This window comes from Nocardioides sp. Root1257, assembly GCF_001425175.1.
GTDB lineage: Bacteria > Actinomycetota > Actinomycetes > Propionibacteriales > Nocardioidaceae > Nocardioides.
Map to the genome: position 1 here is coordinate 1 of NZ_LMDV01000005.1, position 46,499 is coordinate 46,499.

A 46,499-nucleotide genomic window follows, 5' to 3' on the forward strand; every position below is an offset into this window, starting at 1 on the left:
ATCGAGGGCGGCCACGTCCCGTACGCCACCATATCGAGGGCGGCCACGTCCCGTACGCCACCATCGACCAACTGGTCGAGTGGTGCACCCAAGCCGGCACCCGGGTCAGCATCCGGCCCGTCCTCGACCTCTCCGAAGAGATCACCACCGACGCCTACGCGCCCACGCAGCGGCAGCGGGAGCAGGCGATCCTGCTGACCCCGAGGTGCGTGTTCCCGCACTGCAGCAAGGACGCCCGGGSCTGCGACCTCGACCACATCACCCCGTATGCCCAGGGCGGGAAGACAACGTCGTGGAACCTCGCGCCGCTGTGCCGGTTCCACCACCGCGTGAAGACCTTCAGCACCTGGACCTACCACCGCACCAGCCGCACCGCCTTCATCTGGACCAGCCCCAAGGGCCGGGTCCACCCCGTCGACCTCACCGACGTCACCGACGAACACCGACGACGAACCCGCTGACCCCCACCCCGCCGTTGGACCAGCCCCAAGGGCCGGGTCCACCCCGTCGACCTCACCGACGTCACCGACGAACACCGACGACGAACCCGCTGACCCCCACCCCGCCGGCACCGCCGGCGGGGCCAATCCCATGTCCGGACCGTGTTCCTTCCCGAACCCGGGCCCCAACGGTCGACCCGAGCGAACCCGCAGCCCGACCAGCTACTGGAAATCGCCCCCGCAACCACCGACCACGGTGACCACGTATCCCGGTAGTCGCGTCACCAGCAGCAACCACCACTGACCGCGGCGCTGAGCTCATCGCGGCGCGCGACCTTCCCGCTGACGTGCCTGGTGTCNACGGTCGACCCGAGCGAACCCGCAGCCCGACCACGGTCGACCCGAGCGAACCCGCAGCCCGACCAGCTACTGGAAATCGCCCCCGCAACCACCGACCACGGTGACCACGTATCCCGGTAGTCGCGTCACCAGCAGCAACCCCGACGAACCGCGCCGCTCCGTTCACCGTCCGGCCCGACAACCGTGACCGGGTCGTGACCTGAGGCGGGCAACGCCGCGCCGACCCGATGCGTCCCAGAGGTAGAGGCCACTCGGGAGGAGACGTCCATGTCCGTCGTCGCGGAGCAATCGAAGCGGCTCGCCGTGCTGCGAGCATTCCTGACCATCGTGATTGTCACCGCGTTGGTGGCCGGAGCACTCGGTGGGGCGACGTACGTCGCATCGCGGGCGTTCATCAGCGTGCTCAGCTGAACGCACCTAGCCTGGCGCGCGTGAAGATGCGGTCGCCGGACGGTCAGGCGTGGCGGGTGCGCCGACGCTGGCTGCCGTGGCGACCACGGCTGCGCGACCCCGGGACCTACCCGGATCCGATCGGCATGGACCTCGGCAGCGACCTCGTCGTCGCGATCGTGCTCTTCGTGGTGCTGCTGGTGGTGCTGCCGCTCGTGTTCGTGGCGCTCATCTCGGGCGTGGAGCTCCTGCTGCTCCTGCTCCTGCTGCCGATCGCCCTCCTCGGACGAATCGCGTTCGGTCGCCAGTGGACCGTCGAGGTACGCCGCGGCCGGCGGCTGCACCACGAGGAGCTCGCGGGCGACTGGCGGCACAGCGGCCTGCGCATCCGCACGATCGCCGGGGAGATCGTGCGCGGCGAGCTGCCGCCGACCACCTAGACCTCGGTACGGCCGTCGTTGTCCTTGTTGCGGATGCCGATCTTGTTGCCGAGCCACACGAGCGGGTCGTACTTGCGGTCAACCACGCGCTCCTTCATCGGGATGATCGCGTTGTCGGTGATCTTGATGCCCTCGGGACACACCTCGGTGCAGCACTTGGTGATGTTGCACATCCCGAGCCCGGCGGCGCCCTGGGCGAGCGCCCGGCGGTCGTGGGTGTCGAGGGGGTGCATGTCGAGCTCGGCGTACCGCAGGAAGAAGCGCGGGCCGGCGAAGGCCGGCTTGTTCTCCTCGTGGTCACGCACGACGTGGCAGGTGTCCTGGCACAGGAAGCACTCGATGCACTTGCGGAACTCCTGGCCGCGCTCGACGTCGATCTGCGCCATCCGGCGCTTGCCGTCGGGGTCGCGTGGCGGGAGCTCGGCGTACGGCAGCTCCTTGGCCTTCTCGTAGTTGAACGAGACGTCGGTGACGAGGTCGCGGATCACCGGGAAGGTCCGCATCGGCGTGACCGTGATCGTCTCGGTCTCGTCGAAGTCCGAGAGCCGGGTCATGCACAGGAGCCGGGGGCGGCCGTTGATCTCGGCGGAGCACGAGCCGCACTTGCCGGCCTTGCAGTTCCACCGGATCGCGAGGTCGCCGGCCTGGGTGGCCTGCACCCGGTGGAGGGCGTCGAGGACGACCTCGCCCTCGGACACCTCGACCGTGTAGTCGCCGAGGTCGCCGCCGCTCTGGTCACCGCGCCAGATCCGCATCTTCAGGTCGTAGCCCATGTCTGTGCCTCTCCCCTACTCGAAGTACTTCTTGAGCTCGTCCGGCATGACCGGGAGCGGCTTCTCGGCGAGGTCCACCCCGTCGCCGGCGGCGTTGAGCGTGACCACGAGGTTCTTCTTGCCCCAGACCTCGGTGTCGGTCTTCGGGAAGTCGTCACGGGTGTGACCACCCCGCGACTCCTTGCGGGCGAGCGCCGCCTTCGCGATGCACTCGCTCACGATCAGCATGTTGCGCAGGTCGAGCGCGAGGTGCCAGCCGGGGTTGTACTGCCGGTGCCCCTCCACGACCATCGACTTCGCCCGGTCCTTGAAGACCTCGATCTCGCGCAGCGACTCCTCGAGCTCGGACGCCGTGCGGATGATGCCGACCAGGTCGTTCATGGACTGCTGCAGGTCGTGCTGGATCGTGTACGGGTTCTCGCCGCCCTCGACCTCGAACGGCGCCAGCGCACTCGCCTGCGCGGTCTTCACGTCGTCCTCCGAGACAGCAGGCCTCGCGTCGCCGAGCGAGGCGGTGTACGCCGAGGCTGCCTCGCCGGCCCGCTTGCCGAAGACCAGCAGGTCGCCGAGCGAGTTGCCGCCGAGCCGGTTCGAGCCGTGCATGCCGCCCGAGCACTCCCCCACGGCGTACAGCCCGGTCACCGCGCTCTCCTGGGTGTCGGCGTCCACCTCGACGCCACCCATCACGTAGTGGCAGGTCGGCCCGATCTCCATCGGCTCGGCCGTGATGTCGACGTCCGCGAGCTCCTTGAACTGGTGGTACATCGAGGGCAGCCGCTTGCGGATGAACTCCGGCGTACGACGGGAGGCGATGTCGAGGTAGATGCCGCCGTGCGGTGACCCGCGACCGGCCTTGATCTCAGAGTTGATGGCGCGGGCGACCTCGTCACGGGGCAGCAGCTCGGGAGGACGACGGTTGTTCTTCTTGTCGTCGTACCACCGGTCGGCCTCCTCGATCGTGTCGGCCGTCTCTGCTTTGAAGAACTCCGGGATGTAGTCGAACATGAAGCGCTTGCCCTCGGAGTTCTTGAGGATGCCGCCGTCGCCGCGCACCGACTCCGTGACCAGCAGCCCCTTCACCGACGGCGGCCACACCATGCCGGTCGGGTGGAACTGGACGAACTCCATGTTGATCAGCGCCGCCCCAGCCCGCATCGCGAGAGCGTGGCCGTCGCCGGTGTACTCCCACGAGTTCGACGTGACCTTGAAGGACTTGCCGATGCCGCCGGTCGCGAGGATCACGCTGGGTGCGTCGAAGGTGATGAAGCGCCCGCTCTCGCGCCAGTAGCCGATGGCGCCCGCGATCCTGTCGCCTTCCTTCAGGAGGTCGGTGACCGTGCACTCCATGAAGACGTCGATCCCGAGCTGCACCGTGCGCTGCTGAAGGGTGCGGATCATCTCCAGGCCGGTGCGGTCGCCGACGTGGGCGAGCCGGGCGTACTTGTGGCCGCCGAAGTCGCGCTGCGAGATCAGCCCGTCGTCGGTGCGGTCGAAGAGCGCGCCCCAGTCCTCGAGCTCCTGCACCCGCTCGGGCGCCTCCTGGGCGTGCAGCTGGGCCATCCGCCAGTTGTTGAGCATCTTCCCGCCACGCATGGTGTCGCGGAAGTGCACCTCCCAGTTGTCCTCGGGCCAGCGGTTGCCCATGGCTGCGGCGATGCCGCCCTCCGCCATGACCGTGTGCGCCTTGCCGAGCAGCGACTTGCACACGACCGCCGTACGGGCGCCCGCCTCGTGCGCGGCGATCGCGGCCCGGAGGCCGGCACCGCCGGCGCCGACCACGACGACGTCGTAGGTGTGGCGCTCCATGCCGCCCTCGCTGGAGCCGGACATCTCGTTGCCGGTCATCGGGTGCCGGGTCGAGTCAGCCATTTAGAAGAACCTCGGGTCGTCGAAGGCGCCGGTGGCGAGCAGGTAGATGTAGAAGTCCGTCACGGCGACGGAGATCAGGGAGAGCCACGCCCACCTGGCGTGCTGGCCGTTGAGCTTCGAGACCCAGCCCCACAGCTTGTAGCGGACCGGGTGCTTGGAGAAGTGCCGCAGCCGGCCGCCCATGATGTGCCGGCAGGAGTGGCATCCCAACGTGTAGAGCCAGATGAACGCGACGTTGACCAGCATGATCAGCGTGCCGAGGCCCATGTGGATGCCGTCGGACTCGCCCTCCGCGGGGCCGAAGGCGAGCAGCACGTCGTACGTCAGGACCAGCGCGACCACGACCGCGGCGTACCAGAACCAGCGGTGGACGTTCTGCGCGAGCAGCGGGAAGCGGGTCTCGCCGGTGTACTTCGTGTGCGGCTCGGCGACCGCGCAGGCCGGGGGCGAGAGCCAGAACGCCCGGTAGTAGGCCTTGCGGTAGTAGTAGCAGGTCAGCCGGAAGCCGAGCGGGAAGATCAGGATCAACAGCGCCGGCGACAGCGGCCAGCCACCGAACGGCTGGCCGAAGTCCGACGCCCCGTCCACGCACTCGTTGCTCAGGCACGGCGAGTAGAACGGCGAGAGATAGGGCTCGGAGAAGTAGTTCGCACCGGAGAAGGCGCGCCACGTCGAGTAGACGATGAACGCCGCGAACACCACGAACGTCACCGCCGGGGCGAGCCACCATCTGTCGGAGCGAAGGGTCTTCGCGTTGATCCGGGCCCTTGTCGGCCCGTCCACACCCGTCAGATCTGTCGCCATCCGCGCCTCCGATCGAGTTGGGCCGGTCGTGGTCGTGCTAGGTGAGTCTGCACATTGGGCGGCCGATGTGAAAGGGCCCACACCGAGATAGTGAGAACGTGTTCTCGTCAAGGGGTGGGCGGCGGGTTCATCCGACATCAACCTGGAAGCCCCGATCCGGCCACCTGGCCCGGTCACCGTGGCGCCATGCGGATCACCCTCGTGACCGAGACGTTCTTCCCGGCGGTCGACGGCACGACCACCACCGTGAAGGCGGTCGTGGACCGGCTCGTCGACACCGGGCATGACGTCCAGCTGATCGCTCCAGGACCCGGGTTGACGACGTACCGCGGGTGCCCGATCGCCCGGATCCGGCCCCTCGACCGGCCCGGCGCCCAGGTCAGGGACGCCCTCACCGCCTTCCGCCCCGACGTCGTGCACGTGACCTCGCCGCGCGCTGTCGGACGCAAGGCGCTCAAGCACGCCGACCGGTTGGGGATCCCTGCCGTCGTCGTCGAGCAGTCGCCCCTGCTCGACGTGGCCGCGGACTACTGGCGCACCCGGGTCGCCGAGCGCGCCGCATCCGTCCTGGTCACCTCCCGGTGGATGGTCGACCGGGTGGCCGAGCTCGGCGGAGAGCCCACCCTCTGGGCCCCCGGCGTCGACACCGCCGCGTTCACGCCCGCCCTGCGTGACACCTGGCTGCACGACCGCTGGTCGCGCGCCCGCTCACTCCCGCAGCCCCTGGTCGTCGTCGGGTACGTCGGCAGCCTGCGCAACCGGCACGAGGTACGGCGCCTCGCCGAGCTCGCCCAGGTGCCCGGCATCCGCCCGGTGGTGGTCGGCGACGGCCCCCAGCGCGGCTGGCTCGAGGCGCGCCTGCCCGGCGCGAAGTTCACGGGCGAGCTGAGCACCGGCGACCTCGCAGCCGTGCTGCCCACCTTCGACGTGCTCCTGCACCCCGGCACCCGCGAGACCTGCTGCCACGCGCTGCGCGAGGCAGGCGCCGCCGGGGTCCCGGTCGTCGCACCGCGCTCCGGCGGCGCCACCGACGTCGTACGACACCTCGAGAGCGGCCTGCTGTACGACGACGCGCACCGCCACGGACTGCGCGACGCCGTACAGGCCCTGGCCGCCGACCGCAGCCGGCACCTGCTCGGCGCGCGCGGCCGTGAGCTGGCCACCCGGTCGTGGACGGAGGCGGTCGACGAGCTGGTCGCCTACCACTACCGACCCCTCGCCACGCAGGTTGCGACCGCCGGGTAACCAGATGTAAGTCACATCCCCTGCGGTCCCCAGCACGGAACGCGGAAGGTAGCGTGGTCGTTCGTGGCAACGACGACCCTGGTCAGGGGAGCGCGTGCATCGCGCTCGACCATCACCCTCAAGCTCCTGATGGCCGCCAGCGGCATCATCTTCATCGGGTTCGTGCTCCTGCACATGTACGGCAACCTCAAGGCCTTCTCCGGCCACGACGCCTACAACGAGTACGCCGAGCACCTCCGCACCATCGGTGAGCCGATGCTCCCGCGGGAGGGACTGCTCTGGATCATCCGCTCGGTGCTGATCGTGTCGCTCGTGGTGCACGTGTACTGCGCGGCCGCGCTGTGGAAGCGCGCCAACAAGGCCCGGACGACGAAGTACGTGATGAAGAAGAACATCGCGTCCAGCTTCTCGTCGCGCCTGATGCGCTGGGGCGGCCTGACGCTGCTCCTCTTCATCATCTGGCACCTGGTCAACTTCACTATCGGCAAGGTCAACGTGCAGGGCGGGTCGACGAACGACCCGTACAACCTGCTCGTCGACACGTTCGACACCTGGTGGATGACGCTGATCTACCTGGCCGCGATGTTCGCCCTGGCGATGCACCTGCACCACGGGGTGTGGAGCTCCGCGCAGACGCTCGGCCTCACCAACAACGCCCGCGCCCGCCGCAATGCGAAGAGCCTCGGGTGGATCGTCGCGATCGTCATCGCCGGCGGTTTCTCCCTCGTCCCGATCTTCGTCCTCGCCGGCGTCATCACCAAGTAAGGGGTCAGCAGCCATGACCGACATGCCGGACACCACTCTCACGTCCGACCCGTCCCACGACGAGCCCGGCGACCACGGCGACGACGCCGCCGGCTACTACACGCCGGGCGAGCCGATCAAGGACACCAAGGCGCCCACCGGCCCGATCGACGAGCGCTGGCAGACCCGCAAGTTCGAGGCCCGCCTGGTCAACCCGTCGAACCGCCGCAAGCTCGACGTGATCATCGTCGGCACCGGCCTGGCCGGCGGCGCGGCCGCTGCCACGCTCGGCGAGGCCGGCTACAACGTGAAGTCCTTCTGCTACCAGGACTCCCCGCGCCGCGCGCACTCGATCGCTGCCCAGGGCGGCATCAACGCGGCGAAGAACTACAAGGAGGACGGCGACTCCGTCCACCGTCTCTTCTACGACACGGTCAAGGGCGGCGACTACCGCTCGCGCGAGTCGAACGTCTACCGCCTGGCCGAGGTCAGCACCAACATCATCGACCAGTGCGTCGCGCAGGGCGTCCCGTTCGCGCGCGAGTACGGCGGCCTGCTCGACAACCGCTCGTTCGGTGGCGTCCAGGTGTCCCGCACGTTCTACGCCCGCGGCCAGACGGGTCAGCAGCTGCTCATCGGCGCCTACCAGGCCATGGAGCGCCAGGTCGCGGCCGGCACCGTCGAGCAGTTCACCCGCCACGAGATGCTCGAGGTGATCGTCGTCGACGGCAAGGCGCGCGGCATCATCGCCCGCGACCTCGTTACCGGCGAGATCGAGACCCACCTCGCCGACGTCGTCGTGCTCGCCAGCGGCGGCTACGGCAACGTCTTCTTCCTCTCGACCAACGCGATGGGCTCCAACGTCACGGCCGCGTGGCGTGCGCACCGCAAGGGCGCCTACATGGCCAACCCCTGCTACACGCAGATCCACCCGACCTGCATCCCGGTCACCGGCACGCACCAGTCGAAGCTGACCCTGATGTCGGAGTCGCTGCGCAACGACGGCCGGATCTGGGTGCCGAAGAGCAAGGCCGACTGCGACAAGGACCCGCGCGACATCCCGGAGGAGGCCCGCGACTACTACCTGGAGCGGATCTACCCGTCCTTCGGCAACCTGGTCCCCCGCGACATCGCCTCCCGCGCCGCCAAGAACGTCTGCGACGAGGGCCGCGGCGTCGGCCCGGAGGTCGACGGCGTACGTCGGGGTGTCTACCTCGACTTCAGCGCCGCGATCGCCCGCCTGGGCAAGGACGGCATCGAGGAGAAGTACGACAACCTCTTCGACATGTACGCCCGGATCACCGGCGAGAACCCGTACGAGACCCCGATGCGGATCTACCCCGCGGTCCACTACGTGATGGGCGGCCTGTGGGTCGACTACGACCTGCAGTCCTCGATCGAGGGCCTCTTCGTGACCGGCGAGGCGAACTTCTCCGACCACGGCGCCAACCGGCTCGGCGCCTCCGCGCTGATGCAGGGCCTGGCCGACGGCTACTTCGTGCTCCCCCACACGATCCGCGACTACCTCGCGGACGGGCCGTTCGAGAAGGTCGCCGAGGACCACCCGGCCGTCGTCGAGGCGAAGAAGGCCGTCGAGGACCGCGTCGCGCACTTCCTGAACACCAGCGGCACCCGCAGCGTCGACTCCTACCACCGCGAGCTCGGCAACATCATGTGGGAGTACTGCGGCATGGAGCGGAGCGAGGACGGCCTCAAGAAGGCCATCGACCTGATCCGCACCCTCAAGGACGACTTCTGGCGCAACGTGAAGGTGCTCGGCACCGCCGAGGGCCTCAACCAGTCGCTCGAGCGGGCCGGCCGGGTCGCCGACTTCTTCGAGCTCGGCGAGCTGATGTGCATCGACGCCCTGAACCGCCGCGAGTCCTGCGGTGGCCACTTCCGGGCCGAGTCGCAGACCGAGGACGGCGAGGCGCTGCGCCACGACGACCAGTTCGCGTACGTCGCCGCGTGGGAGTTCGCCGGTGATCCCGACTCCGGCGGGATGGGCACGCCCGTCCTGCACAAGGAAGAACTCGTCTACACGGCCATCGAGATGAAGCAGCGGAGCTACAAGTGAAGGTCACCCTCAAGATCTGGCGCCAGCCGGACGCCGCGTCGAAGGGCGCGATGCACACCTACGAGCTCGACGGCGTCTCCGAGGACATGTCGTTCCTCGAGATGCTCGACGTCCTCAACGAGGAGCTCAACGGCAAGGGCGAGGACCCGGTCGCGTTCGACTCCGACTGCCGCGAGGGCATCTGCGGCATGTGCGGCCTGATGATCAACGGCCAGGCCCACGGCCCCGAGGTCACCACGACCTGCCAGCTGCACATGCGCTCCTTCAAGGACGGGGACGAGATCGTCATCGAGCCCTGGCGCGCCGACGCGTTCCCGGTCATCAAGGACCTCGTCGTCGACCGTGGCGCCTTCGACCGGATCATCCAGGCCGGCGGCTACATCTCGGTCAACACCGGCTCCGCCCCCGAGGCCCACTCCGTGCCGGTCCCCCGCGACGACGCGCTCCGCGCCTTCAACGTGGCCACCTGCATCGGCTGCGGCGCCTGCGTCGCCGCCTGCCCCAACGGCTCGGCCTCGCTCTTCATGGGTGCCAAGATCACCCACCTCGGCGAGCTCCCGCAGGGCCAGCCCGAGCGCGACACCCGCGTCGTCGACATGGTCGCCCAGCACGACCACGAGGGCTTCGGCGGCTGCACCAACATCGGCGAGTGCACCGCCGCCTGCCCCAAGGAGATCCCGCTCGACGTGATCTCCCGCCTCAACTGGGACCTGCACCAGGCCATGCGCCACGGCCACTGACGCCGACCCGGCGCCAGTGACCGTGGGCGTCATCTGCCGAGGGGGACCTGCGACTTGTAGATCGACCCGTCGGGCCCGTACACGAGCGCCCAGTGCTGGAGCGCGCGGGGACCTGCACCGCCCTTCGGCACCTGCTGGTCGTAGACCGAGCCGCCCGGCTGGTAGGCAGGCGGCGGGGCGGCCGGCGTCGGGCCGGGTGGGGCCGCCGGCTCAGACCCGAGGTTCCAGGGGACGACGACGGCGACGGTGAGGACGGCCGCGATCGTCAGCGCGATGGCGAGCAGGAGGCCCCTGCGGCCCGTGTGGATCGTGGGGGCCGGCACGGTCTGAACCTGTGTGGTGGTCATGACGGTCTCCTCAGTAGCTGAAGGTCGTGGCCGGCTCGTCGCCGATCCAGTTCCACATCGGGACGGTGCCGTTGATCTCGGCCCCCGGGATCAGGTCGTCCGCGTCGAGCTGGCGGGCGTTGACGCACAGCGGGCACACGAAGTAGCGGCCACCGGCGGCCTCGTAGCGCTTGACCAGCTCCTGGATCGACGGGCACCCGTCGCAGGCGATGCCCACGGCGACGCCGGGGACCGCGAGGCGCACCGCCTCCTTGGTCAGGAACATCAGCGTCTCGCGCCCGGTCTCCGCCGCACCGACGGCGACCAGGAAGGCGACACTCACCTTCTCGGGGTCCTCCAGACCCGTGGTCAGACTGACGACTGCCTTGCTCATGATGGTTCTCCTTGTCTCGTTGATCTCCCGGTCCGGCGGACCGGGTGACCCGAAACTAGGAGTCACGCGGAGACATGTCGTCGGGCGAACACCCGACAAATCGGCAGGCGATCCGCTCAGGTCTCGAGCGGGTCGAGCAGGCCGTTGCGCAGCGCGAAGAGGGTCGCCGCCGAGCGCGACGAGGCCCCGCTCTTCATGTAGATCCGCTCGACGTGCGTGGCCGCCGTCTTGCGGGACACCCCGAGCTGGTCGGCGACCTCGCTGGTCGCCGCACCGCGCGCGATGAGTACCAGCACCTCCACCTCGCGGGGGGTGAGGCCGGCAGGCCCGGCGACCCTCCGCTTGCCGCCGACACCGGCGGCCGCCAGGACCGCGTCCGCGGCGTCCGCGTCGAGGCGGCCGGCGCTGGCCTCCTCCCGGAGCGCCGCCGCAGCGTTCCTCGGCGAGAGGGGTGGCCGCTCGGCCCGCGGCTCGGTCAGCGACCGGAAGGCACAGGCGGCGGCGAGGACCCGGGCCGTCATCGGGATGCTCGCGCCACCGACACCGCGGTGGTACCCGCTGCCGTCCATGCGCTCGTTGGCGTACGACGCGATCATGCCCAGACGGGCCAGCGCGGCCGGTCGGGCGAGCACGCGCTCGGTGTAGTACGAGCTGAGCCGGACCCGCTCCCACTCCGTGGCCGACAGGCTGCCCGGCTTGTCGAGGATCGGCGACGGTACGCCGTGCAGGCCGATGTCGTGCACGAAGCCGGCCCGCCTGGTCGCGGTCGCGTCGTCCGGTGGCAGGCCGAGCCGCTGCGCTGCCAGACCGGCCAGCTCGGCCACGCCGCTGGAGTGTCCGGCGCGGTGCGGCGAGCGCAGGTCCGTGAAGTCGGCCAGAGCGCCGAGCCCCTCGTCCAGCTCGGCGTCCGACAACGGTCTCCGCAGGCCGGGGACGTCGACCAGGAGCGCGCTGACGTCGTACTCCCCCTCCACCGAGGGCAGCACGTCGCCGGCGATGTCGCACAAGGCGTCGACCAGGGCGGGGTCGAACTGCTTGCCCCGTCGGTCGCGGACGACCCGGACGGCGGCGTCGACCCCACCGTGGCGGTAGTGCACCTCGGCGACGTCACCGACGTGGAAGAGCCGGACCCACAACGACAGGTCCTGGCCAGCGACGCCGTCCGGCACCCCACGCCCGTCCCACCGGGCGAAGAACTGTCGCACCGCGCCCGACACCGCCGGGTCGAGCCCGAGCCGGTCAGCCAGCGTCGACGTGATGAGGCAGTGCGACTGGATGCCCTGGATGACCCGGCGGCCCCCGGTGGAGAGGATCGTGCTGCTGACCTTGACCCGGCTCGCCGCCCCGCCCGCACCGGCGTGGGAGAGGAAGAAGCGGAACCCCGAGAAGCCGCCCAGGTCGGCGTCGTAGCTGTCGGCCCGGAACGCGATGTCGTCTCCGAAGAACGACGCGACCTCGGGGGCATCGGCGACGCACCCCACCCAGGACAGCATCGCGATGTAGAAGAGCGATGCCTGCTCGTCGTCGGGGAGCCCGACGTGCGCACCGAGCCGGGAGGCGATCCGCCAGGAGCGCAGCAGGTGCTCCATCGGCTGGCCGAGCCCCAGGTCCGTGGCCAGCGAGTACGCGGCCAGGACCTCGGCCAGGGTCACACCGGAGTCAGCACCGTCGCGCGCCACGAGCGGAGTGTACGAGGTCGACGACGATCGGTCAGCCGTGCGTGCGCTCGAGCCTCATGTCTTCTTCCTGCTGAGCCTGCGGACCAGGGCCATGGCGCCGAGCATCGTGGCGGCGCCGGCGGCGTACGACGCGGCCCAGGGGTACTCGAGCTCGCGCTCGACCCTGCGCAGCGGCGGGGAGGGCGGGCCCTCGACGGGGGCGGCGACCGGTTCCGGGCGGGCTGCGCGCGCCTCACGCGACGTGTGCGCCCACGCGGCGGCGTACATGACGACCCGCGAGAAGTAGTTGATCCAGACGAGCACGATCAGCGCGATACCGAAGGCCTGGAACGCCGGGTTCCCCTGCGTCGACCGGAAGAGGATCGTCGAGAGCTGCTTGAGGACCTCGAAGGCGATCGCGCCGAGCAGCGCGCCCGACCACAGGGAGCGTCGGGGCGTGTGCGGCTCGGCCAGGAGCACGAACATCGAGAAGAACAGCAGCATGTTGGCGCCGAGCCCCAGGACGATCGTGAGCAGCGTGACGAGCCAGCTCAGCTCCTCCCCCAGGTGGACCCAGTCGAGCACGTCCTTGGAGAAGCCCCCGACGAAGCCCGCCACCGCCACGGAGACCAGCAGGATCACGCCGATCAGGGCCAGGGTGAGCAGGTCGCGGAGCTTGCCGAAGACGAAGTTGGGCTGCTCCTTCGCCGGGACCTCGAACACCACGACCAGCGCGTCGCGCATCGCGGCGAGCCAGCCCAGGCCGGAGTAGAGCAGGACGACGGCGCCGATGATGCCGAGGGTCGCCGCGGCCTTCTGGATGTCGTCGAGCTGGATCTGTCCGTCGCTGGTGCCGATCAGGCCGGGCATCACGCTGTTGAGCGCGTCCGTGAGGTTCTGCTCGGCGTCGGGATAGACCTTCGAGATCCACCCGACGACGAAGAACGCCAGGGCCAGGATCGGGAAGAACGACAGGAACGCGAAGTAGGTCACCGCGCCGGCCTGCTGCCCGGCCTTCACGGCGCCGTAGTGCTCCTGCATGCGGACCGCGTGGTCGACCAGCGGTCGCCGTCGACGCAGCTCCGCGAGACGCTCCTTCGGTGAGGGCATCGTCAGCCGGAGGTGCCCTGGAGGGCGAACCGACGGGTCGGCTGCCAGCCGGCGTCCTCGTCGTGGACGTAGAGGTGGAAGTCGGTGACGTCGAACTCGCACTCGAAGGCGCCCAGCTCGTCGAAGGCCCGGTCCAGCAGGGCGTCCTCGAGGTGGTGGGCGACCGTGACGTGGGGGTGGTACGGGTACTGCAGCGCGACGTCGAGCGGACCGCGGCGTACGACGCCGGCGAGCTGCTCGCACTGCGAGATGCCCTCGACCAGGGTCACGAACACGACGGGCGACACGGGGCGGAAGGTACCCGTTCCGCGGAGATGTACGCAGTAGGCGGAGACCGAGTCCGCGGCCGCCTCCAGGTGCTTCTCGACGTCGGCCAGCTGGAGGTCGTCGATCTCGGTCGGCGGCACGAGCGTGATGTGGGTCGGGATCATCGCCGCCGTGGTGTCACCCACGGCGGTCCGATAGTCCTGCAGCTCGCTCGCCCAGGGCTCCGGGATCGCGACTGCCACTCCAATCGTCGGCACGTCTAGGACCCTACTGGCCCGCCGCCACGAAGCCGACCCGCTGGTAGACGTCGCGCAGGGTCGCCCGGGCGACCTCACCCGCCTGCTCGGCGCCCTGCCGCAGCACGCCGGAGAGGTAGGTCTGGTCGTCGAGCAGCTCGAGGGTGCGCTCGCGGAACGGCGTGACGAAGTCGACGACGATCTCGGCGAGGTCCTTCTTGAGGTCGCCGTACCCGCGTCCCTCGTAGTCGGCCTCGAGGTCGGCGATCGGCCTCGCGGTGAGCGCCGAGTAGATCGTGAGCAGGTTGCTGACGCCCGGCTTGGTCTCCGGGTCGAAGCGGACCACGGCGTCGGAGTCGGTCACGGCGGACCGGATCTTCTTCGCGGAGACGGCCGGGTCGTCGAGCATCTCGACGATGCCGGACGGCGAGGAGGCCGACTTCGACATCTTCGCGGTCGGGTCCTGGAGGTCGGTGATCTTGGCCGTCGCCTTGAGGATGTAGGGCTCCGGGAGCCGGAACGTCTTCTTGTAGCGGCTGTTGAACCGCTGGGCGAGGTCCCGGGTCAGCTCGAGGTGCTGGCGCTGGTCCTCACCGACCGGGACGTAGTGCGGCCGGTAGAGCAGGATGTCGGCGGCCTGGAGGATCGGGTAGGTGAACAGCCCGACGCTCGCCGCGCCCTCGCCGCCCTTGGCGGACTTGTCCTTGAACTGGGTCATCCGGCGCGCCTCGCCGAAGCCGGTCAGGCACTGGAGCACCCAGCCCAGCTGGGCGTGCTCGGGCACCTGCGACTGGACGAAGATCGCGGAGCGGTCCGGGTCGATGCCCATCGCGATCAGCTGCGCGGCCGCCCGCAGGGTGCGCTCCCGCAGCACCTTCGGGTCCTGCTCGACCGTGATCGCGTGCAGGTCGGCGATGAAGAAGAACGGCTGGTACTCCTGCTGGAGGTCCACCCACTGCCGGAGCGCGCCGAGGTAGTTGCCGAAGTGGAACGAGTCGGCCGTCGGCTGGATGCCGGAGAGCACGCGGGGACGGGAGGTGCTGGTGCCCGCAGCCGCCGTCGAGACCTCGGGTTCGGTCGTGGTGGACATGCCGGACATTCTGTCAGGGCGTGGTCGTACGACGGTCGGCGGCCGCCGACCAGAAGAGCACCGCGATGCCCGCGACCGAGAGGGCCGCCCCGACCAGCGCGGGAGCGCGGTAGCCGTAGCCCGCGGCGATCACGAGGCCGCCGAGCCAGGCGCCGAGCGCGTTCGCGATGTTGAGCGACGCGTGGTTCATCGCCGCGCCCAGGGTCTGGGCCTCGCCGGAGACGGACATCAGCCGGAGCTGCAGGTTGACCACCAGGACCGAGCCGATCGCCGTGACCAGGAAGATGCCCGGCACCAGCCACCAGCCGTAGGGCGCGGTCGCCCAGACGAGCAGCATCACCAGGCCGGACAGCACGCCCGACCAGATCAGGGTGGCGAACACGTCCCAGTCGGCCAGCCGGCCGGCCAGCCAGGTGCCGGCGACCATCCCGACGCCGAAGGCCGCGGTGAAGACCGGCACCGCCGAGTCGGACAGCCCGCCCACCTCGGTGACGATCGGGGCGATGTAGGAGTAGACCGCGAAGAGCCCGCCGAAGCCGACCGCGCCGGCGAGCAGCGTGAGCAGCGCCTGCCCGTTGCGGAAGAACAGCATCTCCTTGCGGCCGGTCGCGGCCGGGTTGCCCGGCACCGACGGGACGAACGCGAGGACCAGCACGACGGTGAGCAGGGCGAGGCCGGCCGTGGAGAGGTACGCCGAGCGCCAGCCCATCTGCTGCCCCAGCCAGGTGGCGGCCGGCACGCCCACGACGTTGGCGACGGAGAGGCCGAGCATCACGCTCGCGACCGCGCGGCCACGGTGCTCGGGGGCCGCGAGGCCGGCGGCGACCAACGACGCCACGCCGAAGTAGGCGCCGTGCGGCAGTCCGTCGAGGAAGCGCGCGACGAACAGCACGCCGTAGCTGCCGGCCAGGGCGCTGAGCACGTTGAAGACGGCGTACACCGCCATCAGGCCGACGAGCAGCGCACGCCGCGGCAGCTTGGCCCCGAAGATCGCGATGACCGGGGCGCCGACGACCACGCCGAGCGCGTACGCCGAGATGAAGTGCCCGGCGGTCGGGATCGAGACCCCGACGCCGTCGGCGATCTGCGGGAGGAGACCCATGGTGACGAACTCGGTCGTGCCGATCGCGAAGCCGCCGAGCGCCAGCGCCAGCACCGCGACCCGGTAGTGGGAGGCAGTGGCCCGCGGAGTCGTCTCAGCGGCGGCGGTGGGTGTCGTCGTCACGCCGTCTGCAACCGGGCGTCGGGGCGGTCGTATTCCGAGTTCATGTGTGATCCAGGCTATCGGCGCCTCAGGTCGGGGCCCGCATCGCCGATAGGGGCGAGGACAGCACCACCACCTGACGACTCGAGGCCTCCCCCACCATGCGCACGCTGCTCCACCACCTGTCGATCGGCCGACGGCTCTCGCTCGCCTTCGGCATCCTCTGCCTCCTCCTGGCCGTCGTGGCCGGCACCGGTGTCCACGCCGCCCAGCAGCAGGTCGACCTCCGGGCCGACCAGCAGCGCCTCGCCGAGATGCGTGACGACGTCAAGGAGCTGCGCTACCTCGACGCCGACGTCAGCGGCTGGCAGGGCTTCATCTTCGCCGAGGCCACCCAGACCGACCCGGCGGACGCGGTCCAGCCGGACGCCGACAACATGTCCGGGCTGCTCGCCGACAAGAAGATCGTCGACGACCTGCTCGCGGGCTTCGACGAGGACGCGCTCAGCGGCGCCGAGGCCGACGACTTCGCGACCATCAAGCAGCAGTGGGCCGACTTCTTCACCGCGTCCGACACCTGGGGCCAGCAGCTCGGGGCGGTCAAGACGGACGCCGACATGCGGGCGGCCTTCGAGTTCCTCAACGCCGGCGACCTGGCCACGACGTGGTCGGACCTCCTCAAGAGCACCCAGAAGCTGGTCGACTCGGTCGACAAGCGCACCGCTGCCCTCGACAAGCACGCGGACGCGGTGGCGACCGACGCCAAGCGGACCATCTGGATCGCCGCCGTGCTCGCCCTGCTGCTCGCGATCGCCATGGGCATCGCGGTCACCCGCTCGATCGTGCGGCCCGTACGCCGGTTCGTCGGTGCCGTCGACCGGGTCGCCGAGGGTGACCTGACCGCCTCGCCGGAGATCCAGCAGCGCGACGAGATCGGCCAGCTGGCGGCGTCGTTCGACACGACCATGGCCTCCCTGCGCCGGATCGTCACCACGATGGCCGAGTCCGCGACCACCGTCGCGGCCGCCGCCGAGGAGATCGCCGTCACCTCCAACTCGATCTCCGACTCCGCCGTCCAGACGTCGTCCGAGGCGCTGCTCGTGAGCGCCGCCGCCGACGCCGTCTCGCAGAACGTCCAGACGGTCGCCGCCGGCTCCGAGCAGATGGGCGCCTCGATCCAGGAGATCGCCCGCAGCGCCCACGACGCCGCCGGGGTCGCCACCGAGGCGGTCCGCACCGCCGAGGAGACCGGGGAGACCGTCGGCAAGCTCGGCATCTCCTCGCAGGAGATCGGCAACGTCGTCAAGGTGATCACCTCGATCGCCGAGCAGACCAACCTGCTCGCGCTCAACGCGACCATCGAGGCCGCGCGCGCCGGCGAAGCCGGCAAGGGCTTCGCCGTCGTGGCCAACGAGGTCAAGGAGCTCGCGCAGGAGACCGCGCGGGCCACCGAGGAGATCACCCAGCGGGTCGGCGCCATCCAGGCGGACGCGGCCGGCGCCGTGGACGCGATCGGCCAGATCGGCACGGTCGTCGCCCGGATCAGCGACTCGCAGACCACCATCGCCGCCGCGGTGGAGGAGCAGACGCTCACCACCCAGGAGATGAACCGCAACGTCGCCGACGCCGCGACCGGCTCCGGCGAGATCGCCCAGACGGTCGGCCGCGTGGCCGACGCGTCCCAGGTGACGACGGACAGCGTGCAGCAGCTGCACGGCGCCGTCGCCGACCTGTCGCAGATGTCGGTCCAGCTCCAGGAGCTGGTCTCGACGTTCCGCTACGTGTGAGCGGGCGGTCGGAGGTCACCCGACGCGGGTGACCTCCGACTGCACGACGGCGACCTCGTCCTCGGCGGGCAGGCAGGTCTCGCCGGAGAAGTTGTCGGGCGTGGTGAAGATGCCCCGCGCCTGCACCCCCTCGCCGTCGCGGGCGACCAGGTGGTCCTTCCCGTCGTACAGGCTGACCTTGCCCTCCGCGTCGAGCCGGGCGCGGAACCCGGCCGGCCAGACCGGCCAGATCTCGCCGGACGGGTTCTTGAGGTAGACGCAGTGCTGCGCGTTGACCGCCAGCGTGCCCTGGATGGCCTCCGAGCCCGTGGGCTGCCCGGGGATCCAGTCACCGGTCGGCACCTTGATCACCGTGGCGGCGGTGTCGGTGCCCTCGGAGACGAGGGTGACCACACCGAAGGCGGCCGCGGCGATCAGCACCGGGATGACCACGGCCAGGATCATCCCCCGGCGCCCGAGCGCAGGAGGCTGGTCCCAGATCGGGTACGCCGACGGGGTCTCGGTGTCCGACTCGTCAGGCAAGGGACGCCAGGGCCGCGTTGAGGGTGGCCGACGGACGCATGACCGCGTCCGCCTTGGCATCGTCGGGCCGGTAGTAGCCACCGATGTCGGCGGGCGAGCCCTGGACGGCGATCAGCTCGTCCACGATCGCCTTCTCGTCGGCCGCCAGCCGCTCCGCCAGCGGCTTGAACGCGGCCGCCAGGTCGGCGTCCTCGGTCTGCGCGGCCAGCTCCTGGGCCCAGTAGAGCGCCAGGTAGAAGTGCGAGCCGCGGTTGTCGATGCCGCCGAGCTTGCGGGTCGGCGACTTGTCCTCGTTGAGGAACGTGCCGGTCGCCCGGTCCAGCGTGTCGGCGAGCACCGTGGCGCCAGGCGTACCGGCCTGCTCGGCGTACAGCTCGAGCGACGGCACCAGGGCGAAGAACTCGCCGAGGCTGTCCCAGCGCAGGTAGTTCTCCTTCACCAGCTGCTGGACGTGCTTGGGCGCCGAGCCGCCGGCTCCGGTCTCGAAGAGGCCGCCGCCGTTCATCAGCGGGACGACCGAGAGCATCTTCGCCGACGTGCCGAGCTCGAGGATCGGGAAGAGGTCGGTGTTGTAGTCGCGCAGCACGTTGCCGGTGACCGAGATGGTGTCCTCGCCCTTGCGGATCCGCTCCAGCGAGTACGTCGTGGCCGCGGCCGGCGCCATGATCTCGATGGTCAGGCCGTCGGTGTCGTGCTCCGGGAGGTACTCGTTGACCTTGGCGATCAGGTTGGCGTCGTGGGCGCGGGACTCGTCGAGCCAGAACACGGCCGGGGTGGAGGACGCGCGGGCGCGGGTGACGGCCAGCTTGACCCAGTCGCGGATCGGGGCGTCCTTGGTCTGGCAGGCGCGCCAGATGTCACCAGGCTGGACGTCGTGGGAGATCAGCACCTCGCCGGCACTGTTGACGACCTGCATGGTGCCCGCCGAGGGGGCCTCGAATGTCTTGTCGTGCGAGCCGTACTCCTCCGCCGCCTGCGCCATCAGGCCGACGTTGGGCACCGAGCCCATGGTCGCCGGGTCCAGCGCGCCGTGGGTGCGGCAGTCGTCGATGGTGGCCTGGTAGACGCCGGCGTACGACGAGTCCGGGATCACCGCGAGGGTGTCGGCCTCGTTGCCGTCGGGGCCCCACATGTGGCCGCCGCCGCGGATCATCGCGGGCATCGACGCGTCGATGATGACGTCGGACGGGACGTGCAGGTTGGTGATGCCCTTGTCGGAGTCGACCATCGCCATCGCGGGGCCGTCGGCCAGGCCGGCGGTGACGGCCGCCTTGATCGCGTCGCCCTCCGGGAGCGCGGCGACGGCGCCGAGGAGGCCACCGAGACCGTCGTTCGGGGAGATGCCCGCGGCGGCCAGCTGCTCGCCGTACTGCTCGAAGAGGGTCGGGAAGAAGGCCTGCACGACGTGGCCGAAGATGATCGGGTCCGAGACCTTCATCATCGTGGCCTTGAGGTGCACGGAGAACAGGACGTCCTCGGCCTTGGCGCGGGCGATCTGCTCGGTGAGGAAGCGGCGCAGCGCGGCGACGTCCATGAACGTGCCGTCGACGACCTCGCCGGCGAGCACCTTCAGGCCGTCCTTGAGCACCGTCTCGGTGCCGTCGGTCGCGACGTGCTTGATCGTCAGGGTGTCGTCGCCCGGGATCACGACCGACTGCTCGTTGGAGAAGAAGTCGTCCTTGCCCATCGTCGCGACGTTGGTCTTCGAGTCGGGGCTCCACTTCCCCATGCGGTGGGGGTGGGTCTTCGCGTAGTTCTTCACCGACAGCGGCGCGCGGCGGTCGGAGTTGCCCTCGCGCAGCACCGGGTTGACCGCGGAGCCCATGACCTTGCCGTACTTGGCGCGGGTCGCGCGGTCCTCGTCGGACTGCGGGTTCTCCGGATAGTCGGGGAGGTCGAAGCCCTGCTCCTGCAGCTCCTTGACCGCGGCCTTGAGCTGCGGCACGGAGGCGGAGACGTTGGGGAGCTTGATGATGTTGGCCTCGGGCGTCTTCGCCAGGTCGCCGAGCTCGGCGAGGGCGTCGTCGACGATCCCGAACTGGGCCAGGATCCGGCCGGAGAGCGAGATGTCGCGCGTCTCGATGTCCACGCCCGCCTTGCCGGCGTACGCCTGCACGATCGGGAGGAAGGAGTACGTCGCCAGCAGCGGCGCCTCGTCCGTGTGCGTGTAGATGATCTTGGCCATGGTCTGGGCGACTCCTGGATCTCGGCAGCGCTGGGGAAAGTTCCTTGACGTCAAGATACCTGACGTGGGCGGCAGAACCACCCTCGCACCCGGTGTCAGGCAGGTCTAGCCGGGGGCTCCCACGGGTATCGTGCTGTCGGCGCGTCCGACGGGGATGCTCGACCAGCTCGACCGAAGGGGCAGGACATGGCGGACTCCACCATCCGGCAGAAGCTCACCGCCGAGGTGCTCGGGACGTTCGTCCTGGTGCTCTTCGGCTGCGGCTCGGTCGTCGTCTACCAGACCGCGCAGGTCGCGAACGACGGACGGCTGCTGCCGTCGACGGTGACCACCGTCGGCCTGACCTTCGGCGTCGTGGTGATGGTGATGGCCTACGCGTTCGGCCGGGTCTCGGGGGCGCACTTCAACCCCGCCGTGTCCGTCGGTGCCGCGATGGGCGGCCGGATGCCGTGGCGGCACGTCGGTCTGTACGTCGTCGCGCAGCTCGTCGGCGCGATCCTCGGCGCCCTGGTGCTCTTCGTCCTGATGCAGGGCTTCGACTCGTTCAGCGCCGAGGGGCACATGGGCCAGAACGCCTTCGGCGACCAGGGCAGCGGCTACGCCTGGTGGGCGGCCTTCCTGCTCGAGCTGGTGCTCACCGCCGTCTTCGTGACCGTGATCCTCGCTGTGACGGACGAGCGCAACGAGCACCCCTCGCTCGCACCGCTGACGATCGGCTTCACGCTCGCTGCGATCCACTTCGTCGCGATCCCGGCCACCGGCACCTCCGTCAACCCGGCCCGGTCGATCGGGCCCGCGCTCTTCGCCGGCACGGACGCGATCGCCCAGCTGTGGCTCTTCATCCTGGCGCCGCTGGTCGGGGCGACCATCGCGGGCCTGCTCTACCCGATCCTGTTCGGCCGGGTCGGCGACGCCGTCCCCGGCTCTGGCATCAGCTTCAGCCGGCCACGGACGGCCGCGCAGGTCCCGGGCTACGCCGCGCCGGACCAGTACCAGCAGCAGTGGAACCAGGACCCCGCCCCGATCATCCAGGACGGCTGGCAGTGGGACCCGGCCGGCCAGCAGTGGCACCCGGTCGGCTCCACCCCCGAGCAGTGGCAGGCGCAGCAGGCGGCCGAGCAGGCGGGCGCGCCCTACGCCGAGGAGGTCGTGGTCGAGGAGACGATCGTGATCGCGGACGAGCCCACCGACGCTCCGCTCGACGGTCCCGGCCCCGACGACACCCAGATCCGACCGCCCAGCTGACCGGCTGAGCGCTAGCCGGAGACGTCGCTCAGCCGCACCGTGCGGCCGGGTCGCTGCTCCTCCACGAGGCCGAGGCCGCGCGACCAGTACTGCTCGGTCGGTCCGCTCGCCCCGAGGTCCGAGGTGACCTCGGTGACCAGCAGGTCGTCGTACGACCCCGCGGGGACCGTCGCCGAGCCGCGCAGGGAGGTCACGGTGGCGACGTCCTCCACGACGCCCTCCTGGAGGGCGAGCCGGTAGCCGTCGCCGACGCGCGGGTCGGCCGGCATCGCCAGTCCCGCCTCGGCGCCGTCCGCGCCGGCCGTCCACTCCCCCTCGCGCCCGAACCACCACACGTTGCCGTCGGCGTCCTGCGCGAACCAGTCCGTCGTCGACGTGCCGGACTCGGTGCTGACCCGCGCCGTCGTCGCCACGCCCTCGACCTCGGGACCGGGCGCCACCGCGACCGTGAGCCGGTGCCCGCCGACGACGTCCACCACGTCGTAGGTCCACGTGCGCCCGGCCGGGAGTGGGAGCCAGGGGTTGTCGACCCCGGCGACGAAGTCGCCCGGGTCGGGGGACGGAGTCGGGATGGTCAGCTCGTCGATGCCCGACGGCGGGCTCGAGACCGAGGCGCTGCCGCAGCCGCCCAGGACGGGGACCAGCACCGCGACCAGGGCGATGACCACCCGGGCGCGCACCGTCATGGACCCCAGCATCGCAGGGGGCCGCGCCGCTGCTAGCGTCGGGATCCGGACATCCACCGTTCCTCACCACCCCCTGTTCGTCGAAGTTGTCAAGGAGTCGTCGTGAGCTCAACCCCGTTGAAGGTCGCCGTCACCGGCGCCGCCGGTCAGATCGGCTACAGCCTGCTCTTCCGTCTCGCGAGCGGGTCGCTGCTGGGCGACCGCCCGATCGAGCTGCGGCTGCTGGAGATCACCCCGGCCCTGAAGGCGCTCGAGGGCGTCGTCATGGAGCTGGACGACTGCGCGTTCCCGAACCTCGCCGGCGTCGAGATCGGCGACGACGCCGAGACGATCTTCGACGGCGTCAACCTGGCCCTGCTCGTCGGCGCCCGCCCGCGCGGTCCCGGCATGGAGCGTGGCGACCTGCTGTCGGCCAACGGCGCGATCTTCACCGCGCAGGGCAAGGCGCTCAACAAGGTCGCCGCGGACGACGTACGCATCGGCGTGACCGGCAACCCGGCCAACACCAATGCCCTGATCGCGATGACCAACGCGCCCGACATCCCGCAGGAGCGGTTCTCGGCGCTGACCCGCCTCGACCACAACCGGGCGATCTCGCAGCTCGCCGCGAAGACCGGCGCCGCCGTGACCGACATCAAGAAGATGACGATCTGGGGCAACCACTCCGCGACGCAGTACCCCGACATCTTCCACGCCGAGGTCGGCGGCAAGAACGCCGCCGAGGTCGTGGGCGACCAGGCCTGGATCGCCGACACGTTCATCCCGACCGTCGCCAAGCGCGGCGCCGCGATCATCGACGCCCGTGGCTCGTCGTCGGCCGCCTCGGCCGCGTCGGCCACCGTCGACGCCGCCCGCGACTGGCTGCTCGGCTCCCCCGCCGACGACTGGGTCTCGATGGCGGTCGTCTCCGACGGCTCGTACGGCGTGCCCGAGGGCCTGATCTCGTCCTTCCCCGTCACCACCAAGGACGGCGACTGGTCGATCGTGCAGGGTCTCGAGATCGACGACTTCTCGCGCGGCAAGATCGACGCCTCGACCGCGGAGCTCGCCGACGAGCGCGCCGCGGTCACGGAGCTCGGCCTGATCTGACGCCAGACGGGTCGTCCGCCTCTCACGGGTCTCTGCACCCTCGAGAGGCGGACGACCCATTTCTGCGTCTACAGGCCGGGTTGGTCGGGGATGGAGCCGGCCAGCAGGATCAGCGCGACCCCGGTGGCGATCAGCAGGAAGCAGTCCCACCAGCGCTTGCGTACGGCGAGCATGCCGGCGTCCTTGGCCGGGAGCACGGCGCGGACGAGCGCCGCGAACAGCAGCGCACCGCCGAACCAGCGCACCCCGAGCCGCCACTCGCCGGACGTGACGATGCCGAGCGAGATCGCGACGACGGCGACCACGACGATGTAGAACGCGCCGCCGATCGTCGAGGGGTAGCGCCGTCCGCCCTCCTCGACCCCGTCGCCGTCGCCCTCGGCCGAGGCGGGCATCTCCTCGTGCGGTGGCTCGAGGTCGTTCACGACACCTGACGTTCGGCAGCGGTCACGATGTTGGACAGCAGCATCGCGCGGGTCATCGGCCCGACCCCGCCGGGGTTGGGCGAGACCCAGCCGGCGACGTCCCACACGTCGTCCGCCACGTCGCCCGCGATCTTGCCGTCGACCCGCGAGACGCCGACGTCGAGGACGGCGGCACCGGCCTTGACCATGTCGCCGCGGATGATCCCGGGCACGCCCGCGGCGGCGACGATCACGTCCGCGGTGCGGGTGTGCGCCGCCAGGTCGCGGGTGCCGGTGTGGCACAGCGTGACCGTGGAGTTCTCGGACCGGCGGGTGAGCAGCAGCCCGAGCGGGCGGCCGACCGTGAGACCACGACCGACCACGACCACCTCGGCGCCGTTCAGCTCCACGCCGTGGCGGCGCAGCAGCTCGATGCAGCCGATCGGCGTGCACGGGAGCGGACCGGCCTCGCCGAGCACCAGCTTGCCGAGGTTGGTCGGGTGCAGTCCGTCGACGTCCTTGTCCGGGTCGACGCGCGAGAGCAGCCGGAACTCGTCGAGCCCGGTCGGCTGCTGCACCAGGAAGCCGGTGCAGCCCGGGTCTGCGTTCAGACGGTCGATCTCCGCCTCGACCTCGGCCTGGGACGCGGTCGCCGGCAGGTCCACCCGGATCGACTCGATGCCGATCTCGGCGCAGTCCTTGTGCTTGGCGCCGACGTACCAGTGCGAGCCCGGGTCGTCACCGACCAGGACCGTGCCGAGGCCGGGCACGACGCCCTGCTCGCGGAGCTTGGCCACGCGTTCGGTCAGCTCGATCTTGATCGCCTTCAGGGTGGCGGAGCCGTCCAGCTTCTGTGCAGTCACGGGGTCATCCTGCCGTTCGGTGATCAGTGGAAGAAGTGTCGGGTGCCGGTGAAGTACATCGTCACGCCCGCGGCCTTCGCGGCCTCGATGGTGAGCTCGTCGCGCACCGAGCCGCCGGGCTGGACGATCGCGGTGACGCCGGCGTCGATCAGGATCTGCGGGCCGTCCTCGAAGGGGAAGAACGCGTCGGACGCGGCCACCGAGCCTGCGGCGCGCTCCCCCGCCCGCTCGACGGCGAGCTTGCACGAGTCGACCCGGTTGACCTGACCCATGCCGACGCCGACGGAGGCGCCGTCCTTGGCGAGCAGGATCGCGTTGGACTTCACCGAGCGGCAGGCCTGCCAGGCGAACGCCAGGTCCGCGAGCACCTCGGGCGAGGCCGCCTCGCCGGTCGCGAGGGTCCAGCTCGACGGGTCGTCGCCCTCGGCGTCGACGTAGTCGCGCTGCTGCATCAGCAGACCGCCCGAGATCGCGCGCATCTCGACCTCGCCGGTGCCGAGCGGCTCGCAGACCAGCAGCCGGATGTTCTTCTTGGCAGCCAGGACCTCGACCGCACCCTCGTCGTACGCCGGAGCCACCACCACCTCGGTGAACACCTCGGCCACCTGCTGCGCCATCTCGACCGACACGGGGACGTTGGTGGCGATCACGCCGCCGAACGCGGAGACCGGGTCGCACGCGTGCGCCTTGCGGTGCGCGTCGGCGACGTCGGTGCCGACCGCGATGCCGCAGGGGTTGGCGTGCTTGATGATCGCGACGGCGGGCTCGGCGAAGGTGTATGCCGCGCGCCGGGCCGCGTCGGAGTCGAGGTAGTTGTTGTAGGACATCTCCTTGCCGTGCAGCTGCTCGGCCTGGGCGAGGCCGGTCCCGAAGCCGTTGAGGTAGAGCGCGGCGCTCTGGTGCGGGTTCTCGCCGTAGCGCAGCACGGTCGACTTGTCCCAGGTGCCGCCGACCCAGGCCGGGAAGAGCTCGCCGTCGGAGGTGTCGGTGAGCACGTTGCCCATCCAGGACGCCACCGCGACGTCGTACGTCGCCGTGTGGACGAACGCCTCGGCGGCGAGCTGCTTGCGCTGCTCGAGGGTGAAGCCACCGTCGCCGAGCGCGGCGACCACGTCGGCGTACCGCTCCGGGGAGGTGACGATCGCGACGGACGGGTGGTTCTTGGCAGCCGCGCGGACCATGGACGGGCCACCGATGTCGATCTGCTCCACGCACTCGTCGGGCGTCGCGCCGGAGGCGACGGTCTGCACGAAGGGGTAGAGGTTGGAGACCACCAGGTCGAAGGGCTCGACGCCGAGCTCCGCGAGCTGCTCGACGTGGGAGTCGAGCCGGCGGTCGGCGAGGATCCCGGCGTGCACGCGCGGGTGCAGCGTCTTGACGCGCCCGTCGAGGCACTCGGGGAAGCCGGTGAGGTCCTCGACCTTGGTGACCGGCAGGTCCAGGCCGGCGATCAGCGCCGCCGAGCCGCCGGTGGAGACGAGCTCGACGCCGGCGCCGTGGAGCGCCCGGACGAGGTCCTCGAGCCCGGACTTGTCGTAGACGGAGACGAGAGCACGCTTGATCGGGATGCGTTGGTCGGACACGAGCACTCCTGCTGAGTCGGGTGGTGAGGAGCACCCAGGCGGTCGATGCTCCCGACGTCACTCCCTGGTGGTGGTCCCACCTTCGCCAGTCGTGTGGCGTCAGTCTAGAGGGCCGAGGCGACCCATCCGGACCCGGCGCCCCTCGACCACGAAGCCGTCGCGCGCCATCCGGCCGACCGAGGCGACGAGCATCGTGCGCTCGGCCCCCTTGATCCGCTCGTGCAGCGTCTCGACGGTGTCGTCCTCGGCCACCGGCACGGTGGCCTGGGCGATGATCGGGCCGGTGTCGACGCCCGGGTCGACCACGAAGAGCGTCGCGCCGGTGACCTTCACGCCGTACGCCAGCGCCTCGGCGGGCCCGTGCATCCCGGGGAACGACGGGGACAGCGCGGGGTGCGTGTTGACCACCTTGCCGCCGTAGAGCCCGAGGAAGGTGGTGCCGACGAGCTTCATGAACCCGGCCAGCACGATGATGTCGGGGTCGTACGCCGCGACCGCGCCCGCGAGCGCGGCGTCCCACTCCTCGCGGCTCTCGAAGTCCGCGAGCTTCACCGAGAAGGTCGGGATGCCGGCCCGCTCGGCGCGGGCCAGGCCCTCGATGCCGTCCCGGTCCGCGCCGACGGCGACCACGCGGGCGCCGTACGCCGGGTCGGCGGAGGCGTCGATCAGGGCCTGGAGGTTGGTGCCGGCGCCCGACACGAGAACGACGACGGCGGCTGGCTCGGGCACGCGTGGAGTCTAGGGCGTCGGCGCGTGCCGGCGCTGCCACCAGGTCATCGCCAGACCGCCGACGACGCCGCCGAGACCGAACGCCGTCACCGCGTGCACGAGCACGTCCATCGCGTCCGGCCCGACCGCCCGCATCCGACCGGGTCCGGCGGCCCCGCCGGCGACGGCGGCCAGGATCCCGAGCAGCAGGCCGGCGGTCACGCCGCCGACGCAGCCGCGCAGGGCGCCCTCCTCCCACCGCAGGGTGGGCGTCCGGCGCTGGGCCCGGGCCGCAGCCACGGCGGCGACGAGCGGCGGCACGGCGACCAGGTAGGTCGCCCACGCCGGCGTCGCCCCGTTGTCGGGCAGCGCCGCGAGCAGCGGGAACATCGGGACCGGTCCGAGCGAGACCAGGGTCGGCGAGACGACCGTGCCGGTGCCGACCAGGAAGCCGGGGCCGAGCAGGTAGCTGCCGGTGAAGATCGAGGCGTTGGGGACCAGCATCGCGGTGAGGAGGGTGTAGACGGTCGCGTCGCCGGCGCCGAGGTGCAGGCGCGACATCACGCTGGCCGCCGTACCGAAGTCGACCGCGAGGGCGACCAGGAAGACCGCGGTCGAGACGACCAGGAAGCCGCCCAGGATTCGCAGGCCGCCGGCGAGCGCGGCGCGCAGCCAGGGCGGGACGACCGTCGCCCAGATCGCCAGCCGGCCGGAGCCGGTCGCGACGCCGGACCAGCCGAACGCGGCGGAGAGCAGGAAGGACCAGCCGACGACCCGGGCCAGGGACGGTGCCGTCTCCGGGGTCGAGGCCACGACGCCTGTGACGATCGCCACCAGGAGGTAGCCGGCCGTGAAGACCGACGCGGCCATCGGGACCGTCCAGTCCCGCTCACCGTCGGCGATCCGGTCGGCGTCGGGACCGTGGCCGGAGATCGCGTCGCCGACCCGGTGCCCGACCCGCCAGCACGACCACGCGCAGAGGGCGGTGATCCCGAGCGGGACCAGGGTGACGGCGACGCCGTCGACGCGGATTCCGGAGCCGTGGGCCAGCAGCCAACCGAGCGCCCCCACGCGGAGTCCCCCGCGTGGAGTTCCGTGTGCACCCGCGTCGGCGAGGAACCAGCCCACGACCCCGACCGCCAGGCAGATCAGGAGGGTCGCCCCGGCCGCGACCACGCCGCCGAGGAGGGCGACGGGCACCAGCGGCGACCGGTGCCGCGCCTCGGCGGCACCCCGGCCGCGAGCGGCCGAGGCCGGTCCGGTCGAGAGCGATCCGGGGAGCAGCGACGTCATGGTGTCGCCATCATTGCCCGCCGCGGGCGCCGGATCCGGGCGCACACGCCGAATCGGCACGGATCAGGGCCTCCGGCTACCGTGGACGGCGCCATGACCGACCCCGACGAGTTCGACCAGTTCTACAAGGACGTCCGCACCCGCCTGATGCTGCTGACGTACTGCCTGACCGGCGACCTCCCGTCCTCGCGCGCGGCGGTCCGCGACGCCTTCGTCGTCGCGTGGCACCACTGGCGCAAGGTCTCGCGGGTCGAGGACCCGGAGGCGTGGGTGCGCGAGCACGCCTGTCGGCACGCCGTACGCCGGCACACGGCGAAGCTGTGGCACCGCGAGAAGAACCTCGATCCCGAGGTCAAGGCCACCCTCGGAGCGCTCGGCCGCCTGACGATGACCCAGCGCCGGGTGCTGCTGGTGACCGAGCTGACCAGCAGCTCGCTCAACGCGATGGCCCGCGAGGTCGGGCTGCCCCGCACCGAGGCCGAGCGCGAGCTCCAGAGCGCGACCTCCACGTTCGCCCTGCACCGCGAGGTCCCCACGACCGAGGTCCGCGCCGTGCTCGAGGCGGTCCGCAGCCACGTCGAGACCAACCGCTGGCCCCGCCCGACCATCCTGCGCCGGGCGGGTGCCACCCGCCGGCGTACCCACACCGTGATCGGCGTCGCCGCGACCGCGGCGGCACTCGTCATCGCCGGCACCCTCGTGACGGACGCCGACGGCGTCCGGCCCACCCTCGCCGGCGAGCGGGTCGAGCCGGACCACTCGTCGGGCCCCTCGGAGCCGACAGCGGTCGACCTGCCCGAGGAGACGATGCTCGCCGCCGACAGCGTCAGCCGGGTCATCGCCACCCAGGGCGGCTGGACGGTCGCGAGCACCGACGACAACTCCGCCGGCAACGGCAAGGCCGTGACGTGCCAGCAGACCAGGTACGCCGCACCGCGCAACCGGCCGGACTCCGCGGTGTTCCGCACGTTCGCGCCCCAGCAGGAGACGAAGGGCAAGAAGGCCGCCCCCGTCGTCGCGCAGACCGCCGAGGCGGCCCACACGGTGCGGGCGGCCGAGCGCAGCTTCGACACCGCGGTCGGCTGGTTCGCCGCCTGCCGGGACAACCGGGCGCAGCTGATCGAGACCTACGAGCTCTCCGGCGTCGGTGACGAGGCGATGCTCTTCACCCTGAACACGAGGTCCGAGCCGGACTCCGACATCGTGGCCGCGGTGGCCCGCACGGGCAGCTACACGACCACGACCGTCAGCACGAGCCCGGCCGGCGACGGCCCCCGTCCCACCGCCGTGGCCCGGCTCCTCGGCACCGGCGTCAACCAGCTGTGCGAGCTGCCCGAGGGCGGCGCGTGCACGACCGACCCGACGCCGCACGTCACCACGCCGGTCCCGGTCGCCCAGGTGCCCGGGATGCTCGACGAGGTCGACCTGCCGTCCGCCGCCGGGGTCGATCGGCCCTGGGTGGGCACCGAGCCGCGCCGGGCGCTCACCAACCCCGCCGCGACCCACTGCGACGGCACCGACTTCAACGCCGGCGGGATCAGCAACAACGTGACGCGCACGTTCCTGGTGCCCGAGGCCAAGCTGCCCGACGAGTTCGGGCTCACCGAGACGGTCGGCACCCTCCCGGCCGGCAAGGCGAAGGCCCTGGTCGCCGACGTCCAGGACAAGCTGGACCGCTGCTCGAAGAAGCAGATCGGCACCCGGGTGACCCGGCTCCGCAACGTGGAGAAGGGTGGCACGGAGCTCACCGTCTGGCGGGTGAGCACGGAGGTCACCGACGACAAGACGATGAACTTCCTGATGGGGATCGTCCGCGACGGCACCGCGGTCGCCCAGGTCGGCTTCGTGCCGGTCAAGGGCGTCACCATCGACCAGGACGCGTTCACGGCCCTCGCCCAGCGCGCCCTCGACCGCCTCGGGGACATGCCCGCCCCGCGGTCGGGCTGACCTCACGAACTTTTCCCGTCTCGCGTGCAACCGTGGGTCCCGCTCGGGCGTATCCCCCACGATCAGCAACCCTGCTGACCTGACGAGACGGGACCAGAGTCGATGGACGAACGCGAGTTCGACGACTTCTACGCCGCGTCGTTCCAGCGGATCACCGGTCAGGTGTACGCCATGATCGGCAACCGCGACGAGGCGCAGGAGTGCGTGCAGGAGGCGTTCGTCCGCGCCTGGGCGCACCGAAGAAAGCTGGAGAAGGCCGAGCACCCCGAGGCGTGGGTGCGCACCACGGCGTACCGCCTGGCGGTCAGCCGCTGGCGACGCACCGTGCGCAGCCGCCGACCGGCCGACCGGGCTGTCGGGCCGGCGTTCGAGAGCGCGGCGCCCAGCGAGGCCCACGTGGCCCTGGTGGCGGCGCTCAAGCAGCTCCCCGAGGCACAGCGGCAGGCGCTGGTGCTCCACCACATCGCCGACCTGCCCGTGCACGACGTCGCCCGCGAGGTCGGCGTACCCGAAGGAACCATCAAGGCCCGGCTCAGCCGGGGTCGCGCGGCGCTGGCCGCCCTGCTCGCCGACGACGAAGGACACGCGGAAGGACTCAGCCATGCCTGACCCGATCGATGAGCTCGAGAACTTCTCCACCCCAGGACTGACCATGAACCCGCTCCCCGCCTCCGAGGTACGCCGTCGCGGAACCCGGATGCGCCGCCGCAACCACGCGATCGCCGCGATCGGCGGCGTTGCCGCGGTGGCGATCATCGCGACCCCGCTCGCGATGGCCGCGTCGAACACCCGCACCGACACGAACCCTCCGGTCACCAACCCCTCCCCCTCGGTGACGTGGGTGACGGCGATCCCCGCGGACTTCCCGCTCGCCAGCGGGCTGCCCCGCGCCACGGCCCAGGACCCCTACGAGGCCCAGGCCGATGCCGACGCCTGCGACGGGCTCGGCTGGTCGCCGGACGGTCCGCCCGCGGCGGTCGACGTCCAGCAGGTCGTCCAGACCGAGAACGAGGGTGGCGTGGATCGCGCCCTGGCCGTCTACGCCGACGCCGACGCCGCCACCCAGGCCCGGCTCGCCCTCGAGGCGCGGGTTCAGGAGTGCGCGACCGCGACGGACGGCAAGGCCCGCTCCACCGAGCTCGTGTCCAGCGACGGGAGCTCGCTCGTCTACCTCGACCACGTCAGCGACGCCGGCGACATGTTCGAGCACCGGGCGCTCCAGGTCGGCAACGCCCTCCTGCTCGACACGGTCTACAGCCTGGGCGGCGGCGATCCCACGGTCGTCCAGCGGAACCTCCAGGCCATCGAGCGGCTCTCGGCCCCGGCCGTCGACGCGATGTGCGTCTTCTCCGCCGACCCCTGCTGAGGGATCGCCCGGCAACCAGCTCGGGGACGGCGGCGTCCCAGTGGCATGAAGCTCGTGCCCTGGGGTGCCGCCGTCGTCGTGCTGCTGGCCGGTTGTGGGTCCGCTCCGACCACGGCACCCCGACCGACACCGAGCCCGACACCGAGCGCGACGCCGGTCGGGAGCGCTCCGGCGACCCGGACCACGGCCCCGACGGGCACCGCCCACCGCCTCCCGGAGACGTTCCCGCTGCTGGCGGGCCTCCCGCCAGCAGGCGGTGAGGTCAGCACCGTCGGGCCGAGCCGGGTCCTCCCGCCCCTCGTGCCCGGCGCGTGCGACCGCGGCGCACGGCTCCCGGTCCACGTCGACCTGCTGCGAGCGGCCTGGAGCGCCCCCGAGGACCAACGGGAGCGCCAGCTGGTGACCTTCGCGACCGAGCCCGCGGCCGCTGCCTATGCCGACGCGGTCGTCGACCTGTTCCGGGACTGCCCGCGGGAGCACACCCCGGACGAGGACACCGCCACCGACGTGAGGGCAGCACGTCTGGGCGACAGCGCCGCCGTCGTCACCCGGACCTACCGGACGCAGGGCGCGCCCCGGCCCGGACACACCACGTGGGTTGTCGTGCGCGTGGGTCGCCACGTCCTGGTCGCCGTGACGGCGGACGAGGGCGACCCCGACGCCGCTGCCGACCAGGCGGCCGTGGCGGAGGTGACCCGGTCGATGGGCGTGCTCGACAACACCGCGGACCGCCCCTGGTTCGGGCCGCAGGGGTACGGCGACGTCCGGCTCGGCATGACCGAGGACGAGCTGCGCGCCCTGCCGCACGTCGGTCTCGCCGCCGTACGACCCTGCACGCCGTTCTCGGTCGAGACGGCGGGCGCGGGTCTCGAGCCCGGCGTCGGCGGGATCCTCGAGCGCGACCGCGGCGTCACCTCGCTCAGCCTGGCGGCACCGTCGTCCACCCCGGAGGGCATCGGGCACGGCTCGCCGTACGCGCTGGTCCGGCTGGCCTACCCGGAGGCCGTGGGCGACCGCGACCTGCTGACCGTCGACGTCCCCGGCCACCCGGACCGCTACTACCGGTTCGAGCTCGGCCCCGACGGTGTCGGCAGCGTGCTGCTGGTCGCGCACGACCAGCACTGCGCGGGCTGAGAAGCAGAACGGCCCCGGGACCGCAGGTCCCGGGGCCGTTCAGGGGTGGATCAGAGGCTCTGCAGGACCTCGCGCATGAGGGCGGCGGTCTCGGACGGCGTCCTGCCGACCTTCACGCCGACGGCCTCGAGGGCCTCCTTCTTCGCCTGCGCGGTGCCGGAGGAGCCGGAGACGATGGCGCCGGCGTGGCCCATGGTCTTGCCCTCCGGGGCCGTGAAGCCCGCGACGTAGCCGACGACCGGCTTGGTCACGTTGTCCTTGATGTACGCCGCGGCGCGCTCCTCGGCGTCGCCGCCGATCTCGCCGATCATCACGATCGCCTTCGTGTCCGGGTCCGCCTCGAAGGCGGCCAGGGCGTCGATGTGCGTGGTGCCGATGATCGGGTCGCCGCCGATGCCGATGGCGGTCGAGAAGCCGAAGTCCTTCAGCTCGTACATCATCTGGTAGGTCAGCGTGCCCGACTTCGACACGAGACCGATCGGGCCGGTGCCCGCGATGGTGTGCGGCGTGATGCCGGCCAGCGACTCGCCCGGGGTGATGATGCCGGGGCAGTTCGGGCCGATCATCCGGGTGCCGGCGTGGTTCTTGTCCGACTGCAGGTAGGACCACACCTCGGCGGTGTCCTGGACCGGCACGCCCTCGGTGATGACCACGAGCAGGCCGATGCCGGCGTCGACGGCCTCGATGCAGGCGTCCTTGGTGAAGGCCGGCGGGACGAAGACGACCGACACGTCGGCGCCGGTCTCCTTCATCGCCTCGGCGACCGAGCCGAACACCGGCTGGGTGGTGCCGGCGAGCTCGACGGTCGTGCCGGCCTTGCGGGCGTTGACGCCGCCGACGATGTTGCTGCCGGACTCGATCATCAGGGTCGTGTGCTTGGAGCCCATGCCGCCCGTGATGCCCTGGACGATGATCTTGGAGTCCTTGTTGAGGTAGATAGACATCTTCTTCGTCCTTACGCGTTCGCGAGCTCGGCGGCCTTGTCGGCCGCTCCGTCCATCGTGCCGACCTGGGTCACCAGCGGGTGGTTGAGCTCGTCGAGGATCGCGCGACCCTTCTCGACGTTGTTGCCGTCGAGGCGGACCACGAGCGGCTTGGTCGCCGCGTCGCCGAGGATCTCGAGCGCGCCCTTGATGCCGTTGGCGACCTCGTCGCACGCGGTGATGCCACCGAACACGTTCACGAAGACGCTCTTGACCTGCGGGTCGTTGAGGATGACGTCGAGGCCGTCGGCCATCACCTGGGCGTTGGCGCCGCCGCCGATGTCGAGGAAGTTCGCCGGCTTCACGCCGCCGTGCGCCTCACCGGCGTACGCGACGACGTCGAGGGTCGACATGACCAGACCCGCGCCGTTGCCGATGATGCCGACCTGGCCGTCGAGCTTGACGTAGTTGAGGCCCTTGTCCTTGGCCTTCGCCTCGAGCGGGTCGGTCTCGTCCTTGATCTCGAACGCCTCGTGGTCGTGGTGACGCACCTCGGAGGCGTTGTCGTCGAGCGACACCTTGCCGTCGAGGGCCTCGAGCTTGTCGCCGGCCAGCCGCGCGAGCGGGTTGACCTCGACGAGCGTCGCGTCCTCCTCGACGAAGACCTTGTAGAGGGCCTCGATCATCTCGACGGCCTGCTCGAAGACGGGCTCGGGGAACTTCGCCTCGGTCGCGATCTCGCGGGCCTTGGCGGCGTCGACGCCCGTGCCGGGGTCGATGGCGATCTGCTTGACGGCGTCGGGGTTGGTCTTCGCGACCTCCTCGATCTCGACACCACCCTCGACCGACGCGATGCAGAGGTACTGACGGTTGGCGCGGTCCAGCAGGAAGGAGAAGTAGTACTCCTCCTCGGGCGGGGTCGCCGGCGTGACCAGCACGCGGTTGACCGTCAGGCCCTTGATCTCCATGCCGAGGATGTTGGACGCGTGCCCGAAGGCCTCGTCCGCCGTCTTGGCGAGCTTCACGCCGCCGGCCTTGCCGCGGCCGCCGGCCTTGACCTGAGCCTTGATGACGGTCACGCCGCCGATCTGCTCGGCGGCGGCCTTGGCCTCGTCGGCGGTCTCGACGACGACGCCGAGAGTCGTCGTCACACCGTGCTTGGCGAAGAGCTCCTTCGCCTGGAATTCCATCAGATCCACAGATCCACCATGTCTCTAGTTCGGAGCCGGCCGGGCGCGCCTGAAGCCGCCACGTGCGCGGGGTGTCTCTCGCACCCTAGTCCCGGCCCCCGGCGTACGACGAGGCCGGGCAGACGTGACGTGGGGCACGGCGCGCGCAGGTGTGAGCCCGGGATCTGCACAGTTTGGGTAAGTCTCGTAAAAAGTCGACACGAGAGGTTTTGAGCGTGACCGAACGGCCGATGTCTCTTCTGAAGAAGTCCATGAGAGGGTGACCGACGAAGTTCGTCCACAAAGAAATTGGCGTTGGTTTCCCGACGTCGTGATCAGTCCGTTACAGTCGCACCTCGCCGTCTGAACCCCGAGCAGCGGAGAAGCAAACGTATGGGTAACCACCGAGCGGTACGCCGCGGCCCCGGCCGCCGTCCCTCGGACCCCCCGACCCCGGTCGCGGGAAAGCGTCGCGCAGAGAAGCCCGGTCGCAGGTCCGCCGAGCCCTCCACCCCTCTCGTAGGGCCCGTCCTCCATGAGGACGAGGAGACCCTCGTCCTGCAGATCACACCGTCGCTCCCCCAGGAGCTCGTCGAGCGCCCGGTGGTCTACCGGACCTCGCGCATCGGCGGCGTCCGCGCCTCGCACACGCCCCGGACCGGCCCGTCCAAGCCGGGTGCCCGCCGCAGCTCCTCCCGAGCCCCGCTCTTCCGCGGCCTCCCGGGCGCCCCGGTCATGCTCGGCCTGGCCGCCCTCGCCATCTCGGCCGGCGGCGCGGTGACCGCGGCCGGCGGCCTCAACAGCGAGGACACCCCCCGCTTCAGCCAGGCCAGCGCGCTCAGTGGCGCCAGCCAGATCGGCACCGTCAGCCTGCTCAACCGCTCCACCGTGAGCCGCGACTCCCGTCGTGACGCCCTGGCGGACGCAGCCAACGACAAGCTCCAGGACGAGGCCGAGGCACAGGCCAAGCAGCGCGACGCCGCCCTCGCGAAGTACGCGCAGCAGATGGAGCAGCAGGCCGCCAAGCTGCGCCTCAACCAGTGGCAGCTGCCGGTGTCCGGCTACCACCTCACCGCTCGCTTCGGCGACTACAGCGGCCTGTGGTCGCACTACCACACGGGTCTGGACTTCGCGGCGCCCAGCGGCACCGAGATCCACGCCGTCGCCAACGGCGTCGTCACCTCCGTCGGCTACGACGGGGCCTACGGCAACAAGACCGTCGTCACCCTCGATGACGGCACCGAGCTCTGGTACTGCCACCAGACGTCGTACGTCGTCAACGTCGGCGACACCGTCACCGGCGGGGAGCTGATCGGCTACGTCGGCTCGACCGGCAACGTGACCGGCCCGCACCTGCACCTCGAGGTGCGCCCCGGCGGCGGCGACCCGGTCGACCCGTACGCCGCGCTGGTCGTGCACGGCCTCCAGCCCTGACCACAGGGTTGAATCGAGACTTCTGACGCTTCAATCGGGAGTTCTGGTCAGGCTCACGTGTCAAAAGTCCCGACTCAACGGTCAGAACTCACGATTCAACCTAGAGCTTCTCCACCGGCGCATACCGGAGCAGCAGGCGCTTGACGCCCTCGGAGCCGAAGTCGATCGAGGCGACCGCCTTCTCGGCGATGCCCTCCAGCGCGACCACGGTGCCCATGCCGAACGAGTCGTGGAGCACGCGGTCGCCGGGCTCGAGGCTCGGGATCTCCCGGGCCGGCTTGGCGCGGGCGGCGGCGTCGGCGCGGACCGCGGCCGCGGAGAAGTTGCGGCGGCCGGCCACGGTGGGCGCGCCGAGGCGCTGCCCGGCGGCGCCGCTGAGGTCGGGCCGGCCCCACTGGGTCTGTGCCGCCTCGGTGCGGCGCCAGTCGACCAGGTCGACCGGCAGCTCGTCGAGGAACCGCGAGCCGGGGTTGTGCGACGGGGCGCCCCAGGCGGAGCGGACCACCGCGCGTGAGATGTAGAGCCGCTCGCGGGCGCGGGTGACGCCGACGTACGCCAGCCGACGCTCCTCCTCCAGCTCGGGCTGGTCGCCGAGCGCCCGGGCGTGCGGGAAGACGCCGTCCTCGAGCCCGGTGAGGAAGACGACCGGGAACTCCAGGCCCTTGGCGGTGTGCAGCGTCATCAGCGTCACCACCCCCTGGTCGTCGGGGTCGTCGTCGGGGATCTGGTCGGTGTCGGCGACGAGCGCGACCCGCTCCAGGAAGTCGGCCAGCCCGGGCGCCACGATGCCGGCCTCGACGTCGGTCGGGTCGGCCGAGGGACCGGCGAGCGGGTCCTCGGCGAACTCACGGGCGACGGCGACCAGCTCGGCGAGGTTCTCGAGCCGGGTCTCGTCCTGGGGGTCGTCGCTCTCCTCGAGCCAGGTCAGGTAGCCGGAGCGCGCCAGCACGCTCTCGAGGACGACGTCGGCGCGCTCGCCGGCGTCGACCATGGACTGGAGCTCCTGGACCATCGCCACGAACGCCTGGATCGCGCTCAGCGAGCGCGTGGCCAGGCCGGGAGCGTCCTCGGCACGCTGCAGCGCCTCCCAGAAGATGATCCGGTCGCGGTCCGCGAGCGCTTGGACGCACGCGACGGCCCGGTCCCCGATCCCGCGCTTGGGGGTGTTGAGGATCCGGCGCAGCGAGACCTGGTCGGCCGGGTTGACCAGCATCCGCAGGTAGGCCAGCGCGTCGCGGACCTCGCGGCGCTCGTAGAAGCGCACGCCGCCGACGACCTTGTAGGGCTGGCCGGTGCGGATGAACACCTCCTCGAACACGCGCGACTGGGCGTTGGTGCGGTAGAAGATCGCCACGTCGCCGGGCCGGGCGGCCTTCTCGTCGACCAGGGTGTCGATCTCCTCGGAGACGAACCTGGCCTCGTCGCGCTCGTCGTCGGCGACGTAGCCGACGATGCGCTCGCCGTCGCCCGCCTCGGACCACAGCCGCTTCTCCTTGCGGCCCTTGTTGTGGCCGATCACGGCGTTCGCGGCATTGAGGATCGTCTGCGTGGAGCGGTAGTTCTGCTCGAGCAGGATCGAGGTCGCGTTGGGGAAGTCCTGCTCGAAGTCGAGGATGTTGCGGATGTTGGCGCCGCGGAACGCGTAGATCGACTGGTCGGCGTCGCCGACGACCATCAGCTCGGCCGGCTCGACCCGCTCGGACCCGTCGACGTCCGACCCGGACTCTTCCATCGGGTCGGCGCAGAGCTGGTGGATCAAGGCGTACTGCGCGTGGTTGGTGTCCTGGTACTCGTCGACCAGCACGTGCCGGAAGCGGCGCCGGTAGGTCTCGCGCACCTCGGGGAACGTCTGCAGGAGGTGGACGGTCGCCATGATGAGGTCGTCGAAGTCGAGGGCGTTCGCCTCGCGGAGGCGCCGCTGGTAGGTCGTGTACGCCGCGGCGTACGTCTCCTCGAGGCTGTTGCGGGCGTCCTTGGTGGCGTCCTCGGGGTCGCGCAGCTCGTTCTTCTGGTTGGAGACCCAGTGCAGCAGGGCGCCGGGCTGGTAGCGGCGCGGGTCGAGCTCGAGGTCGTTGCAGACCAGGGTCATCAGCCGCTTCTGGTCCGCGGCGTCGTAGATCGAGAAGTTCGACTTGTAGCCGAGCTTGTCGGACTCCTTGCGCAGGATCCGCACGCAGGCGGAGTGGAACGTCGACACCCACATGATCCGGGCGCGCTTGCCCACCAGGTCCTCGACCCGCTCCTTCATCTCGGCCGCGGCCTTGTTGGTGAAGGTGATCGCGAGGATCGAGCCCGGGTGCGCGCGCCGCTCCGAGATCAGCCAGGCGATCCGCCGGGTCAGCACCCGGGTCTTGCCCGAGCCGGCGCCCGCGACCACCAGCAGCGGGGCGCCCTCGTGCTGCACGGCGGCGCGCTGCGGCTCGTTCAGTCCCTCGAGCAGCTCGTCACGGCTGGGCCCCCGGCGCGGAGGATGGGAGGGCGTGACGGACTCGAGGCCGGGGAGCGGGATCGACGTACTCATCTCCGCCCCACCCTACGTGCGACGACCGACGGTCGGCGCACGTAGGGGCGGGCGATCAGACGGAGACGACCAGCGACAGGGTGCCCTTGCCGTAGCCCGTGATCTCGAGGTCCACGTCCTCGCGCGCGGCGAGCTGCGACGCGACGGACAGCAGGTGCGAGGGCACCGGCGACGACGGCGCGTACGCCTCCGCGAGACGCAGGTGCGTCCCCATGGCGTCGCCGAACGGTGCGGCGAGCACGTTGCAGATCTCGGAGGCGTTGTCGAAGAGGTTGTCCGGCAGCAGCCGGTCCTCCTCGGCCGCCTCCGCGGCACCCCCGGGCACCAGCGCGAGCGCGGCGCCGGAGCGGGCGGCGAGGCCGAAGCTCATCACCGCGACCGCCCGCAGGCGCTGCGCGTCGTCGACGTACGACGCGATCACCGGCTTGGGGATGCCGATGTCGACCGGCCGCCCCTCCGTGATGTCGACGTCGCGGCCCAGGAGCCCCTCGAACAGGTCCTTGATGTCCTTGCGGTCGGGAAGCATGGCAGGTCAGCCCAGCATTCCGGAGAGCTCGGACTCGAAGTGCTCGGCCGTGAACGGCTTCGCGATGAGGAACATGGCGCCGGCCGCCTTCGCGGTCTCGCGCATGTCCTCCGACCCCTCCGAGGTCACGAAGCCGAACGGGATGGCGTTGCCCGTGCCGCGCAGCGCGCGCAGCAGCTCGATGCCCGTCTTGTTCGGCATGTTCCAGTCCGAGAGGACCAGGTCGGGCGCCTCGGCGGCGACCTTGTCCAGGGCCTCGGCGCCGTCCACGGCCTCCACGAAGTCGTGGTGCCCGAAACCGGCCTGTCGCATGGTCCGCAGCACGATCTGACGCATGACCTTGCTGTCGTCGGCGATGAGGATCTTCATGATCTTTCCTTCTTGCTCGCTACTCGTGACTCGTTACTTCTGGACGCAGCCGGCGCTCAGGCCGCGTCCGGGAGGATCTGGACGTAGACCGGGGCGTCGCCCCACGACACGACGAAGGACTCGTCGCGCCCGGGGGCCTCGCTGGTCTCGCTGACGCCGGGCAGGCCGAGCGCCCAGGTGCCCACCAGGGCGCCCTTGACGCTGCCGCCGACGACGTTGAGGACCTCGCCGACCGCGTCGTGGATGTCGAGCTCCGGCAGCTCCTCGTCCGGCCCGAGGCCGAGCATGGCGCCGGCGATCTGGGTCGCGACGTCGCTGTCACAGGTGAGGACGAGGCGACCGTTCCAGTCGCCGCGCAGCTCGATCTGCGCCTGGACCCCGGAGCCGAAGTCGGCCGCCCGGTCGGTCGGCCACGGCTCGGCGGACGCGAACAGCATGGAGCCCCACACCTGCTCGATGGCAGCGAGGACGAGCGCCTCGTCGGGCGCGCTTGAGATGGTCATGTCAGACCCCCGTCGAAGTCGGGAGGAGCCCGAGCAGGTCGAGCTTCTCCAGCATGGCCTCACCGGTGAACGGCTTGATGAGGTATTCGTGGGCGCCGGCCGCCAGCGCTCGTACGATCTGGTCCATCTCGCTCTCGGTGGTCACCATCATCAACGTGATGGAGCGCCACTCCGACCGCTTGCGGACCTCGGTGATGAACGTGAAGCCGTCCATCACCGGCATGTTCCAGTCGACACAGGCCAGCTCGGGCGGGCCGTCGAGGCCCTCGAGCACGCCCAGTGCCTCCTGGCCGTCGCCGGCCTCGAGCACCTCGAAACCGACGCCCTCGAGGATGCGGCCGACGATCCGGCGCATCGCTCGAGAATCGTCGACGATCAATGCACGCATGTGCTGCCCCTCACTGTGATGGCCTCTCTGATCCGATACACCGAAGACCGACCTGCCGGCACGCGTTCCCAGGCGTCGTCGACGCCCATGGTCATCTCGGCCGCCCCCAGGAAGAGGTGGCCGTCCGGCGCCATCACCTGGCGCACGCGCTTGAGCACGTCGCGCTTGGTGGGCAGGTCGAAGTAGATGAGCACGTTGCGGAGGAACACGATGTCGAACCGACCCATCGGCGGGAAGGGCCGGGTCAGGTTCAGGCTGCGGAACTCCACACGGTCCCTGATCGACTGGTTGATCCGCCAGTTGAGGCCGGAGCGCTCGAAATGCCGGACCAACGTCGTCGCCGGCAGGCCACGGTTGACCTCCAGCTGTGAGTACTCCCCCTTGCGCGAGCGCGTGAGCATCTCCTCCGACAGGTCGGTGGCGACGAGCTCGATCTTCCAGCCGGCCAGCTCGGGGGTGTCCAGGGCGGTCATGATGATGCTGTACGGCTCCTGGCCGCTCGAGCACGCACCCGCCCAGATCCGCAGCGTGCGGTTGGACCGCGTCTTCGCCAACGCCGGGAAGACGTTCTGGCGAAGCGCCGTGAAGGGGTCGGAGTCGCGGAACCACGACGTCTCGTTGGTCGTCAGCGCCTCGACGACCTGCTTCATCGCCGCGGGGGTGCGGCGCTTGGAGAGGTCGGCGACGTACGCGTCGACATCGGGGTGGCCTGCCGCGCGAGCCAACGGCACCAACCGTGACTCGACGAGGTACTCCTTGCCCGTCTCGAGGACGATCGCGCTCTCGGCGCGCACGAGCTCGCGGACGAAGGTGAAGGCCTGGGGACTGATGGTCACCGTGCACCTCCTGCTACTGCGTTGACGGGACTGTTGAGGGGACTGTTGACGTGGCCGAGGCGGCGGGTGATCTCGGCCGGGAGCTCACTCAGGGGCAGCACCCGCTCGGCGAGACCAGCGTTGGTGACCGCACCGGGCATGCCCCAGACCACGGAGGTGTGCTGGTCCTGGGCGAGCACGGCACCGCCGCGGTCGACGATGTTGCGTGACCCCTTGGCGCCGTCGGCACCCATGCCGGTCAGGACCACGCCGAGCACCGACCCGCCGACGGCCGCGGCGGCGCTGCGGAACAGCACGTCGACGGCGGGACGGCAGTAGTTCTCGGGCGGGTCCTGGGTCAACCGGGTGACCAGGCCGCGCTTGTCGGACATGACCTCGAGGTGGAACTCGCCGGGGGCGATGCAGACCGTGCCCGGGCGCAGCACCTGACCGTTCGTGGCCTCGGTGACCTCGACGTCGAGCTGGCGGTTGAGCCGCGCGGCGAACTGCGTGGTGAAGAGCGGCGGCATGTGCTGGACGACCGCGATCGGCACGGGCAGCGGCGGCAGCGCGGACAGCAGGGTGCTCAACGCCTCCGGGCCACCGGTGGAGGCGCCGATGACGAGCAGCCGGTGGCCGCCGGCCGGGCGCGGGGACGGGGTGCGCAGGACGACCGGTGCCGGGCGGGCCGCGGGCGTGGCGCCCGGCGTGCTGACCACGCCGGGTCGGTGCACGAGGGACTTGATCCGCGGGATCAGCGCCACACGGACCTGCTCCATCGAGCGGCCGACGCTGCCGACGTTCGCGGGCTTCGGCACGTAGTCCGAGGCGCCCGCGGCGAGCGCGTCGAGCGTCGCCTCGGCACCGCGCTCGGTCAGCGTGCTGAACATGATCACCGGGATCCGGCTGCCGGACTGGCGCAGGCTGCGGACCGTCTCGATGCCGTTGAGCTCGGGCATCTCGACGTCCATGGTGACGAGGTCGGGCTTCAGGAGCGCGATCTTCTGGAGTCCCGCGCGACCGTTGACGGCCGTGCCGACCACCTCGATGTCGGGGTCCTCCGCCAGCAGGTCGGACACCAGCTTGCGGATGACGACGGAGTCGTCGACCACGAGTACCCGGATCCGGGCCATGCTCTACCTCACCTCTGCCACCACTGCACCGGCCGCAGCGGCAGGCGAGAGATCACATCGGCCGTACGCCCGACGACCTGAGCAGGGTGAGGTGAGAAAGGCTCCCGAGATCGGGGTGGTCAGGACCGGCCGTGGACCAGGTGCCAGGGACGCAGCAGGACGGCCGCGTCCTCGGCGGCCAGCAGGTCGCTGACGGCACCGGCCTGGACGACGCCCGACCAGGCGTTCCACACGCCGTACGCCGCGTCGCGGGCCTCGAAGTCGGCGCGCTCGAACGCGATCACCGCGGCGAGCTGCGCGTCGCACGCGAGTCGGAGGCGGTCGGCGAGCGAGAGGGCCCAGGTGGCCTGGTGCATCGCGGGTGCCCACTGGGCGGTGTGGACGCGGAGGTCGTCGACCACCCGTCGCCAGTTCTCGCGGACGTCGGCGTCGGCGGCGGCGAAGGTGACGAGGCGCGCATCGACGTCGGGGAGCCCGACCGTGACGCCGTCGTGGTCGCGCGCCAGCCCGGCCCGGACGAACGGTCCGGCCATCGCCCGGCGCAGGTCGTCCGCGAGCTGGTCGCGGAGGTAGGCGCTCGCGGCCGCGTCGACGAGGACGTCCGCGGCCAACGAGGCGACCGGGTCCTGGACGGCGACCGAGCCGCTGTCCAGCCAGGTCCAGTCGAGGAGCTCGCGCCGGAGGAGCCGCTCGAGGGCGCGGACGTCGCCGAGCAGGCTGGTCTCGAGGCGCCGGAGCAGCGCGGTCTCCCCCGCCGCGCCCTCCTCGACGGACGCCCCGGCGAGCGCCAGGGCGTCGGTCATCGTGGGCGTGTCCGTGGCGGCCTCCGACGCGCGCCGCCACTCCTCGCGGTCACCGGGACCGGGGTGGCACGAGGCCAGCTGCTCCAGGTCGTCCGGGCCCGCCGCGAGCGCGGCCCGGAGGACACCGGCGACCTGGTGCCCGCCCGGGAGGCGGGCCAGGTCGAAGCCGAGAGCCGGCCCGCCGATCACGGAGTACGCCATGGCGCGATCGTAGTCCTCGGGCCGGTTCGTCGGTCAGGGTCTTGCAGGAGCCTTGCTCAGGCCTTGAGGCTCAGCTCTTGAAGAGGGCGACGGCGGAGCGCAGCTCGGCCGACATCCGGGCCATCTCGTCGATGGCGGAGCGGGACTGCGACAACGCCTGCGTGGTCGCCTGCGCCGCACCCGAGACACCCGAGATGTTCGCGGCGATCTCACCCGAGCCACTCGACGCCTCAGCCACGTTGCGCGACATCTCGTTGGTCGTCGCGGTCTGCTCCTCCACCGCCGAGGCGATGGTCAGCTGGTAGTCGTTGATCGAGGTGATGATCGTCGAGATCTCACCGATCGCCTCCACCGCCGTCGTCGCGGTCTGCTCCTCCACCGCCGAGGCGATGGTCAGCTGGTAGTCGTTGATCGAGGTGATGATCGTCGAGATCTCACCGATCGCCTCCACCGCACCAGTCGTGTCGCCCTGGATCGCCTCGACCCGACGAGCGATGTCCTCGGTCGCCCGCGCAGTCTCCTGCGCCAGCTCCTTGACCTCGTTCGCCACGACCGCGAAGCCCTTGCCGGCCTCACCGGCACGCGCGGCCTCGATCGTCGCGTTCAGCGCCAACAGGTTCGTCTGCTCCGCGATCGATGTGATCACCTTGACCACGTTGCCGATCTCCTGGCTCGACGTACCCAGCCTGTGCTCTTCCGATCTGGCCTCACCGGCACGCGCGGCCTCGATCGTCGCGTTCAGCGCCAACAGGTTCGTCTGCTCCGCGATCGATGTGATCACCTTGACCACGTTGCCGATCTCCTGGCTCGACGTACCCAGCTTCGCCACCGTCTCGTTGGTGCGCTCCACGATGGTCACCGCCTCGGTCGCGACCCGCGCCGCGTCGTTGGCCGACGCGGCGATCTCACGGATCGAGGCACCCATCTGCCGTCTCGTTGGTGCGCTCCACGATGGTCACCGCCTCGGTCGCGACCCGCGCCGCGTCGTTGGCCGACGCGGCGATCTCACGGATCGAGGCACCCATCTGCTCGGCACCCGCAGCCACCGTCTGCACGTTGCGCGACACCTCGTCCGCCGCACCCGCCACCACATCGGCCTGCACCGAGGTCTCCTCAGCACCCGCAGCGATCTGCTGCGACGAGGCCGACAGCTCCTCCGACGCAGCCGCGACGGCGTCCGCCGAGCCCACCACGGAGCCGATCAGCGCACGCAGCTGCTCGGTCGCCTCGTCGAGCGCGGCGCCCATCGTGCCGACGTCGTCGGACGAGTCGAGGTCGGCGCGGCGCGTGAGGTCACCGTCGGCGAGCGCCCTCGCGACGTCGCCGACCCGGGCCACCCGCCGGGCCGTCGCGTTGGCGACGAGCCAGCCGAGCAGCACGGACAGGAAGATCCCGACGAAGAGCAGGATGAGGGTGATCAGCCGGTTGCGGGCGTACGTGTGGTGCGCCTCGGCCGCCGAGGCCGAGGCGTCGACCGCCTCCGCTGCCGTGAGCGCGTCCGTGTGCCGCAGCATGGCGTCGACGAGCGGCTGCGCCTCGAGCTCGCTCTTGACCCACCAGTACGGCAGGTCGTTGCGCTCGGCGAGCGGCAGCAGCACCTTCTTCTGGACGACCATGAAGTCGTCGACGGCCTTCTGCAGCTCGCCGAGCTCCTTCCGGCGAGCGCCGTCGAGCGGCAGGTCGGCGTAGGCCGCCGCAGCGGCGTCGAAGTCCGCCCGGTGCTGACCGAGCAGCACCTCCGCGGTCTTCTTGCCGCTCGGGAGCTGGGCCAGCACGGCGTTGCGCACGTCGATCCGCATGCTGGCGATCGCCGTGCCGAGGTCCTCGACGGCGCTGACGCCCTCGACGTTCTCGGCGTACAGCTTGTCGGCGCGGGTGGCGGCGTCCGCCTGGGCCCAGATCGAGAGCGTGCCGACCGCGACCGCCACGGCGGCGGACAGGCCGACCGCGGTGAGGATCTTGGGACGGACGTTGGTGTCGCGGAACCAGCGAACCAGGGCGTGGCCGGAGGCCCGAGAGCCGACGAACTCAGTCACAGTGAGTGTCTTTCTAACCGAGGTGGGGGGAGGTCGGGCTGGAGTCAGCCCTGGTGGAAGCGGGAGATCTCGACGCGGAGGGTCGCCGCCATCTGGGCGAGCTCGCCGATGGCGGACAGCGTCTGGTTCACGGCCTGCGTGGTCGTGACGGCCGCCGTGGCGACCCCGTTGATGTTGGTGGCGATCTCGCCGGATCCGGTCGAGGCGTCGGAGACGTTGCGCGACATCTCGTTCGTCGTCGCGGTCTGCTCCTCCACCGCCGAGGCGATGGTCAGCTGGTAGTCGTTGATCGAGGTGATGATCGTCGAGATCTCACCGATCGCCTCCACCGCCGACGTCGCGGTCTGCTCCTCCACCGCCGAGGCGATGGTCAGCTGGTAGTCGTTGATCGAGGTGATGATCGTCGAGATCTCACCGATCGCCTCCACCGCACCAGTCGTGTCGCCCTGGATCGCCTCGACCCGACGAGCAATGTCCTCGGTCGCCCGCGCAGTCTCCTGCGCCAGCTCCTTGACCTCGTTCGCGACCACCGCGAAGCCCTTGCCGGCCTCACCAGCACGAGCCGCCTCGATCGTCGCGTTCAGCGCCAACAGGTTCGTCTGCTCCGCGATCGATGTGATCACCTTGACCACGTTGCCGATCTCCTGGCTCGACGTACCCAGCTTCGCCACCGTCTCGTTGGTGCGCTCCACGATGGTC

At 70.9% G+C, this 46,499-nt stretch carries 46 protein-coding genes and 1 riboswitch; of the genes, 15 read left to right on the forward strand and 31 right to left on the reverse strand.

Annotation, left to right across the window (positions count from 1 at the left end; translation table 11 throughout):
- The 3 genes from ASC77_RS07755 to ASC77_RS07760 all read left to right on the forward strand — a co-directional run.
- Positions 1-461: HNH endonuclease signature motif containing protein (locus ASC77_RS07755; RefSeq protein WP_321163692.1), on the forward strand; the 461-nt coding region annotated here is incomplete at its 5' end.
- A gap of 606 nt (positions 462-1,067) precedes the next feature.
- Entirely contained in the window at positions 1,068-1,211 is a 144-nt protein-coding gene (locus tag ASC77_RS26525; RefSeq protein ID WP_156390992.1) for a hypothetical protein, read from the forward strand.
- Between the two features lie 20 nt (positions 1,212-1,231).
- On the forward strand, positions 1,232-1,630 hold the full coding sequence (locus ASC77_RS07760; protein ID WP_056150754.1) for a hypothetical protein: 399 nt from the start codon (positions 1,232-1,234) through the stop codon (positions 1,628-1,630).
- On the opposite strand, the gene ASC77_RS07765 is transcribed toward ASC77_RS07760, so the two are convergent.
- The 3 genes from ASC77_RS07765 to ASC77_RS07775 all read right to left on the reverse strand — a co-directional run bounded on the left by ASC77_RS07765 (position 1,627) and on the right by ASC77_RS07775 (position 5,076).
- On the reverse strand, positions 1,627-2,403 hold the full coding sequence (locus ASC77_RS07765) for a succinate dehydrogenase/fumarate reductase iron-sulfur subunit (protein ID WP_056150756.1): 777 nt from the start codon (positions 2,401-2,403) through the stop codon (positions 1,627-1,629). The genes ASC77_RS07760 and ASC77_RS07765 overlap by 4 nt on opposite strands.
- A 15-nt stretch (positions 2,404-2,418) precedes the next feature.
- Positions 2,419-4,209 (reverse strand): fumarate reductase/succinate dehydrogenase flavoprotein subunit, encoded by a 1,791-nt coding sequence (locus ASC77_RS07770; protein ID WP_056150830.1) that lies wholly within the window; start codon positions 4,207-4,209, stop codon positions 2,419-2,421.
- A 63-nt stretch (positions 4,210-4,272) separates the two neighbouring features.
- The gene (locus ASC77_RS07775; RefSeq protein WP_056150758.1) at positions 4,273-5,076 is read right to left on the reverse strand and encodes a hypothetical protein; all 804 of its coding nucleotides are present in this window, start codon (positions 5,074-5,076) and stop codon (positions 4,273-4,275) included.
- Between the two features lie 186 nt (positions 5,077-5,262).
- Here ASC77_RS07775 and ASC77_RS07780 point away from each other — a divergent pair, with 186 nt between their 5' ends.
- From ASC77_RS07780 to ASC77_RS07795, 4 genes are all read left to right on the forward strand, one after another.
- Complete coding sequence (locus ASC77_RS07780; protein WP_056150760.1) at positions 5,263-6,321, forward strand: glycosyltransferase; 1,059 nt, start codon at positions 5,263-5,265, stop codon at positions 6,319-6,321.
- Positions 6,322-6,384: 63 nt separating this feature from the next.
- Entirely contained in the window at positions 6,385-7,086 is a 702-nt protein-coding gene (locus tag ASC77_RS07785; protein ID WP_056150762.1) for a succinate dehydrogenase cytochrome b subunit, read from the forward strand.
- Between the two features lie 22 nt (positions 7,087-7,108).
- On the forward strand, positions 7,109-9,142 hold the full coding sequence (locus ASC77_RS07790) for a fumarate reductase/succinate dehydrogenase flavoprotein subunit (RefSeq protein WP_056150832.1): 2,034 nt from the start codon (positions 7,109-7,111) through the stop codon (positions 9,140-9,142).
- The gene (locus tag ASC77_RS07795; protein WP_056150764.1) at positions 9,139-9,882 is read left to right on the forward strand and encodes a succinate dehydrogenase/fumarate reductase iron-sulfur subunit; all 744 of its coding nucleotides are present in this window, start codon (positions 9,139-9,141) and stop codon (positions 9,880-9,882) included. Before ASC77_RS07790 ends, ASC77_RS07795 begins: the two co-directional genes overlap by 4 nt.
- A 29-nt stretch (positions 9,883-9,911) precedes the next feature.
- Here ASC77_RS07795 and ASC77_RS07800 read toward each other — a convergent pair whose 3' ends face one another.
- The 7 genes from ASC77_RS07800 to ASC77_RS07830 form a co-directional block, all read right to left on the reverse strand.
- Complete coding sequence (locus ASC77_RS07800; protein ID WP_056150767.1) at positions 9,912-10,229, reverse strand: hypothetical protein; 318 nt, start codon at positions 10,227-10,229, stop codon at positions 9,912-9,914.
- A gap of 10 nt (positions 10,230-10,239) precedes the next feature.
- Positions 10,240-10,602 (reverse strand): DsrE family protein, encoded by a 363-nt coding sequence (locus ASC77_RS07805; protein WP_200944938.1) that lies wholly within the window; start codon positions 10,600-10,602, stop codon positions 10,240-10,242.
- Between the two features lie 116 nt (positions 10,603-10,718).
- Complete coding sequence (locus ASC77_RS07810) at positions 10,719-12,281, reverse strand: HD domain-containing phosphohydrolase (protein WP_235547893.1); 1,563 nt, start codon at positions 12,279-12,281, stop codon at positions 10,719-10,721.
- 54 nt (positions 12,282-12,335) lie between these two features.
- Positions 12,336-13,370 carry a YihY/virulence factor BrkB family protein gene (locus ASC77_RS07815; RefSeq protein WP_056150770.1) on the reverse strand — a complete coding sequence of 345 codons (1,035 nt, stop codon included), beginning with the start codon at positions 13,368-13,370 and terminating at the stop codon, positions 12,336-12,338.
- A gap of 2 nt (positions 13,371-13,372) precedes the next feature.
- Positions 13,373-13,894, reverse strand: a complete 522-nt coding sequence (locus ASC77_RS07820) for a 2'-5' RNA ligase family protein (protein WP_056150772.1) — start codon at positions 13,892-13,894, stop codon at positions 13,373-13,375.
- Between the two features lie 10 nt (positions 13,895-13,904).
- Positions 13,905-14,963, reverse strand: a complete 1,059-nt coding sequence (gene trpS, locus ASC77_RS07825) for a tryptophan--tRNA ligase (protein WP_056150840.1) — start codon at positions 14,961-14,963, stop codon at positions 13,905-13,907.
- 13 nt (positions 14,964-14,976) lie between these two features.
- Positions 14,977-16,188 (reverse strand): MFS transporter, encoded by a 1,212-nt coding sequence (locus ASC77_RS07830; RefSeq protein ID WP_056150774.1) that lies wholly within the window; start codon positions 16,186-16,188, stop codon positions 14,977-14,979.
- 140 nt (positions 16,189-16,328) lie between these two features.
- Here ASC77_RS07830 and ASC77_RS07835 point away from each other — a divergent pair, with 140 nt between their 5' ends.
- A complete protein-coding gene (locus ASC77_RS07835; RefSeq protein ID WP_056150776.1) occupies positions 16,329-17,954 on the forward strand; it encodes a methyl-accepting chemotaxis protein in 1,626 nt (541 codons plus the stop codon).
- 15 nt (positions 17,955-17,969) lie between these two features.
- On the opposite strand, the gene ASC77_RS07840 is transcribed toward ASC77_RS07835, so the two are convergent.
- Both ASC77_RS07840 and ASC77_RS07845 read right to left on the reverse strand, forming a co-directional pair.
- A complete protein-coding gene (locus tag ASC77_RS07840; RefSeq protein ID WP_056150778.1) occupies positions 17,970-18,476 on the reverse strand; it encodes a hypothetical protein in 507 nt (168 codons plus the stop codon).
- Positions 18,469-20,661 carry an NADP-dependent isocitrate dehydrogenase gene (locus tag ASC77_RS07845; RefSeq protein WP_056150779.1) on the reverse strand — a complete coding sequence of 731 codons (2,193 nt, stop codon included), beginning with the start codon at positions 20,659-20,661 and terminating at the stop codon, positions 18,469-18,471. Before ASC77_RS07845 ends, ASC77_RS07840 begins: the two co-directional genes overlap by 8 nt.
- 186 nt (positions 20,662-20,847) lie before the next feature.
- Between ASC77_RS07845 and ASC77_RS07850 the strand changes: the two genes are divergently transcribed.
- The gene (locus ASC77_RS07850) at positions 20,848-21,906 is read left to right on the forward strand and encodes an MIP/aquaporin family protein (protein WP_082574576.1); all 1,059 of its coding nucleotides are present in this window, start codon (positions 20,848-20,850) and stop codon (positions 21,904-21,906) included.
- Positions 21,907-21,917: 11 nt separating this feature from the next.
- On the opposite strand, the gene ASC77_RS07855 is transcribed toward ASC77_RS07850, so the two are convergent.
- The gene (locus ASC77_RS07855; protein WP_156390993.1) at positions 21,918-22,592 is read right to left on the reverse strand and encodes a hypothetical protein; all 675 of its coding nucleotides are present in this window, start codon (positions 22,590-22,592) and stop codon (positions 21,918-21,920) included.
- Positions 22,593-22,694: 102 nt separating this feature from the next.
- On the opposite strand from ASC77_RS07855, the gene ASC77_RS07860 reads away from it, so the two are divergent.
- Entirely contained in the window at positions 22,695-23,681 is a 987-nt protein-coding gene (locus ASC77_RS07860) for a malate dehydrogenase (RefSeq protein WP_056150783.1), read from the forward strand.
- A gap of 68 nt (positions 23,682-23,749) precedes the next feature.
- Here ASC77_RS07860 and ASC77_RS07865 read toward each other — a convergent pair whose 3' ends face one another.
- From ASC77_RS07865 to ASC77_RS07885, 5 genes are all read right to left on the reverse strand, one after another.
- Positions 23,750-24,106: a DUF3017 domain-containing protein gene (locus ASC77_RS07865; protein ID WP_056150785.1), complete on the reverse strand. Its 357-nt coding sequence runs from the start codon at positions 24,104-24,106 to the stop codon at positions 23,750-23,752.
- Positions 24,103-24,948, reverse strand: a complete 846-nt coding sequence (locus ASC77_RS07870) for a bifunctional methylenetetrahydrofolate dehydrogenase/methenyltetrahydrofolate cyclohydrolase (RefSeq protein ID WP_056150787.1) — start codon at positions 24,946-24,948, stop codon at positions 24,103-24,105. The genes ASC77_RS07865 and ASC77_RS07870 overlap by 4 nt, the downstream gene beginning before the upstream one ends.
- Before the next feature lie 23 nt (positions 24,949-24,971).
- Positions 24,972-26,531 carry a bifunctional phosphoribosylaminoimidazolecarboxamide formyltransferase/IMP cyclohydrolase gene (gene purH, locus ASC77_RS07875; RefSeq protein ID WP_056150789.1) on the reverse strand — a complete coding sequence of 520 codons (1,560 nt, stop codon included), beginning with the start codon at positions 26,529-26,531 and terminating at the stop codon, positions 24,972-24,974.
- 25 nt (positions 26,532-26,556) lie between these two features.
- A riboswitch (ZMP/ZTP riboswitch) is annotated at positions 26,557-26,634 on the reverse strand.
- The gene (purN, locus tag ASC77_RS07880; protein ID WP_056150791.1) at positions 26,631-27,260 is read right to left on the reverse strand and encodes a phosphoribosylglycinamide formyltransferase; all 630 of its coding nucleotides are present in this window, start codon (positions 27,258-27,260) and stop codon (positions 26,631-26,633) included. It overlaps the preceding riboswitch by 4 nt.
- Positions 27,261-27,269: 9 nt before the next feature.
- Positions 27,270-28,532 (reverse strand): DUF6350 family protein, encoded by a 1,263-nt coding sequence (locus ASC77_RS07885; protein ID WP_056150793.1) that lies wholly within the window; start codon positions 28,530-28,532, stop codon positions 27,270-27,272.
- Positions 28,533-28,625: 93 nt separating this feature from the next.
- On the opposite strand from ASC77_RS07885, the gene ASC77_RS07890 reads away from it, so the two are divergent.
- The 4 genes from ASC77_RS07890 (at position 28,626) to ASC77_RS07905 (ending at position 32,979) form a co-directional block, all read left to right on the forward strand.
- Positions 28,626-30,479, forward strand: a complete 1,854-nt coding sequence (locus ASC77_RS07890; RefSeq protein ID WP_056150796.1) for a hypothetical protein — start codon at positions 28,626-28,628, stop codon at positions 30,477-30,479.
- A 102-nt stretch (positions 30,480-30,581) separates the two neighbouring features.
- Positions 30,582-31,088 carry an RNA polymerase sigma factor gene (locus tag ASC77_RS07895; RefSeq protein WP_056150798.1) on the forward strand — a complete coding sequence of 169 codons (507 nt, stop codon included), beginning with the start codon at positions 30,582-30,584 and terminating at the stop codon, positions 31,086-31,088.
- Entirely contained in the window at positions 31,081-31,845 is a 765-nt protein-coding gene (locus ASC77_RS07900) for a hypothetical protein (protein WP_056150800.1), read from the forward strand. The genes ASC77_RS07895 and ASC77_RS07900 overlap by 8 nt, the downstream gene beginning before the upstream one ends.
- Positions 31,846-31,890: 45 nt before the next feature.
- Positions 31,891-32,979, forward strand: coding sequence for a hypothetical protein (locus ASC77_RS07905; RefSeq protein ID WP_056150802.1), 1,089 nt, complete (start codon positions 31,891-31,893; stop codon positions 32,977-32,979).
- A gap of 50 nt (positions 32,980-33,029) precedes the next feature.
- On the opposite strand, the gene sucD is transcribed toward ASC77_RS07905, so the two are convergent.
- Both sucD and sucC read right to left on the reverse strand, forming a co-directional pair.
- Positions 33,030-33,923, reverse strand: coding sequence for a succinate--CoA ligase subunit alpha (gene sucD / locus ASC77_RS07910; protein WP_056150804.1), 894 nt, complete (start codon positions 33,921-33,923; stop codon positions 33,030-33,032).
- An 11-nt stretch (positions 33,924-33,934) separates the two neighbouring features.
- Positions 33,935-35,101 (reverse strand): ADP-forming succinate--CoA ligase subunit beta, encoded by a 1,167-nt coding sequence (sucC, locus tag ASC77_RS07915; RefSeq protein WP_056150806.1) that lies wholly within the window; start codon positions 35,099-35,101, stop codon positions 33,935-33,937.
- A 573-nt stretch (positions 35,102-35,674) separates the two neighbouring features.
- Here sucC and ASC77_RS07920 point away from each other — a divergent pair.
- The gene (locus ASC77_RS07920) at positions 35,675-36,505 is read left to right on the forward strand and encodes a M23 family metallopeptidase (protein ID WP_056150808.1); all 831 of its coding nucleotides are present in this window, start codon (positions 35,675-35,677) and stop codon (positions 36,503-36,505) included.
- 100 nt (positions 36,506-36,605) lie between these two features.
- On the opposite strand, the gene pcrA is transcribed toward ASC77_RS07920, so the two are convergent.
- From pcrA to ASC77_RS07975, 11 genes are all read right to left on the reverse strand, one after another.
- Positions 36,606-39,026: a DNA helicase PcrA gene (gene pcrA / locus ASC77_RS07925; protein WP_056150810.1), complete on the reverse strand. Its 2,421-nt coding sequence runs from the start codon at positions 39,024-39,026 to the stop codon at positions 36,606-36,608.
- 55 nt (positions 39,027-39,081) lie between these two features.
- Positions 39,082-39,552 carry a hypothetical protein gene (locus ASC77_RS07930; protein ID WP_056150812.1) on the reverse strand — a complete coding sequence of 157 codons (471 nt, stop codon included), beginning with the start codon at positions 39,550-39,552 and terminating at the stop codon, positions 39,082-39,084.
- A 6-nt stretch (positions 39,553-39,558) separates the two neighbouring features.
- Positions 39,559-39,921 carry a response regulator gene (locus tag ASC77_RS07935; protein ID WP_056150815.1) on the reverse strand — a complete coding sequence of 121 codons (363 nt, stop codon included), beginning with the start codon at positions 39,919-39,921 and terminating at the stop codon, positions 39,559-39,561.
- Between the two features lie 56 nt (positions 39,922-39,977).
- On the reverse strand, positions 39,978-40,424 hold the full coding sequence (locus ASC77_RS07940) for a chemotaxis protein CheX (protein WP_056150817.1): 447 nt from the start codon (positions 40,422-40,424) through the stop codon (positions 39,978-39,980).
- 1 nt (position 40,425) lies between these two features.
- Positions 40,426-40,812, reverse strand: a complete 387-nt coding sequence (locus ASC77_RS07945) for a response regulator (protein WP_056150819.1) — start codon at positions 40,810-40,812, stop codon at positions 40,426-40,428.
- Entirely contained in the window at positions 40,800-41,648 is an 849-nt protein-coding gene (locus ASC77_RS07950) for a CheR family methyltransferase (RefSeq protein WP_056150821.1), read from the reverse strand. Before ASC77_RS07950 ends, ASC77_RS07945 begins: the two co-directional genes overlap by 13 nt.
- The gene (locus ASC77_RS07955; RefSeq protein WP_056150823.1) at positions 41,645-42,760 is read right to left on the reverse strand and encodes a protein-glutamate methylesterase/protein-glutamine glutaminase; all 1,116 of its coding nucleotides are present in this window, start codon (positions 42,758-42,760) and stop codon (positions 41,645-41,647) included. Before ASC77_RS07955 ends, ASC77_RS07950 begins: the two co-directional genes overlap by 4 nt.
- 119 nt (positions 42,761-42,879) lie before the next feature.
- The gene (locus tag ASC77_RS07960) at positions 42,880-43,764 is read right to left on the reverse strand and encodes a hypothetical protein (RefSeq protein ID WP_056150824.1); all 885 of its coding nucleotides are present in this window, start codon (positions 43,762-43,764) and stop codon (positions 42,880-42,882) included.
- Between the two features lie 70 nt (positions 43,765-43,834).
- Positions 43,835-44,689, reverse strand: a complete 855-nt coding sequence (locus ASC77_RS07965) for a methyl-accepting chemotaxis protein (RefSeq protein ID WP_056150826.1) — start codon at positions 44,687-44,689, stop codon at positions 43,835-43,837.
- The gene (locus tag ASC77_RS27160; RefSeq protein WP_056150828.1) at positions 44,670-45,800 is read right to left on the reverse strand and encodes a methyl-accepting chemotaxis protein; all 1,131 of its coding nucleotides are present in this window, start codon (positions 45,798-45,800) and stop codon (positions 44,670-44,672) included. The genes ASC77_RS07965 and ASC77_RS27160 overlap by 20 nt, the downstream gene beginning before the upstream one ends.
- Before the next feature lie 44 nt (positions 45,801-45,844).
- Positions 45,845-46,499, reverse strand: a 655-nt coding sequence (locus tag ASC77_RS07975) for a methyl-accepting chemotaxis protein (protein ID WP_235565253.1), incomplete at its 5' end; no start/stop codon positions are given.

What these genes read in the sequence shown, in the direction of transcription:
- ASC77_RS26525 (WP_156390992.1), top strand. Translation starts at nt 1,068, where the DNA reads ATGTCCGTCGTCGCGGAGCAATCGAAGCGGCTCGCCGTGCTGCGAGCA.
- ASC77_RS07765 (WP_056150756.1), bottom strand. Translation starts at nt 2,403, where the DNA reads ATGGGCTACGACCTGAAGATGCGGATCTGGCGCGGTGACCAGAGCGGC.
- ASC77_RS07770 (WP_056150830.1), bottom strand. Translation starts at nt 4,209, where the DNA reads ATGGAGCGCCACACCTACGACGTCGTCGTGGTCGGCGCCGGCGGTGCC.
- ASC77_RS07775 (WP_056150758.1), bottom strand. Translation starts at nt 5,076, where the DNA reads ATGGCGACAGATCTGACGGGTGTGGACGGGCCGACAAGGGCCCGGATC.
- ASC77_RS07780 (WP_056150760.1), top strand. Translation starts at nt 5,263, where the DNA reads ATGCGGATCACCCTCGTGACCGAGACGTTCTTCCCGGCGGTCGACGGC.
- ASC77_RS07790 (WP_056150832.1), top strand. Translation starts at nt 7,109, where the DNA reads ATGCCGGACACCACTCTCACGTCCGACCCGTCCCACGACGAGCCCGGC.
- ASC77_RS07800 (WP_056150767.1), bottom strand. Translation starts at nt 10,229, where the DNA reads ATGACCACCACACAGGTTCAGACCGTGCCGGCCCCCACGATCCACACG.
- ASC77_RS07805 (WP_200944938.1), bottom strand. Translation starts at nt 10,602, where the DNA reads ATGAGCAAGGCAGTCGTCAGTCTGACCACGGGTCTGGAGGACCCCGAG.
- ASC77_RS07815 (WP_056150770.1), bottom strand. Translation starts at nt 13,370, where the DNA reads ATGCCCTCACCGAAGGAGCGTCTCGCGGAGCTGCGTCGACGGCGACCG.
- trpS (WP_056150840.1), bottom strand. Translation starts at nt 14,963, where the DNA reads ATGTCCACCACGACCGAACCCGAGGTCTCGACGGCGGCTGCGGGCACC.
- ASC77_RS07835 (WP_056150776.1), top strand. Translation starts at nt 16,329, where the DNA reads ATGCGCACGCTGCTCCACCACCTGTCGATCGGCCGACGGCTCTCGCTC.
- ASC77_RS07845 (WP_056150779.1), bottom strand. Translation starts at nt 20,661, where the DNA reads ATGGCCAAGATCATCTACACGCACACGGACGAGGCGCCGCTGCTGGCG.
- ASC77_RS07850 (WP_082574576.1), top strand. Translation starts at nt 20,848, where the DNA reads ATGGCGGACTCCACCATCCGGCAGAAGCTCACCGCCGAGGTGCTCGGG.
- ASC77_RS07855 (WP_156390993.1), bottom strand. Translation starts at nt 22,592, where the DNA reads ATGACGGTGCGCGCCCGGGTGGTCATCGCCCTGGTCGCGGTGCTGGTC.
- ASC77_RS07885 (WP_056150793.1), bottom strand. Translation starts at nt 28,532, where the DNA reads ATGACGTCGCTGCTCCCCGGATCGCTCTCGACCGGACCGGCCTCGGCC.
- ASC77_RS07890 (WP_056150796.1), top strand. Translation starts at nt 28,626, where the DNA reads ATGACCGACCCCGACGAGTTCGACCAGTTCTACAAGGACGTCCGCACC.
- ASC77_RS07895 (WP_056150798.1), top strand. Translation starts at nt 30,582, where the DNA reads ATGGACGAACGCGAGTTCGACGACTTCTACGCCGCGTCGTTCCAGCGG.
- ASC77_RS07900 (WP_056150800.1), top strand. Translation starts at nt 31,081, where the DNA reads ATGCCTGACCCGATCGATGAGCTCGAGAACTTCTCCACCCCAGGACTG.
- ASC77_RS07905 (WP_056150802.1), top strand. Translation starts at nt 31,891, where the DNA reads ATGAAGCTCGTGCCCTGGGGTGCCGCCGTCGTCGTGCTGCTGGCCGGT.
- sucD (WP_056150804.1), bottom strand. Translation starts at nt 33,923, where the DNA reads ATGTCTATCTACCTCAACAAGGACTCCAAGATCATCGTCCAGGGCATC.
- pcrA (WP_056150810.1), bottom strand. Translation starts at nt 39,026, where the DNA reads ATGAGTACGTCGATCCCGCTCCCCGGCCTCGAGTCCGTCACGCCCTCC.
- ASC77_RS07930 (WP_056150812.1), bottom strand. Translation starts at nt 39,552, where the DNA reads ATGCTTCCCGACCGCAAGGACATCAAGGACCTGTTCGAGGGGCTCCTG.
- ASC77_RS07935 (WP_056150815.1), bottom strand. Translation starts at nt 39,921, where the DNA reads ATGAAGATCCTCATCGCCGACGACAGCAAGGTCATGCGTCAGATCGTG.
- ASC77_RS07940 (WP_056150817.1), bottom strand. Translation starts at nt 40,424, where the DNA reads ATGACCATCTCAAGCGCGCCCGACGAGGCGCTCGTCCTCGCTGCCATC.
- ASC77_RS07945 (WP_056150819.1), bottom strand. Translation starts at nt 40,812, where the DNA reads ATGCGTGCATTGATCGTCGACGATTCTCGAGCGATGCGCCGGATCGTC.
- ASC77_RS07955 (WP_056150823.1), bottom strand. Translation starts at nt 42,760, where the DNA reads ATGGCCCGGATCCGGGTACTCGTGGTCGACGACTCCGTCGTCATCCGC.
- ASC77_RS07960 (WP_056150824.1), bottom strand. Translation starts at nt 43,764, where the DNA reads ATGGCGTACTCCGTGATCGGCGGGCCGGCTCTCGGCTTCGACCTGGCC.
- ASC77_RS07965 (WP_056150826.1), bottom strand. Translation starts at nt 44,689, where the DNA reads ATGGGTGCCTCGATCCGTGAGATCGCCGCGTCGGCCAACGACGCGGCG.